Source organism: Micromonospora sp. NPDC049201 (assembly GCF_055586805.1).
Genome location: NZ_JBVJHM010000003.1, coordinates 506,384 through 564,054, shown reverse-complemented (window position 1 = coordinate 564,054; position 57,671 = coordinate 506,384). Strand labels below are relative to the sequence as shown.

46 protein-coding genes, 1 tRNA gene and 1 other RNA gene (1 of these 48 cut by a window edge) are annotated in these 57,671 nt (G+C 73.1%); 36 read left to right on the top strand and 12 right to left on the bottom strand.

The features are described from left to right. Window positions 1-168 precede the first annotated feature (168 nt). The 5 genes from mtrA (at window position 169) to hpf (ending at window position 6,026) form a co-directional block, all read left to right on the top strand. Entirely contained in the window at window positions 169-858 is a 690-nt protein-coding gene (gene mtrA, locus ACZ6O5_RS09715; RefSeq protein WP_091060316.1) for an MtrAB system response regulator MtrA, read from the top strand. Between the two features lie 13 nt (window positions 859-871). After that, the gene (mtrB, locus tag ACZ6O5_RS09710) at window positions 872-2,626 is read left to right on the top strand and encodes an MtrAB system histidine kinase MtrB (RefSeq protein WP_465975844.1); all 1,755 of its coding nucleotides are present in this window, start codon (window positions 872-874) and stop codon (window positions 2,624-2,626) included. Between the two features lie 2 nt (window positions 2,627-2,628). Then, the gene (locus ACZ6O5_RS09705; RefSeq protein WP_465975919.1) at window positions 2,629-4,422 is read left to right on the top strand and encodes an LpqB family beta-propeller domain-containing protein; all 1,794 of its coding nucleotides are present in this window, start codon (window positions 2,629-2,631) and stop codon (window positions 4,420-4,422) included. Between the two features lies 1 nt (window position 4,423). Then, window positions 4,424-5,131, top strand: a complete 708-nt coding sequence (locus ACZ6O5_RS09700; protein ID WP_374709281.1) for a ComF family protein — start codon at window positions 4,424-4,426, stop codon at window positions 5,129-5,131. Between the two features lie 250 nt (window positions 5,132-5,381). Continuing rightward, window positions 5,382-6,026, top strand: a complete 645-nt coding sequence (gene hpf / locus ACZ6O5_RS09695; protein WP_396777069.1) for a ribosome hibernation-promoting factor, HPF/YfiA family — start codon at window positions 5,382-5,384, stop codon at window positions 6,024-6,026. Between the two features lie 46 nt (window positions 6,027-6,072). Here hpf and ACZ6O5_RS09690 read toward each other — a convergent pair whose 3' ends face one another. Both ACZ6O5_RS09690 and ACZ6O5_RS09685 read right to left on the bottom strand, forming a co-directional pair. Then, on the bottom strand, window positions 6,073-7,179 hold the full coding sequence (locus ACZ6O5_RS09690) for a GNAT family N-acetyltransferase (protein ID WP_465975842.1): 1,107 nt from the start codon (window positions 7,177-7,179) through the stop codon (window positions 6,073-6,075). Continuing rightward, window positions 7,176-8,333, bottom strand: a complete 1,158-nt coding sequence (locus ACZ6O5_RS09685) for a GNAT family N-acetyltransferase (protein WP_465975841.1) — start codon at window positions 8,331-8,333, stop codon at window positions 7,176-7,178. Before ACZ6O5_RS09685 ends, ACZ6O5_RS09690 begins: the two co-directional genes overlap by 4 nt. Window positions 8,334-8,503: 170 nt before the next feature. Here ACZ6O5_RS09685 and secA point away from each other — a divergent pair, with 170 nt between their 5' ends. Next, window positions 8,504-11,407: a preprotein translocase subunit SecA gene (gene secA, locus ACZ6O5_RS09680; protein WP_465975840.1), complete on the top strand. Its 2,904-nt coding sequence runs from the start codon at window positions 8,504-8,506 to the stop codon at window positions 11,405-11,407. A gap of 275 nt (window positions 11,408-11,682) precedes the next feature. Here secA and ACZ6O5_RS09675 read toward each other — a convergent pair whose 3' ends face one another. Both ACZ6O5_RS09675 and ACZ6O5_RS09670 read right to left on the bottom strand, forming a co-directional pair. Continuing rightward, the gene (locus ACZ6O5_RS09675) at window positions 11,683-12,294 is read right to left on the bottom strand and encodes an Rv3235 family protein (protein ID WP_465975839.1); all 612 of its coding nucleotides are present in this window, start codon (window positions 12,292-12,294) and stop codon (window positions 11,683-11,685) included. Between the two features lie 100 nt (window positions 12,295-12,394). Further along, a complete protein-coding gene (locus ACZ6O5_RS09670; RefSeq protein WP_281944189.1) occupies window positions 12,395-12,625 on the bottom strand; it encodes a helix-turn-helix domain-containing protein in 231 nt (76 codons plus the stop codon). A 194-nt stretch (window positions 12,626-12,819) separates the two neighbouring features. Between ACZ6O5_RS09670 and ACZ6O5_RS09665 the strand changes: the two genes are divergently transcribed. Next, on the top strand, window positions 12,820-13,329 hold the full coding sequence (locus ACZ6O5_RS09665) for a DUF6912 family protein (RefSeq protein WP_465975838.1): 510 nt from the start codon (window positions 12,820-12,822) through the stop codon (window positions 13,327-13,329). A 14-nt stretch (window positions 13,330-13,343) separates the two neighbouring features. Here the strand turns inward: ACZ6O5_RS09665 and ACZ6O5_RS09660 are convergent, their stop codons facing one another. After that, the gene (locus ACZ6O5_RS09660; RefSeq protein ID WP_465975837.1) at window positions 13,344-14,342 is read right to left on the bottom strand and encodes a hypothetical protein; all 999 of its coding nucleotides are present in this window, start codon (window positions 14,340-14,342) and stop codon (window positions 13,344-13,346) included. Between the two features lie 424 nt (window positions 14,343-14,766). Between ACZ6O5_RS09660 and pruA the strand changes: the two genes are divergently transcribed. The 8 genes from pruA to ACZ6O5_RS09620 all read left to right on the top strand — a co-directional run bounded on the left by pruA (window position 14,767) and on the right by ACZ6O5_RS09620 (window position 22,515). Next, a complete protein-coding gene (pruA, locus tag ACZ6O5_RS09655; protein WP_465975835.1) occupies window positions 14,767-16,395 on the top strand; it encodes an L-glutamate gamma-semialdehyde dehydrogenase in 1,629 nt (542 codons plus the stop codon). Between the two features lie 151 nt (window positions 16,396-16,546). Further along, entirely contained in the window at window positions 16,547-17,062 is a 516-nt protein-coding gene (locus tag ACZ6O5_RS09650) for a PadR family transcriptional regulator (protein ID WP_107157710.1), read from the top strand. Window positions 17,063-17,163: 101 nt separating this feature from the next. After that, a complete protein-coding gene (gene prfB / locus ACZ6O5_RS09645; protein WP_465975833.1) occupies window positions 17,164-18,285 on the top strand; it encodes a peptide chain release factor 2 in 1,122 nt (373 codons plus the stop codon). Window positions 18,286-18,403: 118 nt separating this feature from the next. Further along, the gene (gene ftsE / locus ACZ6O5_RS09640; RefSeq protein WP_013284225.1) at window positions 18,404-19,084 is read left to right on the top strand and encodes a cell division ATP-binding protein FtsE; all 681 of its coding nucleotides are present in this window, start codon (window positions 18,404-18,406) and stop codon (window positions 19,082-19,084) included. Between the two features lie 67 nt (window positions 19,085-19,151). Then, window positions 19,152-20,027 (top strand): permease-like cell division protein FtsX, encoded by an 876-nt coding sequence (gene ftsX, locus ACZ6O5_RS09635; protein ID WP_465975831.1) that lies wholly within the window; start codon window positions 19,152-19,154, stop codon window positions 20,025-20,027. A 132-nt stretch (window positions 20,028-20,159) separates the two neighbouring features. Further along, window positions 20,160-20,639 carry an SsrA-binding protein SmpB gene (gene smpB, locus ACZ6O5_RS09630; RefSeq protein WP_281943959.1) on the top strand — a complete coding sequence of 160 codons (480 nt, stop codon included), beginning with the start codon at window positions 20,160-20,162 and terminating at the stop codon, window positions 20,637-20,639. Between the two features lie 104 nt (window positions 20,640-20,743). Continuing rightward, window positions 20,744-21,119, top strand: a transfer-messenger RNA (tmRNA) gene (gene ssrA, locus ACZ6O5_RS09625). Window positions 21,120-21,564: 445 nt separating this feature from the next. Further along, window positions 21,565-22,515, top strand: a complete 951-nt coding sequence (locus tag ACZ6O5_RS09620; RefSeq protein WP_465975917.1) for a hypothetical protein — start codon at window positions 21,565-21,567, stop codon at window positions 22,513-22,515. 3 nt (window positions 22,516-22,518) lie between these two features. Here ACZ6O5_RS09620 and mdlC read toward each other — a convergent pair whose 3' ends face one another. Together mdlC and ACZ6O5_RS09610 are read right to left on the bottom strand one after the other, a co-directional pair. Continuing rightward, a complete protein-coding gene (mdlC, locus tag ACZ6O5_RS09615; protein ID WP_465975828.1) occupies window positions 22,519-24,114 on the bottom strand; it encodes a benzoylformate decarboxylase in 1,596 nt (531 codons plus the stop codon). 110 nt (window positions 24,115-24,224) lie between these two features. Further along, the gene (locus tag ACZ6O5_RS09610; RefSeq protein ID WP_465975826.1) at window positions 24,225-25,025 is read right to left on the bottom strand and encodes an S-methyl-5'-thioadenosine phosphorylase; all 801 of its coding nucleotides are present in this window, start codon (window positions 25,023-25,025) and stop codon (window positions 24,225-24,227) included. A gap of 149 nt (window positions 25,026-25,174) precedes the next feature. Between ACZ6O5_RS09610 and ACZ6O5_RS09605 the strand changes: the two genes are divergently transcribed. From ACZ6O5_RS09605 to ACZ6O5_RS09595, 3 genes are all read left to right on the top strand, one after another. Beyond that, window positions 25,175-25,765: a YqgE/AlgH family protein gene (locus ACZ6O5_RS09605; protein ID WP_107157788.1), complete on the top strand. Its 591-nt coding sequence runs from the start codon at window positions 25,175-25,177 to the stop codon at window positions 25,763-25,765. A gap of 85 nt (window positions 25,766-25,850) precedes the next feature. Then, window positions 25,851-25,923: transfer RNA gene (locus ACZ6O5_RS09600), tRNA-Ala, on the top strand. Between the two features lie 32 nt (window positions 25,924-25,955). Then, complete coding sequence (locus ACZ6O5_RS09595; protein ID WP_465975824.1) at window positions 25,956-27,176, top strand: AfsR/SARP family transcriptional regulator; 1,221 nt, start codon at window positions 25,956-25,958, stop codon at window positions 27,174-27,176. Window positions 27,177-27,553: 377 nt separating this feature from the next. On the opposite strand, the gene ACZ6O5_RS09590 is transcribed toward ACZ6O5_RS09595, so the two are convergent. After that, window positions 27,554-28,618 (bottom strand): ice-binding family protein, encoded by a 1,065-nt coding sequence (locus ACZ6O5_RS09590; protein WP_465975822.1) that lies wholly within the window; start codon window positions 28,616-28,618, stop codon window positions 27,554-27,556. A 213-nt stretch (window positions 28,619-28,831) separates the two neighbouring features. Between ACZ6O5_RS09590 and ACZ6O5_RS09585 the strand changes: the two genes are divergently transcribed. Continuing rightward, window positions 28,832-29,443: a helix-turn-helix transcriptional regulator gene (locus tag ACZ6O5_RS09585; RefSeq protein ID WP_465975820.1), complete on the top strand. Its 612-nt coding sequence runs from the start codon at window positions 28,832-28,834 to the stop codon at window positions 29,441-29,443. Between the two features lie 74 nt (window positions 29,444-29,517). Continuing rightward, complete coding sequence (locus tag ACZ6O5_RS09580) at window positions 29,518-30,813, top strand: M23 family metallopeptidase (RefSeq protein ID WP_465975818.1); 1,296 nt, start codon at window positions 29,518-29,520, stop codon at window positions 30,811-30,813. A gap of 50 nt (window positions 30,814-30,863) precedes the next feature. On the opposite strand, the gene ACZ6O5_RS09575 is transcribed toward ACZ6O5_RS09580, so the two are convergent. Continuing rightward, window positions 30,864-33,134 (bottom strand): DUF4153 domain-containing protein, encoded by a 2,271-nt coding sequence (locus tag ACZ6O5_RS09575; protein WP_465975817.1) that lies wholly within the window; start codon window positions 33,132-33,134, stop codon window positions 30,864-30,866. A 163-nt stretch (window positions 33,135-33,297) separates the two neighbouring features. On the opposite strand from ACZ6O5_RS09575, the gene ACZ6O5_RS09570 reads away from it, so the two are divergent. From ACZ6O5_RS09570 to ACZ6O5_RS09540, 7 genes are all read left to right on the top strand, one after another. Then, window positions 33,298-34,197 (top strand): lytic polysaccharide monooxygenase auxiliary activity family 9 protein, encoded by a 900-nt coding sequence (locus ACZ6O5_RS09570; RefSeq protein ID WP_465975815.1) that lies wholly within the window; start codon window positions 33,298-33,300, stop codon window positions 34,195-34,197. 123 nt (window positions 34,198-34,320) lie between these two features. After that, a complete protein-coding gene (locus tag ACZ6O5_RS09565) occupies window positions 34,321-35,622 on the top strand; it encodes a hypothetical protein (protein ID WP_465975813.1) in 1,302 nt (433 codons plus the stop codon). A gap of 470 nt (window positions 35,623-36,092) precedes the next feature. Further along, window positions 36,093-38,543, top strand: a complete 2,451-nt coding sequence (locus ACZ6O5_RS09560) for a glycosyltransferase (RefSeq protein WP_465975811.1) — start codon at window positions 36,093-36,095, stop codon at window positions 38,541-38,543. Next, entirely contained in the window at window positions 38,540-40,168 is a 1,629-nt protein-coding gene (locus ACZ6O5_RS09555) for a glycosyltransferase family 39 protein (protein ID WP_465975809.1), read from the top strand. The genes ACZ6O5_RS09560 and ACZ6O5_RS09555 overlap by 4 nt, the downstream gene beginning before the upstream one ends. Continuing rightward, window positions 40,165-41,538 (top strand): alkaline phosphatase family protein, encoded by a 1,374-nt coding sequence (locus ACZ6O5_RS09550; protein ID WP_465975807.1) that lies wholly within the window; start codon window positions 40,165-40,167, stop codon window positions 41,536-41,538. Before ACZ6O5_RS09555 ends, ACZ6O5_RS09550 begins: the two co-directional genes overlap by 4 nt. Continuing rightward, window positions 41,535-43,736 (top strand): glycoside hydrolase family 71/99 protein, encoded by a 2,202-nt coding sequence (locus ACZ6O5_RS09545; protein ID WP_465975805.1) that lies wholly within the window; start codon window positions 41,535-41,537, stop codon window positions 43,734-43,736. The genes ACZ6O5_RS09550 and ACZ6O5_RS09545 overlap by 4 nt, the downstream gene beginning before the upstream one ends. 65 nt (window positions 43,737-43,801) lie before the next feature. Continuing rightward, a complete protein-coding gene (locus ACZ6O5_RS09540) occupies window positions 43,802-45,400 on the top strand; it encodes a CBM96 family carbohydrate-binding protein (RefSeq protein WP_465975803.1) in 1,599 nt (532 codons plus the stop codon). 12 nt (window positions 45,401-45,412) lie between these two features. Here ACZ6O5_RS09540 and mgrA read toward each other — a convergent pair whose 3' ends face one another. Further along, window positions 45,413-46,408: an L-glyceraldehyde 3-phosphate reductase gene (gene mgrA, locus ACZ6O5_RS09535; RefSeq protein WP_107158256.1), complete on the bottom strand. Its 996-nt coding sequence runs from the start codon at window positions 46,406-46,408 to the stop codon at window positions 45,413-45,415. Window positions 46,409-46,473: 65 nt separating this feature from the next. Here mgrA and ACZ6O5_RS09530 point away from each other — a divergent pair, with 65 nt between their 5' ends. The 8 genes from ACZ6O5_RS09530 to ACZ6O5_RS09495 all read left to right on the top strand — a co-directional run bounded on the left by ACZ6O5_RS09530 (window position 46,474) and on the right by ACZ6O5_RS09495 (window position 55,168). Continuing rightward, entirely contained in the window at window positions 46,474-47,442 is a 969-nt protein-coding gene (locus ACZ6O5_RS09530) for an aldo/keto reductase (RefSeq protein ID WP_465975801.1), read from the top strand. A 4-nt stretch (window positions 47,443-47,446) separates the two neighbouring features. Beyond that, a complete protein-coding gene (locus ACZ6O5_RS09525) occupies window positions 47,447-47,944 on the top strand; it encodes a hemerythrin domain-containing protein (protein WP_465975799.1) in 498 nt (165 codons plus the stop codon). Window positions 47,945-48,004: 60 nt separating this feature from the next. Then, window positions 48,005-49,255 carry a sensor histidine kinase gene (locus tag ACZ6O5_RS09520; protein WP_465975797.1) on the top strand — a complete coding sequence of 417 codons (1,251 nt, stop codon included), beginning with the start codon at window positions 48,005-48,007 and terminating at the stop codon, window positions 49,253-49,255. Further along, window positions 49,252-49,902, top strand: a complete 651-nt coding sequence (locus ACZ6O5_RS09515) for a response regulator (protein WP_465975795.1) — start codon at window positions 49,252-49,254, stop codon at window positions 49,900-49,902. Before ACZ6O5_RS09520 ends, ACZ6O5_RS09515 begins: the two co-directional genes overlap by 4 nt. A 73-nt stretch (window positions 49,903-49,975) precedes the next feature. After that, the gene (locus tag ACZ6O5_RS09510) at window positions 49,976-51,034 is read left to right on the top strand and encodes a hypothetical protein (RefSeq protein WP_465975793.1); all 1,059 of its coding nucleotides are present in this window, start codon (window positions 49,976-49,978) and stop codon (window positions 51,032-51,034) included. A 71-nt stretch (window positions 51,035-51,105) separates the two neighbouring features. After that, window positions 51,106-52,605 carry a magnesium chelatase gene (locus ACZ6O5_RS09505; RefSeq protein ID WP_465975791.1) on the top strand — a complete coding sequence of 500 codons (1,500 nt, stop codon included), beginning with the start codon at window positions 51,106-51,108 and terminating at the stop codon, window positions 52,603-52,605. 2 nt (window positions 52,606-52,607) lie between these two features. After that, entirely contained in the window at window positions 52,608-54,560 is a 1,953-nt protein-coding gene (locus ACZ6O5_RS09500) for a vWA domain-containing protein (protein WP_465975789.1), read from the top strand. Between the two features lie 122 nt (window positions 54,561-54,682). Beyond that, window positions 54,683-55,168, top strand: a complete 486-nt coding sequence (locus ACZ6O5_RS09495) for a hypothetical protein (RefSeq protein WP_465975787.1) — start codon at window positions 54,683-54,685, stop codon at window positions 55,166-55,168. Here ACZ6O5_RS09495 and ACZ6O5_RS09490 read toward each other — a convergent pair. Further along, window positions 55,142-56,164 carry a GlxA family transcriptional regulator gene (locus tag ACZ6O5_RS09490; RefSeq protein WP_465975785.1) on the bottom strand — a complete coding sequence of 341 codons (1,023 nt, stop codon included), beginning with the start codon at window positions 56,162-56,164 and terminating at the stop codon, window positions 55,142-55,144. The two genes, ACZ6O5_RS09495 and ACZ6O5_RS09490, sit on opposite strands and share 27 nt — an antisense overlap. 1 nt (window position 56,165) lies before the next feature. Between ACZ6O5_RS09490 and ACZ6O5_RS09485 the strand changes: the two genes are divergently transcribed. Further along, window positions 56,166-57,500: an MFS transporter gene (locus ACZ6O5_RS09485; protein WP_465975783.1), complete on the top strand. Its 1,335-nt coding sequence runs from the start codon at window positions 56,166-56,168 to the stop codon at window positions 57,498-57,500. A 4-nt stretch (window positions 57,501-57,504) separates the two neighbouring features. On the opposite strand, the gene ACZ6O5_RS09480 is transcribed toward ACZ6O5_RS09485, so the two are convergent. Then, window positions 57,505-57,671 carry the 3' portion of an RICIN domain-containing protein gene (locus tag ACZ6O5_RS09480; protein WP_465975781.1) on the bottom strand. It continues 547 nt past the right edge of the window, so the window shows 167 of its 714 coding nt (coding positions 548-714); its start codon lies off the right edge, out of view; its stop codon occupies window positions 57,505-57,507.

The following is a 57,671-nucleotide window of genomic DNA, read 5'->3' as shown; positions in this document are numbered from 1 at the left end:
CCCGGGGGATCATGGTTGCACGGCGGGTCCGCATCCGGTGGACCCGTCCGTCGCGGCGCGCCACGCTGGTGACCACGCCGTCAGCTGTGGTGCGGGGGCGCGCTCGGCGCTACCGTGCCGGGAAAGACTCCGACCCTCCAGATGAACGGGGATGGAACGATAAACCCCATGAGAGCCCGCGTACTCGTGGTCGACGACGACCCCGCCCTTGCCGAGATGCTCGGCATCGTGTTGCGCAGCGAGGGCTTCGTGCCGTCCTTCGTCGCCGACGGAGAACGGGCATTGGCCGCGTTCCGCGACAGCCGGCCCGACATCGTCCTGCTCGACCTGATGTTGCCGGGCATGAGCGGCATCGACGTGGCCCGGGCGATCCGCGCCGAGTCCGGGGTGCCGATCGTGATGCTGACCGCCAAGAGCGACACGGTCGACGTGGTGCTGGGGCTGGAGTCCGGCGCCGACGACTACGTGGTCAAGCCGTTCAAGCCCAAGGAGCTGGTGGCCCGGATGCGGGCCCGGCTGCGTCGCGGCGAGGACGTCGCGCCGGAGCTGCTCACCATCGGCCCGCCCGGCAACCAGATCACCATCGACGTGCCGGCGCACACGGTCAGCCGGGACGCCGAGGAGGTCAAGCTGACGCCGCTGGAGTTCGACCTGCTGGTCGCGCTCGCCCGCAAGCCCCGCCAGGTGTTCACCCGGGAGGTGCTGCTGGAGCAGGTGTGGGGGTACCGGCACGCCGCCGACACCCGGCTGGTCAACGTGCACGTACAGCGGCTGCGGGCCAAGATCGAGCCGGATCCGGAGCGACCCGAAATCATCCTCACGGTCCGGGGCGTGGGCTACAAGGCGGGCACCGGATAACCTGGTCAGCACTGTGCTGACCGCCCCGCTGCCCGACCCGCCGACCGCCTCGCCCCGCCGGCTCCGTGCCGCGCGGGCGCTCTGGCGCGCGCTGGCCGGCCGGTCGACGCGGTTCGCCGCCGGCGTGCGCCAGGCCTGGCGGCGGTCGCTCCAGGTGCGCGTGGTCACCATCACACTTGTGGCGTCGAGTCTGCTGGTGGGTGGTTTCGCCTACCTGATCGCCGACAAGATCACCAACATCCTGCTGGAGAATGCCGAGACCGACGTGCGGATGCGGCTGAGCAACGGCAGCGAGTACGCGGCGAAGCAGTTCAACCTCTACAGCCAGCCGCAGGAGGCCCAGCTCCAGGACACCATCGACGGCACCGTCAACTACCTGGCCGGCGGGGACCCGGCGCAGACCAGCGGCGTGGTGGTGGCGATCACCGCCGACAACTTCGCCGAGTTCATCGAGCCCCGCGTGTCCCCGGACGTGCCGGTGCGCACGGTGATCGGCGACGAGCTGCGGGCCACCGTGGCGTCCGGCAAGGTGGCCCACCAGATCCGCACCGGCACGCTCGGCGGCGACCGCACGAAGTACCTGGTCTACGGTTCCCCGGTGCCCACCCGGTTCGGGCAGGTCGAGCTCTACTACCTCGTGCCCCTGGCCCGGCAGGACGCCACCGCGGCGGATGCCCGGGCCACCGTGGTCGCCACCGGCGTTGCGCTGGTGCTCCTGCTCGGCCTGCTGGCCGCGCTGGTGACCCGGCTGGTGGTGACGCCGGTCCGGGTGGCCGCGCGCACCGCCCAGCGACTCTCCGCCGGCCTGCTCGACCAGCGCATGGTGGTCTCCGGTGAGGACGACCTGGCCCTGCTCGCCGCCTCGTTCAACCAGATGGCGACCAACCTGCAACGGCAGATCCTCCGGCTGGAGGAGATGTCCCGGCTGCAACGCCGGTTCACCTCGGACGTCTCGCACGAGCTGCGGACGCCGCTGACCACGGTCCGGATGGCGGCCGACCTGATCTTCGCGGAACGGGACGAGTTCGATCCGGCGGTGGCGCGCAGCGCCGAGCTGCTCCAGGCCGAGCTGGACCGGTTCGAGGAGCTGCTCACCGACCTGCTGGAGATCAGCCGGTTCGACGCCGGTTTCGCCGTGCTGGACAGCGAGCCGACCGACCTGGTGCCGGTGGTGCACCGGGTGGTCGAGCGCCTGGCCGGGCTGGCCGAGCGGGTCGGGGTGACCATCGAGCTGGACCTGCCGGACGCTCCGGTGATCGCCGAGGTGGACCCGCGCCGGGTCGAGCGGGTGCTGCGCAACCTGGTCGGCAACGCGGTCGAGCACGGCGAGGCCAAGCCGGTGCGGGTCACGCTGGGCGTCGACCAGAGCGCGGTGGCGATCACCGTGCGGGACCACGGCGTCGGGCTCAAGCCGGGGGAGGAGAAGCTGGTCTTCAACCGGTTCTGGCGGGCCGACCCGTCCCGGGCCCGGCAGACCGGCGGCACCGGCCTGGGCCTGTCGATCAGCGTGGAGGACGCCCGGTTGCACGGCGGCTGGCTGGAGGCGTGGGGCGCACCGGGGCAGGGCGCGCAGTTCCGGCTCACGCTGCCGGCGCGGGCCGGCGACCGACTGACCACCTCGCCGTTGCGACTGGTGCCGGCCGACGCGGCCCTGCCGTTCGGCGGCCCCCGCGACGGTGGCCTGCTCGCCATCGGTCCGGGCAGCGGCGCCGGTGCGCTGGCCGTCGGCCCCGCCGACGACTCCGCGCGGATGGAGGTGGGGCCGTGAACGTGCCGCGGCGGCTGCTGGCCGTGCTGCTGGCCGGCGTCCTGCTGCCGGCCGGGTGCGGCATTCCGGCCCAGACGGACGTCCAGGTCGACGGTTCGGTGCCGGCCGGCGAGGCCGGCTCGCTCAACGGCCCGCCGGCCTCGCCGCCGGCGCCGACCGACAGCGACGAGCCGGTGCCGTTCATCGAGAACTACCTGAGCGCGGCCGCTGCCGGGGAGCGCGACCAGGCGTACACCCGGGCCCAGAAGTTCCTCGCCCCGGAGGCCCGGGAACTGCTGCCCGGCAAGCCGCAGACCAGCGAGGTCGAACTCACCGTGGTCCGGCTGCGGGCGAAGGAGAGCACTCCGCCGAACAACCAGGGCACCAGCCGGGTCACGATCAAGGTGCAGCAGGTGGGGGTGCTGCGGGCCGACGGCACCCTCGGCCCGCCGGGGGCCACCGAGACCGAGTACGTCTTCCAGTTGCGGCGGGCCGAGCCGGCCGGGACCGGGCTGCTGATCACCAGCCTGCCGAACGTGCTGCTGACCAGCGACACGGCGCTGCGCCAGTACTACCGCTCGCGCACCGTCTACTTCTGGAACTCCGACCTGACCCGGCTGGTGCCCGACCTGCGCTACCTGCCGTCGTCGGTGTCGGCGGAGCGGCGCGTCACCGAGGTGGTGAAGTGGCTGGCCGGTGGCCCCTCCGACTGGCTGGCGCCGGGTGTCACCGGGCTCCCGGACGGCACCCGCCCGATCAACAACGCCACCGGCGCGGACTCCCAGTGGGAGGTCAACCTGACCATGCCGGGCGCCAACGAGGGGCGGTTGGCCCGGCTCGGCACGCAGCTCGCCTGGTCGTTGCCGGAGTTGACCGGGCAGCTCGAGCTGAAGATCCAGAACCAGAAGCGGTTCAGCGTCGACCTGGAGCGGGAGCGCGACACCCATCCCGCGTACCCGAGGGGCGCGAATCCCACCCGGTTCAGCGTCTACGACGGCGTCCTCCATCCGCTCGCCATCGGCACCGAGCAGCGGGCCGTCGTCCCGTTGCCGGCCGCGGAGAACCGGAACGTGGTCTCGGCGACCCTCGCCCGCGCCGAGGACCAGGTGCTGGCCGCGCTGGTGGTGACCGGGGCGGACCGGCGGCTCCGGCTCAAGGTGGGCACCGGGCCGGAACCGGTGGCGGTGTTCAACACCAGCGAGCCGAAGGCCGGGTTCCAGACGATGAGCCGGCCCACCTGGCTGCGCTCGCTGGCCACCGACCATCCGGCGGGCCTGGTGGCGGCCGACGGCAAGCTCTACCGGTTCGACGGGACGGCCACGCTGAGCCCCGTCCCGCTGAACGTCTCCGGAAGCGTCGTGGCGGTCGCCGCTTCCCTCGACGGCCACCGGATCGCGCTGGTCAGCGGCGGCGCGGTCTACGTGGCGCCGGTGAGCGTGGAGGGCGGCGTGGTCACCCTGGGCCAGCCCCGCCGGCTGCCCACGCTGCTCACCGGCGTGACGGCGGTCGACTGGATCGCGGAGGACCAACTGGTGATCGCCGGCAACGACCCGGACCGGCGTTCGGCCATCCACCAGCTCAGCATCGACGGCGGCCTGGGCTCCACGCTGAAGTCCGGGATCGGCGCCGCGGTGACCCAGTTGGCGGGATACCCGGGCGGCGGGGGTGGCGGGCTGCCCGCGCTCTCGTTCATGTTCGAGACCGCCGGCAGCGCCTGGCGGAACAACCCGTTCGACCTCGTCACGCCGGAGCAGGTGCTGGACCTGCCGGCGGGCGGCAAGACGGCCAACCCGACCGCACCGTTCTTCTTCTACTGAGATGCCGGTGCCGGACCTGGGCGGCCTCTGGTCGGACCTGACCGATCTGGTGCTGCCCACCGGGTGCGCCGGGTGCGCGGTCCGCTCCCCGGCGCTGCGGCAGGGCTTCTGCCCGCGCTGCGTGGCCGAGCTTCAGGCGCTGCGGCCCGCGTCGACCCGGCCCGATCCGGCCCCACCCGGCCTGCCGCCCTGCGTGGCCCTCGGCCCGTACGGCGGGGCGTTGCGTGAGGGGCTGCTGGCGTACAAGGAACGGGGCCGACACGGGTTGGCCCGGCCGTTGGGCGCGTTGCTGGCCGAGGTGGTGGCCGTGGCGGTGGGCCGGCCCGGCCCGGTGACGCTGGTGGCGGTGCCGGACACCACCCGCGCGGCCCGGGCCCGGTACGGCGACCACCTGGAGCGGCTGGCCCGGCCCGCCGCGGCCCGGCTGCGCGCGGCCGGCTGGCCGGTTCGCGTGCTGCGACCGCTGCGGGCGCTGCCCCGGCCGGACTCGGTGGTGCTGGACAGCGCCGGCCGGGCCGCGGCGGCGGAGGCGGCGTTCCGGTTGCGCCGGCCGGGAACGGCGGCGCCGGCGGGGACGGTGGTGCTGCTCGACGACATCGTCACCACAGGTGCCACGCTGGCGGCGGTGAGCCGGAAATTGCACCGCGCGGGAATGACGCCAAAGGTCGCGGCGGTGCTCGCCGCAACGCAAAAGCGGCGACCTCGGTGACGCTTCGTGGTTCCGTTTCACCCCATGGTGTATGAGGTGTTAATTTTCGCGACCGCTCTCGACAACCGGGGGTGACTGGTGACCGAACAGGAGTTAGCGTTTCCGTGTCGGGGGTAGTGAGGAAGCCAACCTTCCCCCGGCACTGGAAGGAGGCGTAGCCGTACATCACCGGTCGACGCCGAGCGGGGCCGTCCCAGGCGCGTCGACCGGAAGATCCGGACCGAACGACCGTCCGAACAAGGGAGGTCACGTGGACATCGTGGTCAAGGGCCGTAACGTCGAAGTGCCGGACCATTACCGGGTGCACGTAGCCGAAAAACTCGCGAAGATCGAACGCTACGACCACAAACTCATTCGCGTGGATGTCGAGTTGTTCCACGAGCGCAATCCGCGCCAAGCCGACCACTGCCAGCGGGTGGAGATCACCTGCGTGTCGCGGGGCCCGGTGATCCGGGCCGAGGCCTGCACGAACGACTTCTACAGCGCGCTCGACGCCGCCATCGCCAAGCTGGACACCCGGTTCCGCCGCGCGGCCGACCGCCGCCGGGTGCACCGCGGGCGGCACGCGCCGCTCTCGGTGGCCGCCGCGACCGCCGGCCTGCCGGTGGCCGACCTCGACGGGCCCGGGTTGGCGTCGCTGAACGGGCACGCCACGGCCACCGCCGTGGCGGAACGCCCCGACGCCGACGGCTACTCCGAACCCGACGACCAGCCGTGGCACATCGCCCGGGAGAAGGTCCACCCCGCCGAACCGATGACCGTCGACGACGCGCTGTTCCAGATGGAACTGGTCGGCCACGACTTCTACCTGTTCCTGGACAAGGAGTCCGGCCGTCCGAGCGTGGTCTACCGTCGACGCGCGTACGACTACGGGATCATCTCGCTCGACACCTGACCCCTCGGCCACGACCCGGAGCCCCCGCCCGCCGCGGGGGCTCCGCTCATTCCCCGTCCGAGGCCAGTCGACCGAAGATCACCGTGTCGGTGCGGGTGCCGGCCAGGCCGGGCAGTCGCCCGCGCAGCAGTCCCTCCCGCCGGAAGCCGGCCCGCTCCAGCACCCGCTGGGAGGCGACGTTCTCCGGTCGGGTGCCGGCCCAGAGGCGGGCCACCCCGACGTCGAAGGCCCAGTCGGCGACGAGCCGGACCGCCCCGCTGGCCAGACCCCGGCCGCGGGCCTCGGGCAGCAGGCTGTAGCCCAGCATCGCCTGACCGGTGGCCGGCTCGTCGTACGCCAGCAGGCAACCGCCCACGGGCGTGCCGGTGGCCGCGTCGACGACGGCCAGGTCGGCGGCGTCGCCGGCCAACCAGTGACTCGCCGCGAGCCGGCACCGGCGGGCGATCGACGCCCGGTCCGGCGGCATCGGCGGCACCCGGCTCGCCACCACCTCCGGCAGCGTGTGCAGCCGGTACATCACCTCCTCGTCCGCCGGTTCGACGCGGCGCAGCGTCACCACGCCGTCGGTGAGCCGGCCGCCGGGCAGGTCCGGCAGCAGCCGGGCGGTCGACCCGGGCGGGTCGTCGGCCAGCCGCGCCCAGACGACCAGGTCGGGGCGGACGCCGTCGCGTGGCGTGCCGGCGCCCCGCCGTACGCCCTCGCGCCGGTAGCCGCAGGTCAGCGCCGTCCGCTGACTCGGCACGTTCTCCTGGTGGATGAGCAGCTCCAGCCGGGCCGCGCCGGCGGCGAAGGCCCGCTCGGTCAGCAGCCGGGTGGCGGCGGTCGCCACGCCCCGGCCGCGCGCCGACGGCCCCACCCAGTAGCCGATCTCGTAGGTCGCCCGCGCGGCGCTGAGCCGGGTCAGGCCGATGCTGCCGAGCAGCCGGTCGGTGGCCGGGTCGGCGATCGTGTACGCGGCCCCGCCCGCCGCCCGGACGGCCGGTGCCCCTTCGGTGATCCACCAGCGCGCGTTGTCCACGTCGTACGGGTCGGGCAGCCGCGGGATGAACCGCCGGGTCTCCGGGTCGGCGCAGCCGGCCACCGTCCCGGGCACGTCCGCCGGGTCGCAGGGGCGCAGCCGGACTCCGTACCCCTCGATCGTCTCCGGGGTCACACCAGGTCCTGGGGCAGCAGGCCGCCGATCCACATATCCTGCCGCTCGCCGCGGTGCTGGACGCCGCCGCGCAGCGTGCCCTCGACGGTGAAGCCGGCCTTCTCGGCCGCCCGCCGGGACGCGGTGTTGCCCACGTTGGCCCGCCACTCGACCCGGGCCAGGCCGAGTGTGGTGAACCCCCAGGCGCAGAGCGCGGTGAGCGCGGCCGGCAGGTAGCCCCGCCCCCGGGCGGCCGGGGCGGTCATGAAGCCGACGTCGGCGACCAGCGGGTCGGTGGGGAGGATGCGCAGGTCGATCGAGGCGACGTAGTGGTCGTCCGGGTCGGCCACCGCGAACATCGCGCCGGTGCCCCGGGCCCAGGCCGGCCGCACCAGGTCCCGCAGGTAGCCCTCGGCGTCCTCCGGCCGGTAGGGGTGCGGCACCGTGGTCCAGCGCACCGTCTGCTCGTCCTGACAGGTGCGGGTGATGTCGGGGAGGTCGCGTTCCTCGAGCGGGCGCAGCCGCAGCTCGGTGCCGCCGGCGGTGGCGAACAGGACGGGCTGCGGCCGGCCGAAGACGGCCGCCCGGCGGGCCTGGAGCGTGGTCGGACCGTACGGGACCGGGTCACCCGGCGCGGCCAGCCCGGCCGGGAGCAGCGAGCCGATCCACCCCTCCGGCCGGCCCCCGTCGGCGGGGTGGGCCAGCCGCAGCTCCCCCTCGACCCGGAAGCCGGCCCGCAGCGCGACCAGCCGGGACGCGTGGTTGCCGATCTCGGCCTGCCAGGTCAGTCGGCGCAGGCCGAGCGCGTCGAACGCCCAGCGGGCGACCGCGCGGACGGCGCGGACCGCGACGCCCCGGCCCCGCGCCCAGGGCGCGGTCCAGTAGCCGATCTCGGCCGAGTCGAGCGCGCGGTCGACGGAGACCAGGCCGCACGAGGCGAGCAACTCGCCGCTGTCGGCGTCGCAGACCGCGAACGGCGCGCCGGCACCCGTCGACCAGGCAGTCGCGGCGACCGTGGTCACGAACGCGAGGGCGTGTTCGGGCCGGTACGGGCGAGGTACGGTGGTCCAGCGCTGGATGTCCGGGTCCTGGCAGGCGCGGTGCACCGCGTCGGCGTCCGCCGCCCGCCAGGGGCGCAGCAACAGCCCGTCCTCGATGATCTCCACAGGCTCCATCCGAGCCATGGTGCCGGATCGTTCGCGGACGGCGTAACCCGATTAGCGGTTGCTGCCCGCGTGCCCGCGGCGTTATGTCGGGTTCCCGGGTTCGGACCGCCGCCACCAGTGACCATCGCCGCGTCGGAGCGCCTACGATGGTTCGAGACCGTCTAGGGGAGCGTTGATCCGTGTCGATTCTGGAAAAGGTCCTTCGCGCCGGCGAGGGCCGCATGGTGCGTCGGCTGAAGGCCATCGCGGCCGCCGTCAACTCGATCGAGGACGACTACGTCAACCTCGACGACGACGAGCTGCGCGGCATGACCGACCAGTTCAAGGAGCGGCTCGCCGACGGCGAGACCCTCGACGACCTGTTGCCCGAGGCGTTCGCGGTGTGCCGTGAGGCCGCCTCGCGGGTGCTCGGTCAGCGCCCCTACGACGTCCAGGTGATGGGCGGCGCGGCGCTGCACTTCGGCAACATCGCCGAGATGAAGACCGGTGAGGGCAAGACGCTGACCTCGGTCATGCCGGTCTACCTGAACGCGCTCGCCGGCAAGGGCGTGCACGTGATCACCGTGAACGACTACCTGGCCGAGCGCGACGCCGCGTGGATGGGCCGGGTGCACGAGTTCCTCGGGCTCACCGTCGGGGTGGTGCTGCCGAACCGGCCCGCCACCGAGCACCGCGCGGCCTACGAGTGCGACATCACCTACGGCACCAACAACGAGTTCGGCTTCGACTACCTGCGCGACAACATGGCCTGGTCGAAGGAGGAGCTGGTCCAGCGCGGCCACTTCTTCGCGGTGGTCGACGAGGTCGACTCGATCCTCATCGACGAGGCCCGCACCCCGCTGATCATCTCCGGGCCGGCCGAGCACTCCGCCCGGTGGTACCAGGAGTTCGCCGGGGTGGTGGCCCGGCTCCAGCCCGGCACCGACGGCGAGGGCGACTACGAGGTCGACTACGCCAAGCGCACCATCGCGGTCAGCGAGCGCGGGGTGGCCCGGGTCGAGGACCGGCTCGGCATCGACAACCTCTACGAGTCGGTCAACACGCCCCTGGTCGGCTACCTGAACAACGCCATCAAGGCCAAGGAGCTCTACAAGCGCGACAAGGACTACATCGTCAGCGACGGCGAGGTCCTGATCGTCGACGAGTTCACCGGCCGCATCCTGCACGGCCGCCGCTACAACGAGGGCATGCACCAGGCGATCGAGGCCAAGGAGGGGGTGGAGATCAAGCAGGAGAACCAGACCCTGGCCACCATCACCCTCCAGAACTACTTCCGCCTCTACGAGAAGCTGTCCGGCATGACCGGCACCGCGCAGACCGAGGCGGGCGAGTTCAACAAGGTCTACAAGGTCGGCGTCGTGACCATCCCGACGCACCGGCCGATGGTCCGGATGGACAAGCCCGACGTCATCTACAAGACCGAGAAGGCCAAGTTCAACGCCGTGGTGGAGGACATCGCCGAGCGGCACGAGCAGGGCCAGCCGGTGCTGGTCGGCACCGTCTCGGTGGAGAACTCCGAGATCCTGTCGCACATGCTGCGTCGCCGCGGCATCCCGCACTCGGTGTTGAACGCGAAGTTCCACGCCAAGGAGGCGGAGATCGTCGCCCAGGCCGGGCGCAAGGGCGCGGTCACGGTCGCCACCAACATGGCCGGTCGCGGCACCGACATCCTGCTCGGCGGCAACCCCGAGTTCCTCGCCGCCAACGACCTGCGCCAGCGCGGCCTCGACCCGGTCGAGCAGCCGGAGGAGTACGCCAAGGCGATGGAGGAGATCCTCCCGACCTGGAAGCAGGCCTGCGACACCGAGGCGGAGGAGGTCGCCGCCGCCGGTGGGCTCTACGTGCTGGGCACCGAGCGGCACGAGTCCCGCCGGATCGACAACCAGCTCCGGGGCCGGGCCGGCCGGCAGGGCGACCCGGGCGAGTCCCGGTTCTACCTGTCGCTCCAGGACGAGCTGATGAAGCGGTTCCGCGCGGGCGCGGTCGAGGCGGTGATGGACCGCTTCAACATCCCGGAGGACGTGCCCATCGAGTCGAAGATGGTCACCCGCCAGATCAAGAGCGCCCAGGCCCAGATCGAGGGCCAGAACGCCGAGATCCGCAAGAACGTCCTGAAGTACGACGAGGTGCTCAACAAGCAGCGCCAGGTGGTCTACGCCGAGCGCCTCCGGGTGCTCAACGGCGAGGACCTCTCCGACCAGGTCCGCAACATGATCGACGACACGGTCGGCGCGTACGTGGTGGGCGCCACCAGCGACGGCTACGCGGAGGACTGGGATCTCGACCAGCTCTGGTCCAGCCTGAAGCAGCTCTACCCGGTCGGCGTCACGGTCGAGGAGCTGGAGGAGGAGGTGGGCTCCCGGGCCGGCCTCGACCAGGACTTCCTGCTCGCCCGCCTCAAGGAGGACGCGCACGCCGCGTACGACCGGCGCGAGGAGACCCTCGGCGAGGAGGCGGTCCGCCAGTTGGAGCGGATGGTCCTGCTCCAGGTGATCGACCGCAAGTGGCGCGAGCACCTCTACGAGATGGACTACCTCCAGGAGGGCATCAGCCTGCGGGCGTACGCCCAGCGCGACCCGGTCATCGAGTACCAGCGCGAGGGCTTCGACATGTTCGCCACCATGATGGACGGCATCAAGGAGGAGACGGTCGGCTTCCTCTACAACCTCGACGTGCAGGTCGAGGAGGCCGCGCCGGAGGCCGAGGAGGTGGAGCTGCTGGAGAAGCCGGTGGAGATCCGGGCCAAGGGTCTCAACCGCACGCCGCAGCAGCAGGGTCTGCAATACTCCGCGCCGGCCGTCGACGGCGAGGCCGGTCGCGGCGCCCCGGTGATCGAGCGGGTCGAGCAGCAGGCGCCGGCGCTGGGCATCGGCCAGCCGGCGCCGGAGCGCCCGGCCGGCTCGACGCCGCGCCGGACCCCGGCCGGCGCGAGCGGCCAGGCGGCTGCCGCGAGCAGTGCCGCCCGGCGCTCCGCGTCCCCCCAGGTCGACGGCGGTGAGGGCCCGTCCCGGAACGCGCCCTGCCCGTGTGGCTCCGGCCGCAAGTACAAGCGCTGCCACGGCTCGCCCAACGGCGGCAACTGACCCCAGCACCAGCCCGACGGGCCCCGGCCACCGGCCGGGGCCCGTCGGCGTCCGGTGGGCCTGTCGGGCTCCTGTGCGCGCTGGTGTGCGTGCGTCGACCTGCGAGCGGGGTCGTCAAGACGTCCGCGATCTCAAGCCCCCGGGCCCGTCTCAGCGCGGTCAACTTGATGATCGTCGGCCCAGCCGGGTGGAACCGGCCGGTTGATCAAGGAGTTCGCGTCGTCGCGGAGATCGACTCCGACGCAAACTCCTTGATCAACCCTGCGGAAGGGGGGTCAAAGCACGTTCAGGACGAGGCAGAGCCAGTTGCCGCGGCGGTGTTCCAGGCGCACGGCGATGGCCCAACCGGTGCCGCCCACACCGGCGAACACGGCGGTGGCCTCCACCGCGCCGGCCCGGGGTTCACAGACGCGCAGCCGGCGCAGGAGCAGGGCCGGCCGGGCGCTGCGGCGGCGGACCGGGGTGACCCGGCGGGCCGCCCGGGTCAGCTCGGCCGACACCTGGGCGGCGGCCTCGGGCAGGCAGAGCGGCCGGAGCTGCCCGGGCGGCCGGAAGCCGTTGACGATCTCCAGGAACGTGCGCACGAACCGGTGGGCCGCCCGCGCGGCCTCGGGCGTGGCGGCGGCGAGCGCGGAGGACGGCGGTTCGCCGGTGGACTGCCCGGCGGCGATCCCGGAGGTGGACCAGCGTGGCCAGCCGGGAGCGCGGTCCGGGGCCCGGTTGGCGGGGCGACCGGGATCGCGGCGACGCCTGTCGACCAGGTCGAGCGCGAGCTGGCCGACGTGGCTCCAGACCGCGTCCTCGTCGGTGCAGGGCGGGTCGAGCGGCGGCGCGGGGCGGAGGCGGACCGGTGGACGCGGTGCCCGGGGACGGCGGGTGTCAACCATGTCAGCCCTCGAATCCTGCGTTTGCCTCTGTTTGCCTTCGACAGCCTTCATCTTCGAGCATGAGAAGCGTACGCGTCAATGGCTCACGGTTGGCGGAAGGTCACTCCACGTCGCGCTCGCCCAGCGGGTTGCCGCGTACCCACTCGGCGGTCTCGGCGTACTTGCGCTCGATGTATTCCTCCAGGCGCGCGCGTTCGACCCGCCACTGGCCCCGGCCGCCGATCTTGATCGCGGGCAGCTCGCCGCTCCGGACCATGTGGTAGACCTGCGAGTCCGAGACATTCAGCTCGGCGGCGACGTCGGAGAGCAGCAGGAACCTCGACTCCACGATGACTCCCGGGGTTGGCTTCGTTTGCCTCAGTTTGCCACCAGCGAGCGACACCATTCGCGCCCGCTTCGGCGGACACACTGGTGGGACGCTTCTCTCCGGCGGGTGCCGGGTGTATGACGGTGTCGGCGTACGGCATGATCGGCGCCCGGAGCCGGCGTCCGCCGGCGAGCGGCGGAGAGTGCGGGGAGAGTGCGGTGACCGACGAGCTTGTCCGGGTGTACCTGCCGGCGACCGTCCCGATGCTGGCCCGGCTGCGGGACGAGGGCCTGGCCGCCGAGGCGGCACACGCGGTCACCCCGGAGCTGCGCGAGTGGTACGCCGAGGGCGACGAGGAGGAGCTGGAGTACGTCGCCTTCACCCGGGCCGCCCAGGACGCGTTGCTTCTGCTGCGGGCCGATCCCGGCGCCCCACGGCGGCGGGTGGTGGTCTCGGCCGACCTGCCGCCCCGCGCGGTCGACCGGGTCGCCGGCGAGCTGGGCTCCAGCGTGGTTCGGCCGGCCGGGCCGGTGCCGGTGAAGTCCGTCGCCGCGATCCACGTGGACGGCGCGGACGCGGCCGGGGACGTGGCCGCCGCCGCCGACGTGGCGGCGCAGGCGCAGGCCGGTGACCCCGACGCCCAGTTCACCGTCGACGGCGTCGAGGACCACGAACTGGAGTGGTACGACGTCACGGAGCTGGACCTGCTGCTGCGCGACGCCGGCTGAGGCCGCCGGGCGGCTCAGGCCGCCGGCTCGTCCTCCTCGTCGTCGACGGCACGCGGCCCGAGCGTGCGCCCGAAGACGATGAGCGTGGTGAGCGCGCCCACGAAGAGCACCCAGATCGCGTTGTCCACCCGGGAGGTGCCGAGCGCGGTCTGCGCCACCTGGTCGGCCTCGCTGAGCGCGGCGGCCAGGTCGAGCAACCCGCGCCCGCCGATCCGGATGATCACCTCGGTGAGCAGCAGGAGCAGGCCGGCACCGGCGCCGGTCACCAGGTACGCCGGCCAGCGAAGCGACGACGCCCCGCCGCCCCGGCGCTCCGCGCGCCGGCGCGACCAGGCGAGGTAGAGGTACGCCACCAGACCGGCGATCAGCCCGGCGAGCAGCGACTCCGTCCGGGACACCCACTTGGCGGCGTCCAGCACGGACTGCTGCGTCTCCCCGGCGCCGTACAGGTCGGAGAGCGGGTCCCGGGCGCGGCTGAACAGCACCACGAAGATCTGCGCGGCGAGCGTGGCGGCGGCGAGACCGGCCACCACCCGCGCCTGGCGCGCGCCGGCCATCGCCCCGCCGATGATCGCGGCGGCGGCCGTGGTGCCGGCGATGGTGTTGGTGGTGGCGTTGTCGGCGTACGTGAGGTTGATGCCCACCGCGGTGGCGAGCCCGACCAGCAGGCCGGCGCCGACGGTGGCCAGGAAGCGCAGCGAGGCGCGGTCCAGCCGGTTCGTGGCCGCCAGCGCGACGGTGGCGCCGGTGACCAGCGCCGCGGTGATCACGCCGGGGAGCGCGTACGCGGAGAGGCTGATCGCGGTGACCCCGGCCGCGGTCGAGGTGATCGCCTCCCGGGTGGACCACAGCATGGCCACCAGCCAGGCGAGCGACAGCGCGGCCAGCGGCAGCGCGCCCGGCGCGTACCCCGGCCGGCCGGCGGCGGTGCCGACCTGGCCGGCGACGGGCGGCGCGTCGGCCTCGGGCCGGTCCGGTTCCGCGGCCGTGGAGCTGCCGGGCTGGTTGCTCATCGTCTCCCTTTCGACGGCTGCCGGATCGCCCCGCGCGGGCCAGGCAGGTCACCGGCCATCCAGCGTACGCGTCCCGCGACGCCGCTCCGGCGGGCCCGCCGGGGTGGCCGACCGCCGGCGGGGACGGCGGGGCTGCCGCCGTTCGGCCCGACGAGGACTCTGACGAATCGTCGACCCGACGCTCTCTGTTCTGACGTTTCGTCGGGTGAGGGCCACTCCTGCCGATGGTCCGGAGAGGGTGGGTGCGTCCCATCTCCCGACCCGCACCCGGGGAGCCCGGGCCGACGGGAACGCCGCGTGAAAGAATCGGCGCAGGTCCCGCCGCCGCGACCGGTCCGCCGCGTGGTGTCCGGCACCCGGCCGCCCGGCCGGTGCCCGCGGGTCCGGTTTCGCCATCGCCGTCGAGATCGCACAGGAGCCTGTGATGGACGCCGTGTTCTCCGTTCCCGAGCCGCGCAACGAGCCGGTCCACACCTACGAGCCCGGCAGCGCCGACCGGGAGCGGCTCCAGCGGCGGCTGGCCGAGCTGGCCGCCGAGCGGATCGAGCTGCCGATGACCATCGCCGGCGAGCAGCGGATGGCCGGCGGCGAGTCGATCGACGTGGTCCAGCCGCACAAGCACGCGCACGTGCTGGGCGTCACCGGGCACGCCACCCACGACGACGCCCGCGCCGCCGTCAAAGCGGCCAAGGACGCCGCCCCGATGTGGCGGGCACTGCCGTTCGAGGAACGGGCCGCGATCTTCCTGCGCGCCGCCGACCTGCTGGCCGGTCCCTGGCGGGACACGCTCAACGCGGCCACCATGCTGGGCCAGTCCAAGACCGCCGTCCAGGCCGAGATCGACGCCGCCTGCGAGCTGATCGACTTCCTCCGGTTCAACGTCCACTTCGCCCGCCGGCTCCTGGCCGAGCAGCCGATGTCCTCGCCGGGCGTGTGGAACCGCTTCGACCACCGGCCGCTGGAGGGCTTCGTCTACGCGGTCACGCCGTTCAACTTCACCGCCATCGCCGGCAACCTGCCGTCCGCGCCGGCCATGCTCGGCAACACCGTGGTCTGGAAGCCGGGCCCGACCCAGCAGTTCGCCGCGCACTTCACCATGCGGCTGTTCGAGGCGGCCGGCCTGCCGCCCGGTGTGATCAACATGGTCACCGGGCGCGGCGAGGAGGTCTCCGACGTGGTGCTCGCCGACCCCGACCTGGCCGGCATCCACTTCACCGGCTCCACCAAGGTCTTCCAGCAGCTCTGGCGCACGGTCGGCGAGAACATCGCCCGCTACCGGGGTTACCCGCGACTGGTCGGCGAGACCGGCGGCAAGGACTTCGTGGTGGCGCACACCAGCGCCGACGTGGACGCGCTGCACACCGCGCTGCTCCGGGGCGCCTACGAGTACCAGGGCCAGAAGTGCTCGGCCGCCTCGCGGGCGTACGTGCCGCGCTCGATCTGGGAGGGTGGGCTGCGGGACCGGCTCGCCGCCTCCGCGGACGCGCTGACGTACGGCGACGTGACCGACTTCAGCAACTTCGGCGGCGCGGTCATCGACGACCGGGCGTTCGGCCGGCACACCGCCGCGCTGGAGCTGATCAAGGGCGACGACAGTTGCCGCGTGCTGGCCGGCGGCACCGCCGACGACTCGGTCGGATACTTCGTCCGGCCCACGCTCTTCGAGTGCTCGGACGCCGCGCACGAGACGTTCACCACCGAGTACTTCGGGCCGATCCTGGGCGTGCACGTCTTCGACGACGCCCGGTTCGACGACGTGGTCGCGCAGGCCGAGTCGATCGCGCCGTACGCGCTGACCGGGTCGATCTTCGCGACCGACCGCCGGGTGGTCGACCAGGTGGCGGAGAAGATGCGGTACGCGGCCGGCAACTTCTACATCAACGACAAGCCGACCGGCGCGGTGGTCGGGCAGCAGCCGTTCGGCGGCGCGCGGGCCAGCGGCACCAACGACAAGGCGGGCTCCTGGCACAACCTGGTCCGCTGGACGTCGCCCCGGACGATCAAGGAGACGTTCGTCCCGCCGACCGACCACACCTACCCGCACATGGGCTGAGGTGTAAGCAGGGGCCCCTTCTTAACAGACGTCTGTTAAGAAGAGGCCCCTCCTTACTGTCGTCGGTCGACGGTGCACTCTGGACCGCCTACGAGTGGCGAAAACGGCAAATCCTGGACGCCAGAGCCGACAAAGTGGCAGCTTAGAGGGCATGGCGGAATCCGGAGTCAACCCGACGGCGGCGGCCCTGCTCGGCCTGCTGCACGACGGCCCGATGACTGGCGGCCAGTTGATGGCCGCCGCCGAGCGCCGGCTGGCGCCGTACTGGTCGATGACCCGTAGCCAGGTCTACCGGGAGCTGCCGGTGCTGGCCGAGAAGGGTCTGGTGCGTCTCGGCAAGCCCGGGCCGCGGATGAGCCAGCCGTACGCGCTCACGGCGGCCGGGAAACGGACATTCTCCCGCTGGCTCGCGGAGAATCCCGGCAAGGACACCATCCGCAACCCGGTGGCGCTGCGGATCGCGTTCGGCAACCTGCACTCGGCGAGCCAGCTCAAGAACCTGTACGCCTCGGCCAACGAGTACCACACCGAGGCGCTGGCGGCGGTGCGCGAGCAGGTCAAGAACGCGAAGAAGGAGGGCGACGGCTACGATGCCAGCGCGCTGGAGTTCGCGGTCGCCTACCACCGGGCGGCGCTGTCCTGGCTGAAGACCGCGCCGGCCGGCTGACCACCTGCGGCGAACGCGCTGGACTAGCAGCGCAGACTTTTCGCGCGTGACTGCGGGGCTCGCAAGCTCACTCCTCGGACGCGCCGGTAGTCTTGTCTGTCGTGACCGCTGCCGATTATGCCGAACAGCTCAAGGAACTCGACGCCACGCTGCGCAACATCGAGGCCGTGCTCGACCTCGACAAGCTGCGCGAGCAGAAGGCCCGCCTGGAGCAGGAGGCCTCCGCGCCCGACCTGTGGGACGACCAGGCCAAGGCGCAGGCGGTGACGTCGCAACTGTCGTACGTCAACGGCGAGATCGGCCGGCTGGGTGACCTGCGCTCGCGGCTCGACGACGCCGGCGTGCTGCTGGAGCTGGCCCAGGCGGAGTCCGACCCGGCCGCGCTGACCGAGGTCGAGTCGGAGATCACCGGGCTGACCAAGGCCATCCAGGAGATGGAGGTCCGCACGCTGCTCTCCGGCGAGTACGACTCCCGGGAGGCGCTGGTCGCCATCCGGGCCGGGGCCGGTGGCGTGGACGCCGCGGACTTCGCCGAGATGCTGCTGCGGATGTACCTGCGCTGGGCGGAGCGCCACGGCTACCCGACCGAGGTCTACGAGACGTCCTACGCCGAGGAGGCGGGACTGAAGTCGGCCACCTTCACGGTGAAGGTGCCCTACGCCTTCGGCACGCTCAGCGTGGAGTCCGGCACCCACCGGCTGGTCCGGATCAGCCCGTTCGACAACCAGGGCCGCCGGCAGACCAGCTTCGCCGGCGTCGAGGTGCTGCCCGTGGTGGAGCAGACCGACCACATCGACATCCCCGAGAACGAGATGCGGATCGACGTCTACCGGTCCTCCGGCCCGGGTGGGCAGAGCGTCAACACCACCGACTCGGCGGTCCGGATCACCCACATCCCGACCGGCATCGTGGTCACCTGCCAGAACGAGAAGTCCCAGCTCCAGAACAAGGCGTCCGCGCTGCGGGTGCTCCAGGCCCGGCTGCTGGAGCGCAAGCGGCAGGAGGAGCAGGCCAAGATGGCCGGCCTGAAGACCGACGCCGCCGGCTCGTGGGGCGACCAGATGCGGTCGTACGTCCTGCACCCGTATCAGATGGTGAAGGATCTGCGTACCGAGCAGGAGACGGGCAATCCGTCCGCGGTCTTCGACGGCGAACTGGACAGCTTCATCGAAGCGGGTATCCGCTGGCGGAAGCAGCAGCAGCTCACTGCTGACAGTGCGTGATCACCCTCGGACGCAGCGCGTCATCGATCTCGGTCTGACCCGGCGAATCGATGACGCGCACCGCATCTGAGGGGCGTGGGGCTTGGCTCTGCGGTTACACCGCGTAGACTCTCGACCCGTGATTCAGCTTGAGCAAGTGACGAAGACGTACCCGAAGGCGTCCCGGCCTTCGCTCGACAACGTGTCCGTCTCGATCGAGAAGGGCGAGTTCGTCTTCTTCATCGGTCCATCCGGCTCCGGCAAGTCCACCATCATCAAGTTGCTGCTGCACGAGGTCACGCCCAACAAGGGTCGCGTCGTCGTCAACGGCAAGGACGTCACGTCGATGCGTTCCTGGAAGCGACCCCACTTCCGGCGTTCCATCGGCTGCGTCTTCCAGGACTTCCGGCTGCTGCCGAACCGCACCGCGTACGAGAACGTGGCGTTCGCGCTGGAGGTGATCGGCAAGACGAAGGCGGTCGCCCGTCGGGTCGTACCGGAGGTGCTGGAGCTGGTCGGTCTCGGTGGCAAGGAGCACCGCTACCCGCACGAGCTCTCCGGTGGTGAGCAGCAGCGTGTGGCGGTGGCTCGGGCGTTCGTGAACCGGCCGCTGATCCTGCTGGCCGACGAGCCCACCGGAAACCTGGACCCGGACACCTCGATCGAGATCATGCGCCTGCTGGACCGGATCAACCGCACCGGCACGACCGTCGTGATGGTCACGCACGACTCCAACATCGTGAACCAGATGCGGCGCCGGGTGATCGAGATCGAGAGCGGCCGCATCGTGCGCGACCAGGCCCGCGGCGTCTACGGCTGAGCCGACAAGGCAGCCCGAAGACCCCGACGACGAACACCTCACGCCGGAGAGCCGGAGGAATATCCCGATGCGGATGAAGTACGTCCTGTCCGAGGTACTGGTCGGACTGTGGCGAAACGTGACCATGACAGTCGCCATGATCATCACCATGGCGGTGTCGCTGTTCATGCTGGGCGGCAGCGGCCTTCTGTACCAGAAGGTCGGCGACATGAAGGATCTCTACTACGAGAACGTCCAGGTGTCGATCTTCCTGAAGACCGACGTCCAGGAGCAGCAGCGGACCGACCTGGAGACCAAGCTCAAGGCCGACCCGCTGGTCAAGGACGTCACGTACGTCAACAAGGACGAGGCGTACAAGCGCTTCCAGCAGATGTACGCCGACGCGCCCGACCTGGTGAACGCGGTCAAGGCCGACCAGCTGCCCGAGTCGTTCCGGATCACGCTGAACGACCCGCAGCAGTACAAGCAGATCTACGACCAGTACAAGACCGCCGAGGGCATCGACACGATCGTCGACCAGTCCAAGCTGCTCGACAAGGTCTTCGGCGTGCTCACCGGCATCCAGAACGGCGCGTTGGCGCTGGCCATCGTGATGGCCGCCGCCGCCCTGCTGCTGGTCGCGAACACCATCCAGGTGGCCGCGTACAGCAAGCGCCGTGAGGTCGCGGTCATGAAGCTGGTCGGCGCCTCCAACTGGTTCATCCAGGCGCCGTTCGTGCTGGAGGCGGTGGTGGCCGGCCTGATCGGCTCCATCCTCGGCCTGCTCGCGCTGATCGGCGTGAAGACACTCGCGGCCGGCAGCTCGATGGCGGCGCTGGAGGGCCTGATCACCCCGATCTCCTGGTCCGAGATCTTCCTGACCTTCCCGCTGATGGCCGCCGTCGGTGGCCTGGTCAGCGCCATCACCGCATGGGTCACGCTCCGCTTCTACCTGCGGGTCTAGTTACCCGTGCGGCTCTGGCGAAGAGCCCTTCCGCGCCGGAATAAACGGCGCGGGAGGGCTCTTGTGGTTCCGGTAGCATGATCTTCGCTCGTCGGCCGCCGGCCGGGAGCCGGCGGAAAGGGGGTGGCGCCGATGCCACGGGAAAAGGGTCGCAAGGTGGTCGCCTCCAACAAGAAGGCGCGGCACGACTACGCCATCCTCGACACGTACGAGGCGGGCATGGCGCTGACCGGCACCGAGGTGAAGTCGCTGCGGGCCGGTCGGGCGTCGCTGGTCGACGCGTTCGCCCAGGAGCGCGACGGCGAGCTGTACCTGCACGGCATGCACATCCCGGAGTACACGCAGGGCACCTGGACCAACCACGAGCCCCGGCGGACCCGCAAGTTGCTGCTCAACCGGTTGGAGATCGACCGGCTGATCGGCAAGACCCGCGAGGGCGGCCTGACCATGGTCCCGTTGCAGGTCTACTTCTCGGACGGCTGGGCCAAGGTCGAGATCGCCCTGGCCAAGGGCAAGAAGTCGTACGACAAGCGGCAGGATCTGGCCAAGCGGGACGCCGACCGGGAGATCCAGCGGGTGGCGGGCCGACGCGGCAAGGGCATGGACGACTGATTCATCATCTTTGTCCGGTTCGGCGCGTCCGACCGGGGCTCGGGATGAAACCCGTTGCGGGAGGCGTTAGGCTTGTCAGTGCCACCACGTTGGTGGCCTGTCGAGGGGGTGACTGGTTTCGACTTCGTACGCAGCGACAGGGGAAGCGAGCCGAGGAAGCCGACGTCGTCTCGAGAATCGGTCGTCGGAAACCAATAAGCGCCAAGAACAATCGCGCTGACTTCGCTCTCGCCGCCTGAGGCGAGTAGCAAGTCTGTCGGCCTGGGAGCGCCTTCGACCCAGTTAGCCGGCATCAGCTAGAAGGCTGGCCAATCGGACCCGGTCGCGGGGTCCGTGCGGCGAGATTAATCAGCGACTGGGCCCGTCACACCAACTTGCTCGCGTGAGCGGTGGGGCCGAGTAGAGGCACAGCGAGCTGCGCTCGGAGAAGCCCTGACAAACCGGCGAAGGACCCGGGTTCGATTCCCGGCACCTCCACCACCTTGACCTGTGCGCCCCGGTCCACCGGACCGGGGCGCACAGTCGTCCCCGTCCCCGTCCCAGTCCTCCCGCGCCCCCGGGGCCGCGATGCCCCCGCCCCGAACGCGATGCCCCCGCCCGCGATGCCCCCCGAACGCCGGGCCGAGCCGTCCCCGAACGCCGGGGGCGCGATGTCCCGGCGCCCTGTTTCACGGAAATAGTGGCTAACTGGGCCCCGAAGGCCACTCTTTCCGTGAAACAGGCGCATTGCGCGGCGCGTGGGGCGGCGCGTGGCGTGGGGCGCGGCGCGTGGGGCGGCGCGTGGCGCGGCGCGTGGGGCGTGGGGCGCGGCGCTTGAGGGCTGCGCGTGAGACCCCGTGAGGTGCTGGGCTGCGCGAGGCGCGTGGGGTGGGCACGGGGTGGGGGAGGTAGGGAACCGGAGGTGGGGGATCGGCGTCTGATCCGTATGCGCCGATCGATCGCCCTGCTCGGGCTGCCGCTGCTGGTCCTCTCCGGATGCGCCGCGCCCGGCGTCGGGTCGGGCGGGCCGCCGCCCGCCGGCCCGGACCAGCGCCCCGCGTTCACCAAACGGGCCGACGAGGTGGCCGCGCGGTGGCAGCCCGATCCGCGGTGGCGCGACGGATACGTCCCGCTCCAGGACGCCACCGTGCTCGCCGGCGATCCGGCCTTCACCGAGGAAGCCAAGGTGGCGTTCGCCGCCGGCTGGTACCGGGACCAGATCGCGATGCCGACCCGCGTTCCGCCGCAGGGCTCGATCCGCTTCCCCGACGGTGTGCTGCGGGTGCCGCTGGTCAGCGCCGCCGACGCGTACGCCCAACTGGACCGGGGCGATCCGCCGCCCTGCGACGGTCGCCCCCGTGGACCGGAGCCGGCCGACCCGACCGCCGCGCCGGGCCCGGACGACCCGGTGTCGACCAGCGCGCCCACCCCGTGCATCCCGCTCACCGTCACCTCGGTGCGGCTGGGCAGCGCGCCGGTGTGGACCAGCCGGGGCCGGGCCGAGGTCCCGGCCTGGCTGTTCACGGTGGCGGAACTGGCCGCGCCGGTGGCCCGGCTGGCGGTCGCGCCGCGCGCGGTCGGCACGGTGCCCGGTGGCGCGGCGGACACCGGCCCGCTGCCGGCCGGCCTGGTCGCCGCGCAGGAACTGCGGACGGTGGCGGCCGACCGGCTCGACTACCTGGTCGGCGTCGGCGCCTGCGACGGCGCGCCGACCCCGCTGGTGCGGGAAGGACCGGACGTGGTGGTGGTCGGTGCCGCAGTGGTCCCCGCCACCGGCCCCTGCACCATGCAACTCGCGATGAAGCCGGTCAGCGTCCCGCTCACCGCCCCGCTGGGCGACCGAACGGTTCTGGACGTCGGCAGTGGCGCGCCGCTGATCGTCCGCGCCGGCGGGTGAGGGTCACAGGAGCCGGGGCACCTCGGTGCTGATCGGCACCGGCAGCACCGTGGGCCGGTCCGCGGCCAGCGCCCGGGCCAGCGCCGGCCCGAGCGCGTCCGGCGACGCCACCACCTCGGCCGCGCAGCCGTAGCCGCGGGCCACCGCCGTGACGTCCAGTCCGGGCAGGTCCAGCGCCGGTACGCCCGGGGTGTGCTTCAGCTCGGCGAACGCCTTCAGGATCGCGTACTGCTGGTTCACCGGGACCACGACGGGCAGCGCCAGGCCCAGCCGCGCCGCGGTCCACAACGCCTGCACCGAGTAGTGGATTGAGCCGTCACCGATCACCGCGACCACCGGCCGGCCCCGCCCGGTGTCCCGCTCGGCCAGCGCCAGGCCCACCGCCGCCGGCAGCCCGAACCCCAGTCCGCCGCTGGCCATGGTGAAGTACGAGCGCGGCCGGTCGATCCGCAGCCGACGGCGCAGTGCGGCCAGGTTGGACGGTGACTCCTGCACCAGCACCCCGTCGGCCGGCCAGGCGGCGGCCAGCGCCGAGAAGAGCGCGTCCGCGCTGGGCGGCTCGGCCGGCTCGGGCGGGGCGGGCGGATCCCGGGGCGGCGGCGCGGGCCGGTCGGCCGGCGGGAGCAGCTCCCGCAGCGCGGCCAGCACCAGCTTGGCGTCGCCGAGCAGGCTCTCCCCGACCGGGGCCCGGCCCGCCTCGTCCGGGTCGTCGGTGACGTGCAACAGCCGGGCGTCGTCGGGCAGGTAGTCGCCCGGCACGTGCGGGTAGTAGCGGAACACCGGGGCGCCCACCACCAGCACCACGTCGTGGCCGCGCAGCGCCGCCGACAGCGGCCCGATCGCGTACGGCAGCACGCCCCGGAACTGCGGGTGATCCTCGGGGAAGACGGCCCGTTCCGGTGCCGGGGCGGCCCAGACCGGGGTGGCCAGCCGTTCGGCCAGCGCGACCGCCTCCGGCCAGGCGTCGGCCCGGTCCACGGCCGCGCCCAGCACCAGCACCGGGGCGCGGGCGGTGGCCAGCGTGGTGGCGAAGCCGCGCAGCCGGTCCGGGTCCGGCCCGATCCGGGTGGCGACGGTACGCACCGGCGGCGGCGGGTCGGCGGGCCGGTCCCAGTCGTCCATCGGCAGGGACAGGAAGACCGGCCCGGTGGGCGGCTGCGCCGCTGTGGCGTACGCCCGCATGAACGCCGCCGGGATGTCCTGCGCGCGGGCCGGCTCGTGCGCCCACTTGACGTACGGCTGGGCCAGCTCGACCGCCCGGGGGCTGGCCAGGCGCGGCTCGATCAGCAGCATCTCGCGGGTCTGCTGGCCGGCGCTGACGATCAGTGGGGTCCGGTTGTGCCAGGCGGTGACCAGGTTGCCCATGCCGTTGCCGGTGCCCGGCGCGGTGTGCAGGTTGACGTGCGCGGGCCGCCCGGTGCCCTGGGCGTAGCCGTCGGCCATGGCGACCGCGGACGCCTCCTGGAGCGCGTGCACGTAGTGGAAGTCGGCCGGGAAGTCGGCGAGGAACGGCTCCTCGGTGGAGCCGGGGTTGCCGAAGACGGTGGTCAACCCGAGCGCGCGCAGCAGGTCGTAGGTGGCCTCGCGGACCGTCGCCATCGCCGGCTGCCTCCGTCCCTGGCCGCGGTGCCGGGGACGGCGTGGCGCCCGGTCCCCGACCCACCGAATCTAGCGGGCCGAGGCGGACTTTTCGGGCGCTTCGCCGGGGTTCAGGGCAGCGGGAACGGCAGCGTGATGCCGTCCAGCGTGGTCCCGCAGGGGCAGTCCCGCGTGGTGGGCAGTGCGGCGACCGCGTCCAGCAGCAGCTCGCGCAGCCGGTCGGTGTTCTCCGCGAAGACCCGGAACACCTCCTCCTGGGTGACCGACTCGCCCGCCTCGACGCCCGCGTCCAGGTCGGTGACAAGCGCGATGGACGTGTAGCAGAGCGCCAACTCGCGGGCCAGCACCGCCTCCGGGTGCCCGGTCATGTTGACCACCGCGCCGCCCATCGAGGTGAACCAGCGAGACTCCGCACGGGAGGAGAAACGCGGCCCCTCGACCACCACCACCGTCCCGCCGTCCACCGCTGGCACGTCCCGCCGGGCCGCCGCGTCCAGCAGCGTCCGTCGCCCGGCCGGGCAGTACGGATCGGCGAACGAGACGTGCACCGCCCCCTGGTCGTAGTAGGTCTGCGCCCGCCCGCTGGTGCGGTCGATGAGCTGGTCCGGCACCACGAACGTGCCCGGACCCAGCTCCGGCCGGAGCCCGCCGACCGCACAGGGCGCCAGCACCTGGCGTACGCCGAGGGAGCGCAACGCCCACAGGTTGGCCCGGTAGGGGATCAGGTGCGGGGGGTGCCGGTGGTCCCGACCGTGTCGCGGCAGGAACGCCACCCGCCGGCCGCCCACCTCGGCGACCGTGATCGGGTCCGACGGCGCCCCGTACGGGGTGTCCACCACGTGCTCCACGCCGTCGAGCAGGGCGTAGAGACCTGACCCGCCGATCACCGCCAGTTCCGCCTGTGCCGCCATCCGGTCCTCCCTCGATCCGTCGCGATCACCCGACGGTCAGACCTTAGCCAGCGGGCGGGACGCAAGCTATGGTGCGTGACATGGCGTTGACAGCGTGGACGGTCGACGACGGAGGGCCCGCACGGGCGCACGGCTGACGGGTGTCGGACATGCAGGGTGAGGGGCAGGCGATCGGTGGCCGAGCCATGGAGTCGATGACCGGACGGCTGCTGGTCGCGACACCCGTGCTCAAGGACCCGAACTTCGACCGTACGGTCGTGCTGCTGGTCGCCCACGAGCCCGGCGGCGCGCTCGGCGTGGTGCTGAACCGGGCCACCGAGGTCCCGGTGGCCGATGTGCTCGGTGACTGGAGCGACCTGGCCCGCGAGCCGGCGGTGCTCTTCGAGGGCGGCCCGGTGCAGCCCGACTCGGCCATCTGCCTGGCCCGGATGCGTCACCCCGTCCAGCCGGTCAAGGGCTTCCACCGGGTCTCCGGCGCGGTCGGCACCATCGACCTCTCGGTCGACCCGGAGAAGCTGCGCGACGCGGTCGGCGGCATCCGGGTCTTCGCCGGCTACTCCGGCTGGGGCGCCGGTCAGTTGGAGCGGGAGATCGAGGAGGGGTCCTGGTTCGTGCTCGACGCGCTGCCCGGCGACGCCTTCGTCGACCGGCCGGACGATCTCTGGCCGATGGTGCTGCGCCGGCAGGGCGGCATGATGGCGGCGGTGGCCCACTTCCCGCCGGACGTGGCGCTCAACTGACCCGGCCGGGGACCCCGCGAGATGACCATGGCGGGCGGCGTGTGTATAGTTCTTCCCGTGCCCGGGTGACCGGGGACGATCGCAAGGGGCCGTGGCGCAGCTGGTAGCGCACCACACTGGCAGTGTGGGGGTCAGGGGTTCGAGTCCCCTCGGCTCCACCCTTGAAATTGCAGGTCAGCGGCCTGGTCGAGTGATCATCGACCGGGCCGCTGATTTTTGTGTCTGGACTGCCGCCGTCGCCGGGGTGCTGACGCTGTGGCGTGGACCACCACTGGCCGACGTGACCGGGTCCGGCTGGGTCGAGGAGCAGGCCGAATACCTGGCCCGCCTGCGACTGGAGGTCGAACGGGCGCTCGTCGACGCCCGGCTGGCCGTCGGCGAGCACAGCCGCCTCGTCCCCGGGTTGGAACGGCTGGTCCGGCAGCACCCCTTCGACGAGCACCTGCACGCGCAGCTCATGCTCGCGCTCTACCTCGACGGCCGGCAGGGCGAGGCGGTCGCCACCTACCGCCGGTTGCGCGACACCCTCCGGGAGCACCTCGGCATCGACCCGAGCCCAGGGCTCCGGGACCTGGAGTGCGCGGTGCTGCGCCAGGACCCCGGCATCGCGGCGCCCGCCCCGGTGGCGGCGCAGACGGCGGTGGCGGCGCAGCTTCCGCCCTCGTTGCCGACGTTCACCGGCCGCGACGCGGAGATCGCCACCCTCGACGCGCTCGCCGGGCGCGGCGGCGCCGTGGTGGTGTCCGGCACCGCCGGCGTCGGCAAGACCGCGCTCGCCGTGCACTGGGCGCGTCGCGCGGCCGGACGGTTCCCGGACGGGCAGCTCTACGCCAACCTGCGCGGCTTCGACCCGGCGGCCACCCCGACCGAACCGGCGAGAGTGCTGCACGGTTTCCTGGCGGCGCTCGGCGTTCCGCCGGCCCGGATGCCCACCGAACCGGACCTCATGGTCAGCCTGTACCGGACGTCGGTTGCGGGCCGGCGTGTGCTGGTGGTGCTGGACAACGCCCGCGACGCGGACCAGGTCCGTCCGCTGCTGCCCGGCTCGCCCGGCTGCCTCGCGATCGTCACCAGCCGCGACCAGCTCGTCCCGCTGGTCGTCACCGAGAGCGCCCAACCGATGAACCTCGATCTCCTGAGCCCCGACGAGGCCCGTGACATGCTGGTCCGCCGACTCGGCGCCGGCCAGGTCGGCGCCGAACCCGCCGCGGCCGACGACATCGTCGCCCGCTGTGCGCGGCTGCCCCTCGCCCTGGCCATCGTCGCGTCCCGGGCGGTGACCAACAGGCACTTCTCGTTGGCCGCGATCGCCGGCGAGTTGGGCGACCCGGCCAGCACCGTCGATGACGGCGGCGTGAGGAGTCTTGCCGCGGGTGTCGACACCACCTGTGACCTGACGCTTCTTGAGTGACGGAACCTCTTGCACAGGCTCCTGTCAGGTCACGAACGCCCAGCAGGTGAGTGCAGCAGCGGGTCACCCGGACAAGCCGACGAATCCCCTAGAAGACACCACGGTCAGTCAGAGGGTGAGTCAGACCGGCCGGGTGACCCGCTCCCACATCATCACTGTCAGGGGTTCGGGTCCCCTCGGCTCGACCCGAGCGAAAACCCCGGTGAGGAACGACGCTCACCGGGGTTTTGTCATGTCACTCCGGGCTCTGTCGCTGGGGCGAGCAGTGCCCGTGGTTATGTCCTGTCAGTGAGCGGTATTCCGTTTCGCCGCGACCGGACAGCGGTCACGGCGGTAGGCGGTGGGCCCGGCCGGCAGTCACCGGCCGGGCCCTCCGATCAGGACTGGAGTGTCCGGCGACGCCTGGCGAGGAAGAACATGATTCCGCCCGAGGTGATCAGGACAGTTCCCACCCCGGCCAGGGCCGGGGCCGTGCCGCCACCGGTCACCGGCAACATGCCGCCGTGTTTGCCGGGACCGCCCGGCCGGCCGGGAGAGCCAGGTGCGCCGGGGCTGCCGGGCGGCCCCGAAGGACCGGGCGCGCCGGGGCTGCCCGGGGCGCCGGGGCTGCCGGGTGCGCCAGGGCTGCCGGGTGCGCCAGGGCTGCCCGGTGCGCCGGGGCTGCCGGGTGCGCCAGGGCTGCCCGGTGCGCCGGGGCTACCTGGTGCGCCAGGTGCGCCGGGGCTGCCGGGTGGGCCCGACGGTCCGGGCGGCCCCGACGGTCCGGGTGGGCCGGTCGGTCCGGCGCACACCGGGGCGGTGATGACATTGGTGTCGAGAGTGACGGCAGCGGTTCGAGCCAGTGCGCGGCCCTGAAGGTTCGCGCCCGTGGCCATCGTGACCGACGCCTGGGCCATGATGGTGCCCAGGAAGGTGGTGCCCGTACCGAGCGTCGCCGAACTGCCGATCTTCCAGAACACGTTGCAGGCCGAAGCGCCGTTGATCAGGACGACGCTGCTGTTCGACGCCGTCGTCAGCGCGGAGTCGACCTGGAAGATGAACACCGCCTGGGGGTCGCCCTGCCCGTTCAGCGTCAGGGTCCCGGTCAGCTGCGCCGCCCCGATCCGGTAGACCCCGGCGTTGAGGGTGTTGCCGCCGAGTTCCGCGGGCAGGTTGGTGAACGGGGTTCGGCCGGCGGCGTCGTTGAAGGCCGTGGTCAGGTCGCTCTGGGCCTGGAGGGCTACCGCGTCGCCGAGGTGGACCTCACCGCCGATGGTCGCCGTCCCGAAGCCCGATGCGGTGTTCCCCGGAAACCTGCCGAGGCTCTGCGCCAGGAAGCTCGGGCCGGTGTTCGTGGGCTCGGCACCGGCCAGGACCGAGAAGTTGCCAGCCGTGCCGAGGTTGACCGGCGCGTCCGCCGCGCTGGCCGCGGTGGAGTTGAAGATCAGCATGGCGACGGCCACGGCGGCACTCGCGGAAGCAGCGAGTACTGACGGGGCCGCCCGCCTCAGGCGATGAACGGTTCGGACTTTCACAGAACACCCTCCGTGGGTACTACTCGCAGGGATGTCATGTGACCGGCCCTGCTCAGGTGACACGTGTGGCACAAGGCGTGCATTGACCACCAAATCACCCAGAAGCGGAAATAGTTGCGCAAACGATACAATTGGACTTTAGTGAGTCGATCTCAGGTGTTGGTGGGCCTCAGCCGGTCGTGCGGCCCGGCGACCACCAGTGCCCAGCAGAGCGCGCCGAATCCGGCCGAGGTCCCGCGCGCTTCCTGGGACTCGCCGCTGGTGCCGCTGCTGGCCACCGAGATCGTCAAGGACGACCCCGGCCAGGAGGCGGTGCTGGACCGCCTGCTCGACCTGCTGCTCATCGCCGCGCTGCGGGAGTGGTTCGACCGGCCGGGAGCGGCGGCGCCCGCCTGGTACCGGGCGTACGCCGATCCGGTGGTCGGGCGGGCCCTGCGGATGCTGCACCACGACCCGGCCCGGCCGTGGACCGTGGCGTCGCTGGCCGCCGGCGTCGGGATCTCCCGGGCGGCGCTGGCCCGGCGCTTCACCGGGCTGGTCGGCGAGCCGCCGATGTCGTACCTCACCGGGTGGCGGCTGGCGCTCGCCGCCGACCTGCTGCGGGAACCCGGCGCCACGGTCGGCGCGGTGGCCCGGCGGGTCGGCTACGGCAGCTCGTTCGCGCTGAGCGCCGCGTTCAAACGCCGGTACGGCACGAGCCCGCGCCAACACCGTTCGTCGACAGGTGGACCCGGTCCTCGGAAGCCGGAATGATATCCACGCCCGTCTAAGGATGGGTGCGGCGGGCCGGAGCCGAACCGGCCGCCCGGGTGTCGGAAGGGGTCGGGATGACGGAGAGCGGGCAGCGCGACTGCTGCGGGGTTGACCGGCGTACGTTCCTGCGTGTCGCCACGCTCGGTGCGGGCGCGCTGGCGGTGGGCGGGGTGATGCCGCCGGGTGCCGCGTATGCCGCGCCGGTCATCTACAACCCGTTCAGCGCCTACCCGATCACCGACACCTGGGAGGGGCACCTCAGCCGGGGCTCGCGCGGCGGCATCGACTTCGGGATGGGGGTGGGGACGCCGCTGCCTGCCTGCGGCGCCGGCACCGTCCAGAACATCCCCTACAACGGTGACGGCGGGCACACCGTCACGATTCACCACGGTGACGGCTACCGCAGTCAGTACCTGCACCTGTCGCAGTTCCTGCTCGCCGACGGCACCGGCGTGGGCGCGGGCACCATCGTGGGTCGCTCCGGCGGCGCGCGGGGCGCGCCCGGGTCGGGCAGCTCGACCGGCCCGCACCTGCACTGGCACATGATCGACCCGGCGGGGACGTACATCAGTCCGCTCGAATACATCGCCCGGAACCCCGCCGCCCAGCCGCGTCAGGTGTTCGAGGCGGCCAGCAACGCCGGGTGGCGGGCGCTGCCGGTCTCCGGCAGCGGCGGCGCGGTGACGGGTTCCGCGGTGGCGTCGATCGGCCAGGGCGACACGAAGATCATCTATTCGCTGAACGGCGGGCGGGTCTTCGAGGCGGCCAGCAACGCGGGGTGGCGGAACCTGTGGACCGGGATCTCCGGCGTGCAGGGCACCGCGTTGGCGGCGTTGAGCCTCGGCGGCGAGAAGCTGATCTACAGCGTGGTGGGCGGATACGTGCACGAGGCGAGCAGCTACAACGGCTGGCGCAACCTCAACAGTGGCATCGGCGGCGTCGCGTCCTCCGCCATCTCGGTGATCGCGCTGGCCGGCGTGAAGTACGTCTACAGCATCGTCGGCGGCTACGTGCACGAGGCGCACAGCGCCAACGGCTGGCGCAACCTCAACACGGGTATCGCGGCGTCGGCGGTGGCGGCGATCACGCTCGGCGACACGAAGATGATCTATTCGCTGAACGGCGGGCGGGTCTTCGAGGCGGCCAGCAACGCGGGGTGGCGGAACCTGTGGACCGGGATCTCCGGCGTGCAGGGCACCGCGTTGGCGGCGTTGAGCCTCGGCGGCGAGAAGCTGATCTACAGCGTGGTGGGCGGATACGTGCACGAGGCGAGCAGCTACAACGGCTGGCGCAACCTGAACAGCGGGGTCCGCGGTGACACGGCGGCCGTGCTGGCGTTGGGCGGCGTCAAGCACATCTACGCCGTCTGACCCGCAGGGTGGACGGTCGGGCCGCCGCGTGGGCGGCCCGACCGGTGGCGTCAGCGGGGACGCCGCGACTTCGGCAGGTCGAACTGGTCCGCCCGGCGGCAGTCCTTCGGGCCGCCGACCGCACCCGGACCGACCCGGTCGAGGGCCTGGCGGGCCCGGTACCGGCCCAGGTTCCAGGCGTACCAGGGGTCGGGCTGGTCGAGGTCGTCGGCGATCCAGCTCAGCGTGCAGCGACGGACCGGGTCGGGGAGCCGGGTGAGGGCGGGCGTGGCGTCGGCGGACAGCGCGCGCAGGTACCAGGCGTCGATCTTGCCGGTCTGCTCGTACCGGAGGGTGTTGCGCCGGGCCGCGTAGTCCTCCGGGTTGAGCACCGCGAGGCCGAGCAGCATCGCCACCGCCAGCGCCACGGTGGTCCCGGGAATCCACCGGCCCCGCCACCGCACACCGGCCGCCAGGATCATCAGGAAGACCGCGCCGAGCAGCAGCTCGAACGCCATCACGAAGATCCGCTCGCCGGTGAAGCTGTAGACCTTCTGGTACGTCCACATCCGGGACAGCGCGGACACCACGATCACCACGCTCAGCGCGCTGAGCAGGCCGAGCAGGACGCGCAGCAGGATCCGTTCGACCGGCCGCTCCCGGCCGGCCCAGCGGCTCACCCCGCCGAGCACCGCCACGGTCAGCAGCGTGACGAAGAGCAACTGCCAGAAGCCGCTGCGGGCGTACTCCGCGTAGCTGAGCCCGGCGACCTTCCGCACGTGCCGCTCGCCGCCGAAGAGCACGGTGAACTGCACCACCACGAAGCCGGCGAAGAGCAGCGTCAGCGCCGCGATGGCCGGCGCCCACTCCAGCAGGCCGAGCCGCCGCCCGCCCGACTGGTCCACGGTGGACAGGTCCGGCGGGGCGGCCAGCGTGTAGACGGCGGCGACCGCGATCAGCCCGCCCACCGCGGCCAGGAACAGCCCGCGGAACACCGTGCCGAGGTCGACCTCGGGCACGACCGTGCCGAGCGCCTCGGAGAACGCCGCGTCGGCCGAGGCGAGCAGGCTGCCGAAGACCACCAGCACCACCACGGTGGCGACCACCGAGACGGTGACCTTGCGGACCGTCGCCGCCTCGGGCGAGGCGGTGACGTGGCCGCGGACCCAGGGCAGCCCCCGGAACGCCGCGAACGGCGTGGCGACCAGGCCGAACAGGATCGAGCGGACCAGCCGGCCGCCGACAATCGCCAGCGTGGCGCAGCCCAGCGCGCCGAGCACGCAGAACGTCACCAGCCACCAGGCGTTGCGGAACGCCGGCACGGCGAGCAGGGCCAGGGCCGCCGCCGCCCAGCCGGCCCGGATCAGCCGGTCGGCGCGGGGCAGCTCGGCGGCGCGGGTGCGGACCGCGAACAGCACCCCGAGGGTGAGCGTGAGCCAGCCGAGGAACCAGCCGATGCCGACCCGGCTCAGCGGGACGAAGACCGCGCTGCCGAGTGCGCCGGCGAGCACCGCGAGCGGCGCCGCCCGGCCGGTGGCTGGTTTCGGGCCGGGCCAGCGCGCGCCCAGGAACGAGGTGCGGGGCGTCCGTGGCCGGGGGGCCCAGCCCGGTGCCGGCGGATGGGTGACCCACGGTCGCATGTCCTGGTGCCCCGGCCCGGGCGCCGCTCCACCGTGGACCGGTGGAAGGACATGCCCGGTGGGCGCCGTCGGGGTGCCCGGGCCGCCCGTCGGCGTGGCCGACACGGCCAGGGCGGCCGGCGTGCCGGAGGCTGTCGGGGTGGCGACCGCCGTGCCCGGGGCCGATGGCGTGCCGGCCGGTGCGGCGGCGCCCGTCGGCGCCGGCGTGCCGGTCGCCGGGGTCGGCCCGGTGCTGGTCGGCGTCGTGGCCGGGACGCTGCCCGGCATCGGCGCGCCGCCGTCCGGTCGCGCGCCGTCCGGTCGTGTCGGACCGGCCGTCGGCGGGGTGGCGTCCGGGGGCCGGGCCGGGGCGGTGGAGGTCGGGGTCTCGACGGCCGGCGGGGCGGCCTGGGCGGGCACGCTGGACGGGGTCTCGACGGCCGGCGGCGCGGCCTGGGTGGGCACGCCGGGCGGCGTCGGCTGGCCGGCGGCCGGGACCAGCGGCACGAACAGCGCGTAGCCCTGGGTGCCGGGCGGTACGACGACCGGGATCGCCCAGGCTGGTTGGCCCTCCCCGCCGGGCCACGGCACCGGGGGCGGTGCGCCCTCCGCCGGGGGCAGCACCAGCAGGTACGGCTGTGCGGTGGGCGGCAGGTCGCCCGTCGGAGACCCGTCCGTGGGGGCGGGACGGGGCGGCTCGGAATGCTGTGCCGGCTCGGGCAAGACGCGCTCCTCGATCACAGGGTGTCGTCACTGTAGGGCCAGCCCCGACCGCTCCGCCGCCCCGGTTGTCCGTTCGGCCAGCCGAGCCTGGCCGGTCGTGGCACCGGTGCGGATCGAACCTTTGCCGCTTCCGGCCCGTACCAGTGCGCGGGAGGTCGATCACATGGGCACACGTCGCGCGCTCGTCGCGTTCGCCGTCATCGGCACGACGCTGCTGCTCACCGCCGCCCCGGCGAGCGCCCACGGCGCGCCGACCAGCCCGCTGAGCCGCGCGGCGGCGTGCGGTCCGGAGGGTGGGCGGGCGGAGACACCGGCCTGCCGGGCCGCGATCGCGGCCGGCGCGGCGGTACGGGAGTGGGACAACATCCGGGTGGCCCGGATCGACGGGCGGGACCGGGAGCGCATTCCGGACGGCGAGCTGTGCAGCGGCGGGCTCTCCGCGTACCGCGGGCTGGACCTGCCCCGGACCGACTGGCCGGCCACCACGCTCACCGCCGGTGCCCGGCACACCTTCCGCTACCGCACCACGATCCCGCACCGGGGCACGTTCCGGTTCTACGTCACCACCGCTTCGTACGCCCCGGACGCGCGGCTGACCTGGGCCGACGTGGAGCGCAAGCCGTTCCTGTCGGTGACCGACCCGCCGATCCGCGACGGCGCCTACGAGATGCCGGGACGACTGCCGGCCGGGCGCACGGGCCGGCACCTGATCTACGTGATCTGGCAGAACTCGAACACCCAGGACACCTACTACTCCTGCTCCGACGTGATCTTCCGCGCGGCCTCGCGCGCCACCCGGCCGGCCGCGCCGGCAGCGAGCCCGGCGGTCCCGCGTACCCGCTCGGAGTCGGCGACCGCGGACGCGCCGGGAGTGCCGGTCGCGGCGGTGACCGAGAGCGGCCCGTTCTCCCGGCCGTTGGTCGTCGGCGCGGCGGCGGCGGTGGTGGTCGCCGCGCTGCTCGCGGCCGTGCTCGGCCGGCGGATGCGGCGGGCCGGCGGCCCACCGCCCGGGCGGCCGTGCGGGGTCCGTAACCATCGCGCCGGGCGGCGCCGGATCTGGTGAGGCGACGGCCCCGGCGCGGCCCGGGCCGTCGCGCGCGCCGGTGACCGGCCGCGCAGTCACCCGACCGGTCGCTCCCGCGTTGCCCCCGGTGTCGGACCCGCCAGGCAACGCAGAGGAGTGTCGATGTTCCTACGTCTCGCAGTGGTACTCACGGTGCTGGCCGCCGCCGTGCCGGTCGGCCCGTCCGCGTCGGCGGCGCCACCCGTCGCCGCCGACGACTTCTCGCTGACCGTCGCGCCCGCCGCCGTCACGGCGGTGGCCGGACATCCCGCCCGGGCGACCGTCGACACGGCCACCACCAGCGGGGCGCCGCAGCCGGTGGCGCTGCGGGTGACCAACCTGCCCGCGGGCGTCTTCGCCGCCGTCACGCCGGCCACGGTGACGAGCGGGGCCTCGGCCACGGTGTCCGTCCAGACCTCCGTCTCCGCCCGCGCCGGCACCTTCACGCTCGTCGTCGAGGGCGTCGGCGCGACGCTGCGGCACCAGGCGGCGCTGCGGCTGGTGGTGCGGACGCCGACCGCCGTCCGGGCCGCCTTCTACTACCCGTGGTTCCCGGAGGCGTGGCGCCAGGGCGGGCTGGACCCGTACACCAACTACCGGCCGAGCCGGGGAAGCTACACGGTGGACGCGACGGTGGTCCGGGAGCAGGTGGCGGACATGCGGTACGGCGGCATCACGGTCGGGCTGGCCTCCTGGTTCGGTCAGGGCACCACCACCGACCGGCACTGGCCGGCGCTCTTCAAGGGGGCCCGGGACACCGGGTTCGCCTGGGCGCCCTACTACGAGCCGGAGGGGAGGGGTCGGCCCACCCCCGACCAGATCGCCGCCGACCTGCACTACCTGCGCAGCACGTACGGCGGGGACCGCTCGGCGCTGGCCGTGCTGCCCGGTCGGGGCATGGTGGTCTTCGTCTACAACGCCCACGACCTGACCATGGCCGACGGCTGCGAGACCGTCGACCGGTGGGTCCGCGCCCGCTCGCTGCTCCAGCGGCTCTGGGGCGAGTCCATCTATCTCAGCCTGAAGGTGTTCTCCGGCTACCGCCACTGCGCCAACAGCGTCACCGTGGACGCCTGGCACCAGTACGCCCCGGCCCATCCCGAGTCCGACTTCAGCGGGGCGCCGGGCGGCACCTACTCCGTCTCGCCGGGCTTCTGGAAGGCCGGGTTGCCGTACGGGCGCTCGCCGTTCCTGGCCCGGAGCCTGGACCGGTGGCGGTCCGGGGTGGCGCGGATGACCGCCTCCGGGGCGTTCTGGCAGCTCGTCACCACGTACAACGAGTGGGGCGAGGGCACGGCGGTCGAGAGTTCCGTGGGGTGCCGGGGCGTCGCGCCGGCGGGCGCGCTCTGCGACTGGAGCGGTGGTGGCCGGTCCGACTTCGTCGCCGTGCTGCACGACCACCCGCCGGTCGTGACGTCCGGCTGACGTCGGCGTGCGGCGCCGACCACGTGCCGCCGCCGCGCGACCGTCGCGTTCCGCTGTCCAAATAACGCATCGCCGCCCCGGGCCGGGGCGTCCCCATTCACAACTGCGCCATTGTTGCGACGCGGCGCGTCGCGGCGGTGGCGCAGTTTTTTCGTGGTGCCCGACGCGCGTCGCGCGACAACGTGAAAACCCTACTTACGCCGCCTCTGAGCTGGCAATGTGCCTCGTCTATCTATGAACCACTGCGGTCCGGTTCGTTTATTGCACGTGTCGTGGTGCTGACTTTTCAGGAACTGGAGGTCCTCTGTTAACCCTCCGTACTCTTTGCGTATCCGAGCCGCCACCCCGTGCTGCGGGTTCGTCCCTTACCGGGCTTTGGGAAATCGATTCATTTCTCCGGCGGACGGTTCTGCATCCAGTGCCCGTCATCAACGTGGCTCACGCCGCTCGTGCCGCCCATGGGGGTTGACATGAACAGAGTCGGATCCGGAGTTCGCGACCGGCGAACCGAACCGGAGGCGCAGCTCCAGGCGCTGCACGAGGCGGACGAGGGCCGCCCGCCCCGACTGACCGTCATCGTGCCCACCCGGAACGAGGCGGAGAACGTCCCGATCCTGCTGGCGCGGCTCGGCCCGCTGCTGGCGCCGCTCGACGCCGAACTCCTCGTGGTCGACGACAGCGACGACGGCACGCCGGGGGTGCTCGCCCGGGTGGCCGCTGCGGCGCCGATCACCGTACGGCTGCTGCACCGGCCGCCGCACGCCCGCGCCGGCGGCCTGGGCGGCGCGGTCCTGCTCGGCACCGCGCACGCCCGCGGCGAGTGGGTGCTGGTGATGGACGCCGACCTCCAGCACCCGCCGGCCGCGGCGGCGACGCTCGCGCGGATCGCCATGCGCCACGACGTCGACGTCGTCATCGGCACCCGGTACGCCGGCAACGGCTCCCCGGGCGGGCTCGACGGGGCCCTCCGGACGGCGACCTCGTCCTGGGCGACCCGACTGGTGAAGGGCATGTTCCCGCGTCGGCTGGCGACGGTGAGCGACCCGATGAGCGGGCTGTTCGCCTTCCGTCGGGCCGCGGTACGCCTGGACCGGATGAACCCGACCGGCTTCAAGGTGCTGCTGGAGCTGCTGGTGCGCCATCCCGGCGCCCGGGTCGCCGAGGTGGCGTACGACATGGCGCCCCGGCACGGCGGCCGGTCGAAGGCGTCCCTGCGGGAGGGCGTGACGTTCCTGCGACACCTGGCCCGGCTGCGGGGCCGCCGCCTCGTCGGGCAGATCCGGCGGAGCCCGCGTACCCACGTCGAGCGGCTGCGTGAACTGAGCCGGATGGTCGCGTTCGGCATGGTCGGGCTCTCCGGCATGGTGGTGAACACCGCCGTGCTCTGGTTCTGCTACGAACCCGCCCGGATGCACCACCTGATCGGTGCGGCACTGGCCACCCAGGTCTCCACCTCGTGGAACTTCCTGCTGATCGACAGCCTGATCTACCGGCGGAACCGGCACGGCTCGTTCGCCGCCCGGGCGGCCCGGTTCTTCCTGCTCAACAACGCGTTGCTGCTGCTGCGGCTGCCCGTGCTCCAGGCCCTGGTGTGGGCGGGGGTCGGCATCCTGCTGGCCAACGCGGTCACCCTGGTGGCGCTCTTCCTGGTCCGGTTCCTGGTCAACGACCGGGTCATCTACACCGCCGTCGACAAGGCCCGACGCGACCCGGTGCGGTTGCTCGTCGCCGGTGCCTCCGAGGCGCCCAGCACCCCGTCGCGCCGTCGCTACCAGTACCTCAAGTACCGCTACGACGTCGCCGGCGTGGTGACCATCGGCTCGCAGATCATGCTGCCGGAGCTGGAGTTCTTCCGGGCCCAGTGGGTGCCCGACTCCGAGGTGGACATTGCGGTGCGGGTCAGCGACATCGGCGGTCGCGGGCCGCAGCGCCGCGCGGCCATGACCCAGTACGCCGACCAGTCCGTGCTGCGCTACGAGGAGCAGCTCGGCCGGTGGGGCGCGAACTTCCGCATCCAGCTCGGACCGCCGATCGAGATCCAGGTCGGCCCGCTGCTGGCCCACTCGCCGCACGTGGTCTACACCAACATCATCGAGGCGCTGCTCCGGTTCGTCATGGTGGCCCGGGGCCACATGCTGCTGCACTCCGCGTGCGTCACGCTCGACGGGATCGGGGTGATGCTCTCGGCGCTCACCGACACCGGCAAGACCGCCACCGTGCTGCGGCTGCTCCGCGACCACGGCGGTCTCTTCCTCTCCGACGACATGACGATCGTCCGGCCGGACGGGGTGGCGACCTGCTTCCCCAAGCCGCTCACCATCAGCGCGCACACGCTCCGTGCGGTGCAGGCGCAGGACCTGACGCCCGCCGAGTGGCGGCGGCTGCAACTCCAGAGCCGCCTGCACTCCAAGGGCGGCCGGTCCCTGGCGCTGACGCTCAGCCGGTTCAACCTCCCGATCATGGGGATCAACGCGGTCACCCAGCTGCTGATCCCGCCGCCGAAGTACAGCGTCGACCGTCTGGTGCCGTGCCGGATCGGCACCACCACCCGGGTGGAGGAGCTGTTCGTCATCGAGCGCGGCAAACCCGACATCACCGAGCTGGGCGCCGCCGACACGCTCGACCGCATGATCGACAACACCGACGACGCGTACGGGTTCCCGCCGTTCCGGTACCTCGCGCCGTCCATCACGATCGACGGTCAGGGGTACGTCCAGCTCCGGGCACGGGAGCGGGACATCCTCGCCAGCTTCCTGTCCCACGTCCGCAGCCGGGTCGTCGTCTCGGACACCTTCGGCTGGGCCGACGACATCCCCCGGCTGCTGCGGGAGGAACGCGCCGGCCGGGGTGCCCCGATGGTGCCCGCCCAGCCGTGGCCGAGCTGGAGCGGTGACCTGACCGTGACGGGAGGGCCGGCGTGAGCGTGAGCCATCCGGCCATCACCGACACGCTGCCCGAGCAGCGGCGGGGCGAGGCGCAGCGACCGGCGAGGTCCGCGCCGCCGTCCTGGCTGCCGGCGCTGCGTCGGCCACGGTGGAAGGTGGCCGGTGGACTGACCGGGGTCGCCGTGCTGGCGCTGTTCGTCCGGACGTGGCAGATCGACGCGTTCGGCTTCAACAGCGACGAGGCGGTGTACGCCGGGCAGGCCGCCTCGCTCGCCGGCAACCCCCGCTACACCGACTACTTCCCGGTCTTCCGGGCCCACCCGATGCTGGTCCAGGCGCTGCTGTCGCCGTTCTTCCGGGTCGGGGAGGTGGACGTGGCCGGCCGGCTGGTCGTCGTGGCGCTCGGCGTGCTGACCGTGCTCGCCGTGTACCCGCTGGGCGCCCGGCTCTACACCCGGCGGGTCGGGCTCATCGCCGCGCTGCTGCTGGCCGTGATGCCGTACCACGTGGTGGTGACCCGGCAGGTGCTGCTGGACGGGCCGATGGTGCTGCTGGCCACGCTCACGCTGTACTGCATGGTCCGGTTCGTCCAACGGCAGGACGCGCTCTGGTACGTGGCCACCGCCGCCATGCTCGGCGTCACCATGCTGGCCAAGGAGACAAGCATCGTGCTGGCCGGCAGCGTCTACGCGTTCCTGGCGCTCACCCCCGGCGTACGCCGGCCGGTGCGGGCCACGCTGCTGGCGCTGCCGGTGCTGGCGCTGGTCTTCGCCACCCATCCGATCTCGCAGGCGTTGGCCGGCCGCACCGAGACCGGCCGCAACTATCTCGTCTGGCAGTTGTTCCGGCGCCCCAACCACCCGATGTCGTTCTACCTGGAGAACGTGCCCTCGTCGATCGGGCTGCTGGTGCTGCTCGCCGCGTTCGGGGGGCTGTGGTGGGCCCGCCGGCAGCGGAGCTGGCGGGAGACGCTGCTGCTGTCCTGGATCGCCGTGCCGGTGGTCTTCTTCCAGCTCTGGCCGGTCAAGGGTTTCCAGTACCTGCTGCCGGTCGTCGTGCCGGTGGCGGTGCTCGCCGCGCGGGCGTTGGCCGTCCTGCCGGTGCCGGCCCGGCTCGCCGCCGTTCCCCGGCGGGTGATGCCCCGGGCCCGCGTGCACCTGGTGGTCCGGTTGGTGGCCGTCGCCACGGTCGCGCTGAGCCTCCTCGGACCGTGTTGGCGGGCGGTGAGCCAGCAGGGCGGGACGCGCTTCCTGGCCGGCTCCGGCGGCGTGCCGGGCGGCCGGGAGGCCGGCCGCTGGTTGACCGACCACACGCCGGACGGATCGGTGATCCTCACCCTCGGCCCGTCCATGTCGAACATCATCCGCTACTACGGCCAGCGGCAGAGCTACGGGCTGTCGGTCAGCCCGAACCCGTTGCACCGCAACCCGTCCTACGTGGCGCTCAACAACCCGGACGGGTGGCTGCGCAACAACAACCTGCACTACATCGTCTGGGACTCGTTCTCCGCGCGTCGCTCGACGTTCTTCGCCGACCGGCTGGCGACCCTCGTCCGGCGCTATCACGGCCGGATCGTGCACACCGAGTACGTCGGCGGCGCCGACGCCTCCGGCCGCGCCGTTCCCGTCCCCGTGATCATCATCTATGAGGTGCGTCCATGACCCGTCGGATCGTCCCCGTGCTCCGGCGCCGCGCCGGGCGGCTGTCGGCCGTCGCCGTGCTGCTGGCCCTGTCCGTGGTGTCGGCGACGCCGGCCGCCGCGTCGGCCGCCCCGGCGACGCCGACCGCGCCGACCACGCCGATCGAGAACCTGGTCTTCCTGATGCAGGAGAACCACACGTTCGACAACTACTTCGGCACCCGGCCCGGGGTGGACGGCATCCCGAAGGGCGTCTGCATGCCGATGCGGGCGGACCTGCCGGAACCCTGCGTCAAGCCGTTCCACATCGGCAAGCTCGGCGCGATCGACCTCGACCACTCCGCCGACGCGTTCGCCCAGCAGTACAACGGCGGCCGGATGAACGGCTTCGTGGAGGGGGTGAGCAAGGCGGGCAAGGACGGCCGGATGGCGATGGCCTACTACGACGACCGCGACCTGCCGTACTACTGGAACCTGGCCGACGAGTACGTGCTCTTCGACCGCTTCTTCAGCTCGTCGCACTCCGGCAGCATCCGCAACCACATGTACCGGGTCACCGGTGGCCCGGGCGCGGCCGGCCGGTCGGAGACCATCCCGGCGGCCGGCTGGGGGAACATCCCCACCATCTTCGACCGGCTGGAGGCGGCCGGGATCAGTTGGAAGTTCTACGTGCAGAACTACGACCCGACCATCACGTTCCGGTCCCGGGTCGAGGAGGAGGACATCGACCGGGGCGCGCAGGTCATCTGGGTGCCGCTGCTGGGGTACGCCCGCTACGTCGACGACCCACGCCTGTTCTCCAAGATCGTGGATCTCGACGAGTACTACGCGGACGCGGCCCGGGGCGACCTGCCGGCGGTCTCCTTCATCGCGCCGGCCGGCAACAGCGAGCACCCGCCGGGCAACATCGGCGCCGGCCAGAACCTGGTGCGGGCGCTGCTGACGCAGCTCATGCGGTCCCCCGAGTGGTCCTCCTCGGCCTTCATCTGGTCGTACGACGACTGGGGCGGCTGGTACGACCACGTCACGCCCCCGAAGGTCGACCAGTACGGCTACGGGTTCCGGGTGCCGGCGCTGCTGGTCAGCCCGTACGCCCGGCGCGGACGGGTCGACTCCACCACGCTCGACTTCACCTCGGTGCTCAAGTTCATCGAGGTCAACTGGCGGCTGAGACCGCTCGCCAGCCGGGACGCCAAGGCGAACACGTTCCTCGACGCGTTCGACTTCGACGCGCCGCCCCGTCCCGGCGTCCTGCTCAGCGCCGAACGCACCGCTGTCGCGTTGAAGCGGCCCGACCCCCGGCCGGTCTACGGCTCGTACGCCACCGCGCTGCTGCTGGTCGGCGCGCTGGTCGGCGCCGCGGCCGTCCGGGGCCGGCGGCGGTCGCGGTGAGCGCCGCCCGCCGGCTGCTGCCGCCGCTGCTCCTGGTGCTCCTGGTCGTCCTGCTCACCCCGGTCGCCGCCACCGCGGCACCCCGCTCCGCGCTGCCCGGCACGCTGCACCTGCAGATGGTGCCGCCGATCCGGGGCGTGCCGGTCGCGGTGGACGGCAACACCGGTCGCTCGGACGCCAAGGGCCGGGTGAACATCCGAGTGAGGAACTTCCTCGGGCTCGACAACCGGCTCACGGTCGGGTCGGCGACGGTCGGCACCGACCGGAAGGCGGTGCTCGACCGCATCCGGGGCAGCGTGGACCACGGCGTCCGGGACCGGATCGTCGAGGTGGGCCTGCGCACGATCCGGCGGGTGAGCTGGCGCTACACCGACCGGTTCGGGTCACCGGTGCCGGCTCGGCGGGCGACCGCGATGCGGCTGCGCAGCAGCACCGGCGAGATCATCGAGCTGACCGGCGACCAGTTGACGAAGCCACTCTGGGTCGCCGAGAGCCGCACCCAGCAGGGGCCCCGCGGGCTCGTCTCGAAACGTCTCTACTACGTGGTGGACGCCGTGGTGGTGGACGGCACCTCGGTGGTGAACCGGGCCGGCCAGAAGTTCGTGCCCTGGGACCGGCAGGCCTGGGTGGTGCAGTTGCTCTTCTTCAAGGTGTCGTTCACCGCCTCGGACATGCTCTTCCCCCGGCGGGCCGGCAGCGGGATCCAGCTCACCCGGGCCGACGGGCGGGTGCAGCGGGTGGGGTTCGGCCCGGACGGCACCGTGCTGGTCCCCGACCTGCCCCGGGGCACCTACACCCTGACCGTCCGCGGCGGCGGCCTCTCCTTCGGCCGGCCGGTGACCATCAGCCGGGACCAGGAGGTGACGCTCACCGTGATCAGCATCGTCGACCTGACCCTGGTGGCGGTGGGCGTGCTCGGGGTGGCCGTCGGGTTGTTGCTGCTGGGCCGCCCGCACCTGCGCCGCCCGTTCCGGGCGCTCCGTCGCGCCGCGCGGCGGTCCGGTCGGCGTCGCTGGCGGCCACGCGCCGCCGCAGGCTTGGTGCTGGTGCTGGTGCTGGTGCTGGTGCTGGTGCTGGTCGCCGCGGCGAGCCTGCCGGCGGGCCGGGCCCAGGCCGCGTCCGCCCCATCCGGGCCCGCGGCGACCCCTACCTCGTCGCCGGTTCCGGTGCTGGCCTACTACTACATCTGGTTCAACCCCAGCTCGTGGAACCGGGCGAAGAGCGACTACCCGGTGCTCGGCCGCTACTCCAGCGACGACCAGGAGATCATGCGGCGGCACGTCCGGATGGCCAAGGCCGCCGGGGTCACCGGCTTCCTGGTCTCCTGGAAACACACCGAGCAGCTCGACGAACGACTCGCCGCGCTGGTCGAGGTCGCCCGCGCGGAGAGCTTCCGGCTCGGCATCGTCTACCAGGGCATCGATTTCAGCCGCAAGCCGTTGCCGCTGGCCACGGTCCGCACCGACCTGGCCCTCTTCGCCGAACGCTACGCCGCCGACCCGGTCTTCGGGATCTTCGACCAGCCGGTGGTGATCTGGAACGGCAGCGACAGGTACTCCGCCACCGAGGTCGCGGACACCGTCCGCCAGGCCCAGGTGAAACTCCAGGTTCTCGGCACCGCCAAGAGCGTCTCGGTGGTGAACAGCCAGTCGACCCTGGACGGGCAGGCGTACTACTGGTCGTCCGCCGACCCGCTCGTCGACAAGAGCCGGGACAAGCTCACCGCGATGTCCCGGGCCGTCCATCTCCGGGGCGGGCTGTGGATCGCCCCGGTCTCGCCCGGCTTCGACGCCCGCCAGATCGGCGGGAGAAGGGAGGTGCCCCGCCGGGACGGCGAGACCCTGCGCGCGTCCTTCGCCGCCGCCCGGCTCTCCCAGCCCGACGCCCTCGGCGTCATCAGCTGGAACGAGTTCACCGAGAACACCTACGTCGAACCGAGCGAACAGTGGGGCAGCAGGTACCTGGAGGTCCTGGCCGACCTGCTCGGCGTCGCCCCGCACCCGGACGCGCAACTGGACAGCAGCGCCGAGGGCGACGACTGGGGCCTGCCCGCCTGGGCCGCGCTGATCCTGGCGGTCGGCGCGGTGGTCCTGGTGCCGCTCTGGCTGTACCGCCGTCGACGGCGTGCGCGAGCCGCCGCCACACCGTCGCCCACATCCGGCGCCACGCGGTCCGAGGAGGCGCCGCTCCACCACTGACCGGGCGACCCACCACCGATGTCGCGGCCCGCCCGGACCACCCTCCACACCGTTCTGGAGGAGCAATGAGAACTCGATCCCGATCCCTGGCCCGTCTCCTCGCGTCGGCACCCGTCGTGCTCCTGGCCGTCGTCGCCGTCGCTCCGCCCGCCACCGCGGCACCCGCCGGCAGCCCGGCGAAGCCGCACGCCACCACCGCGGCCCAGGTGGCCCGGGCCGCCGCGGCCGTGACGCTCAACCCGGTCGCCGACGCCTGGGTGGACGCCTCCCACCCGACGGTCAACGCGGGGCGGACCGCCTCGCTCCGCGTTGACGCCGTGCCCCGACAGGTCGCCTACCTGCGCTTCGAGGTCACCGACGTGGCCACGGACCCGACCGCGGTGCTGCGTCTCTACGTGGAGACCGCCAGCAGCACGGGGGTGGACGTCCACCCCGTCGCCGACAACACCTGGGACGAGAACGCCATCACCTACGACAGCGCCCCACCGATCGGCGCGACGGTCGTCCGCAGCGGACCGGTGGGCGCGGACACCTGGGTGTCGGTGAACGTCTCGTCGCTGGTCACCGGCAACGGGCCGGTGACCGTGGCGCTCACCACCACCAACGACACCGGCCTGCGGGTGACCAGCCGGGAGGGCGTCAACAAACCGCAACTGTTGACCCCGGCACCGCCCAACCCGTCGCCGTACGTGGTGACCAGGACCGGGGCGACGACCTACCGGGCGGCCTCCGACGTCACCGGTGCGACCTACACCGGCAGTCTCAAGACCGTGCTGGAGAGCGCCGTGGTCGAGCTGAACCGGCTGGGCGGCGGCACGGTCCGGTTCGAGGCCGACACGTTCGACTTCGGCGCCGATTACATGAAACTGGAGGGCATCCGCAAGGTGACATTCGTCGGCGCCGGCATGTACGACACGCTGATCCGCAACGACAACTCGTCGGCGGGGGACACCGAGCCGTTCAACACCAAGGGCTGGGACGGGGTGATCGTCCGGGACCTCGCGGTCTCGGCCGGCGGGGCGTTCCGGAGCACCAGCGACGCGCTCGACTTCGACGACGGCAACAACATGGTCGTGGAGCGGGTGCGGGTGACCGCGTCCCGGGGGCGGGGCATCGTGTTCGACGGCAAGAACCAGACCTGGACGTCGATGGGCAACACGGTCCGGGACTGCGTCATCAGCGGCGCCCAGAGCGACGGCGTCGAACTGCTGGCGACCAGCGGTGACACGGTCACCGGCTGCACCATCACCAACGTGGGCGGGCACGGCATCCAGGTCAACCGCGCCTCGTCCACGGCCGACCAGCCGAACAAGACGGCCGACCACAACCTGATCAGCGACAACATCGTCGACCAGGCCGGGCAGGACGGCATCAACGTGAACAGCGGCACCGGCAACCAGATCATCGACAACCACGTCACCGACAGCTCCGACGACACACCCAACCGGGACGGCATCCGGGTCACCACCGCGACCGGGATCACCTGTGTCGACACCGTGGTCAGCGGGGACGTGGCCGTCGACGACCAGACCGTCAAGACGCAGCGTTACGGGCTCTACGTCACCGAGGGCTGCAACGCGACAGTGGTCGGGCCCGGCAACACGTTCACCCCGAACCGGGTGAGCGCGGTCCGGGACGCCGGCAACGGCACCATCTTCCAGTAGCGTCGCGCGTCCTCAGGCACCGGCGAGGATCTGGTCGATCTCGGCCAGGTCCTCGCCCGCGAGGTCCAGGTCGTCCAGCGCGGCGACGTTGCCGGCCAACTGCTCGACAGAACTCGCGCCGATGATCAGGCTGGTCATCCGCGGATCGCGCAACGCCCAGACCAGGGCGAGCTGGGCCAGGCTCTGCCCCCGCCGCCGGGCCACCTCGGCGAGCGCGCGGACGGTGGCCATCCGCGACTCGTCCAGGTCGCTCTCGTTGAGGAAGACGCTGGTCCGCACGCGCGAGTCGGCCGGGATGCCGCCCAGGTAACGGTCGGTGAGCAGGCCCTGGGCCAGCGGGCTGAACGCGATGCACCCGGCACCGACCTGGTCCAGCGTGTCCAGCAGGCCGTCGGACTCGGTCCAGCGGTTGAGCATCGAGTACGACGGCTGGTTGATCAGCAGCGGGGTGCCCAGGTCCCGGAGGATCTCGGCGGCCCGCGCGGTCTGCTCCGAGTCGTAGTTGGAGATGCCCACGTAGAGCGCCCTGCCCGAGCGGACGATCGCGTCCAACGCGCCCATCGTCTCCTCGAGCGGCGTGTCCGGGTCGAACCGGTGCGAGTAGAAGATGTCCACGTGATCCAGGCCCAGCCGGCGCAGTGACTGGTCCAAAGACGAGATCAGGTACTTCCGGGAGCCCCACTCGCCGTACGGGCCGGGCCACATCAGGTAGCCGGCCTTGCTGGACACCACCAGCTCGTCCCGGTACGGCTTCAGGTCGGTGGCGAGCAGCCGGCCGAACACCTCCTCCGCCGCGCCCGGAGGCGGGCCGTAGTTGTTGGCCAGGTCGAAGTGGGTGATGCCGAGGTCGAAGGCCCGGCGGACGATGTCGCGCTGCCGTTCGAAGGGCCGGTCCGGCCCGAAGTTGTGCCACAGGCCGAGGGAGATGACGGGCAGCTTCAGCCCACTGCGGCCGCTGCGCCGGTAGAGCATCGAGTCGTAACGGTCGTCGCTGGCGAGGTAGGTCACCCGATCATTCTGCGCCCACCGGCGAACCGGTGTGCGGCCACCGGGGCGCGGGTAGCGTCGGAGCCATGCGTTTCGTGCGGCTCGACACTCCCAAGCCCATTTCCAAGATCGGCCTCGGCACGTGGCAGTTCGGCTCCCGCGAGTGGGGCTACGGCGCCGACTACGAGCGGCGGGCGGCCGAGATCGTGCGGCGGGCGCTCGACCTCGGGGTCACCCTCTTCGACACCGCCGAGCTGTACGGCTTCGGCCGCAGCGAGCGCATCCTCGGCGCGGCGCTGGGAACCGACCGGGCGAAGGTGGTGGTGGCCAGCAAGATCTTCCCGCTGCTGCCGGTCGCCCCGGTGGTGCAGCAGCGGGCGGTCGCCTCCGCCGCCCGGCTCGGCGTCGACAGCATCGACCTCTACCAGGTGCACCAGGCCAACCCGGTGGTCGCCGACACCACCACCATGCGCGGCATGCGCACGCTCCAGGACGTCGGGCTGGTCGGCGAGGTCGGGGTCAGCAACTACGACCTGCGCCGGTGGCGGTTCGCCGAGGCCGCGCTGGGCCGCCGGGTGCTGAGCAACCAGGTCCGCTACAGCATGATCGACCGCGGTCCGGCGGAGGACCTGATCCCGTACGCGGAGCAGGCCGGCCGGATCGTCATCGCGTACAGCCCGCTGGCGCAGGGGTTCCTCTCCGGCCGCTACGACGCCGGCAACCCGCCGTCCGGGGCGGTGCGCCGGGCCAACCCGTACTTCCTGCCGGAGAACCTGGCCCGCGGCACCGAACTGATCGCCACGCTGCGCGAGGTGGCCGACGCGCACGACGCCACACCGAGCCAGATCGCGCTCGCGTACGTGCTGCGACACCCGAACGTGGTGGCCATCCCCGGCGCGTCCGGGGTGGAGCAGATGGAACGCAACGCGGCCGCCGCCGACATCGACCTGGCCGACGACGAGTACGCCGCGCTGGTCGCCGCCGCGCACGCGTTCCGGCCGGTCACCGGCCTGGCCGCGATGCCCCGGCTGATCCGCGCCCGACTGGGGAAGTGACCGCATGGACGACATCACCGCACTGATCCTGGACGATCACGCCGCCTTCCGGCGCGGCTTCGCCCGACTCGACGACGCCCGCGACCCGGCCGAGATGCTGGCGATCTGGGAGGCGCTCGCGCTGCACCTGGACATCCACGCCGAGGCGGAGGAGGCCATCCTCTATCCGCACCTGGTGAAGCACGGCGACGACGGCGAGGACGAGACCGCCGACGCGATCGGCGACCACAACAAGATCCGCGACGCGATCGCCGAGGCCAAGCTGCACGAGGTCGGCTCGGACGCCTGGTGGGCGGCGGTCGGCACGGCCCGCCGGGAGAACAGCGAGCACCTGGCCGAGGAGGAGGACGAGGCGCTGCCCGACTTCCGCCGGCACGCGAGCGTGGAGCTGCGGGCCGAGCTGGGGGCGCGTTGGCTCACCTTCTACGGCGAACACAAGAACGGCCGGGACCTGCCGTTCCGCGACAAGGACCCGCAGGGCTACGTGCGCGACCACCGCTGACGGGCCGATCTCCCCGGCGCGGGGGAGTCGCCCGGCGACCGGCGACGGGACAATGACCGGATGACGGTCCGGGGCGCGCTCGCGCCGCTGGTGCGCGGCAGCACCTGGCGGCGGGCCGTGTTCCTGCTGCTCGGCGGCGTGCTCGCGCTGCCGTACGCGCTGCTGGTGGTGGCGTTCGCACAGCTCCTGACCAGCACGGAGGTGCCGCGCCCGCTCGGGCTCGGGCTGCTGCTGGTCGGCGTCGGGCTGGCCGTGGTGCCGGTGTTCCTGGCCGGCAGCCGGGCGCTGGAGATCGCCGCCGCCCGGGCGCTGCTCGCGGTCCACCTGCCGGAGCCGCTGCCGGGCCACCGCGTCGACCGGGAGACCCGGTTGCGCGCCGCGCTCTGGATCGCCATGCACCTGGGCACCGGCGCGGCCGTGCTGTTCGCCGCGATCAGCGCGTTCCCGATGGCGCTGGTGTTCGTCGTCGGCCTGACCGGGATCGACACCGGGGCCGGGCCGGGTGAGCGGTTCGGGCCGTTCGACCCGACCCGCCCGGTGCCGGCCGGGCTGGCCGGGGTGGCCCTGCTGGTCGTGCTCGGGTACGCGGTGGCCGGGCTGGGCGCGCTCGCCGCCTCGATGGCGCCGGTGCTGCTCGGCCCGGCCCAGGCCGAACGGATCGCCGCGTTGGAGGCCCGGGCCGTGCGGCTGGCCGAGCGCAACCGGCTGGCCCGGGAACTGCACGACTCGGTGGGGCACGCGCTGACCGTGGCGACGCTCCAGGCCGGCGCCGCCCGGGAGTTGCTCGACACCGACCCGGAGTTCACCCGGCGGGCGCTGCGGGCCATCGAGGAGACCAGCCGCCGGGCCATGGACGACCTCGACCAGGTGCTCGGGCTGCTCCGCGAGACGGACGCCGGGCGGCCGGCCGCGTCCACCGCGCCGCAGCCCACCCTGGCCGGCCTCGCCGACCTGGTCGCCGCCGCCCGGGCCGCCGGGCTGGTCGTCGAGTCCCGGGTCGACGGCCCGCTGGACGCGCTGCCCGCGGTGGTGTCCCGCGAGGGCTACCGGATCGTGCAGGAAGGGCTGACCAACGCGGCCCGGCACGGCCGGGGACCGGTCACGCTGCGGGTCGGCGTACCCCCGGACGGGTTGGCGATCGAGCTGGTCAACACCGTGCGCGGCGGCACCGGCCCGACCGGCGGCGGACGCGGGCTGGACGGCATGCGGGAACGGGTGCTGCTGCTCGGCGGGCGGCTCGACGCCGGCCCGGTCGGGGACCGCTGGCGGGTCCGGGCCACCCTGCCGGCACCGAGGAAGGACCCCGGGTGACCATCGACGTGCTGATCGTGGACGACGACGAGCTGATCCGGGTCGGGCTGCGGGCCATCGTGGACGCCCAGCCGGACCTGCGCGTGGTCGGCGAGGCGGCGGACGGCGCGGAGGTGCCGCCGCTGGTGGCGAAGCTGCGTCCGCGGGTGGTGTTGATGGACGTGCGGATGCCGGCCATCGACGGCATCCAGGCCACCCGCCGGCTGCTCGCCGCCTCCGCCGACCCGCCGCGCGTGCTTGTGGTCACCACGTTCGCCAACGACGAGTACGTCTACGAGGCGCTGCGCGCCGGCGCGAGCGGCTTCCTGCTCAAACGGGCCCGCCCCGCCGAGGTGGTGGAGGCGATCCGGGTGGTCGCGGCCGGCGATTCGCTGCTCTTCCCGGCCGCGATCCGGCAGCTCGTCGGCGCGTACGGGCGACGCGGCGGGGACCGGCTGGCCGCCGCCCGGCTCACCGAGCGGGAGGCCGAGGTGCTGCGGCTGATGGCGGCCGGGCTGTCGAACCCGGAGATCGCCGCCCGGCTGGTGGTCGGCGGGGAGACGGTCAAGACGCACGTCGGGAACGTGCTGGCCAAGCTCGGGGTGCGGGACCGCACCCAGGCGGTGATCGCCGCGTACGAGTCCGGGTTCGTGGTCCCGACCGGCTGAGTCCCCCGGGCGGGGGAGGCGTCTCACTCCGCCACGGGAGGGTTTCGGCTCGCCGGGAGCCGAGGCTCGAACCATGACCGCCACGTCGCTCGCACCGACCCGTCACCGGTCCCGGACCGCGCCGCTCGCCGCCGGCTGGCTCGCGCTCTGGGGCGTGCTCGCCCTGATCTCCACCGTGACCCGCGCCGGCTACCCGTTCGGCGACAACGACCGGGACCGCGACGTCAACCTGCTCCGCCTGGTGCCGGTGTCGGTCGGGCCGGCGCTGTTCGCGGCGCTGCTGCTCACCGCCGCGGTCGTCGCGCTGGCCATGGCCGGCCCGGTCGCCCACCCGTCCCGGCCGTTGCGCGCGCTGCTGCTCGGCTACGGCTGGGCGGTCGCGTTCGGGCTGGCCGTGGTGGTGCCGGACACCCGGGTGCTGATCACGCTGGGCTACGCGCCGATCCTGCTCGTCGGCGCGCCGTTCGGCTGGCCACCTGTCGACTACGCCGACGTGTTCACCTGGACGCTGCTGTGCAAGACCGCCGCGATGGCGGGCGGGGTGCTGCTCGCCCTGGCGGTGCTCGGCTGGCAACGCCGTACCGTCGGGGCCTGTGCCGGCTGCGGCCGGGGCGACGCCGGGCGGGGCTGGACCACCCCGGCCGCCGCGGCCCGCTGGGGGCGCGGGGCGGCCTGGACCGCCGCGGTCATCCCCACCCTGTACGCGCTCACCCGGCTCGCCTGGGCCGCCGGCATCCCGCTCGGCATCTCCCGCGACTTCCTCGACGAGATGCACGACAGCGGGCTCGTCTGGGCGGGCGCCGGGCTGGGCGCGTTCGCGGTGGCCGGGGCGGTGCTCACGCTCGGGCTGGTCCGGCCCTGGGGCGAGCGGTTCCCCCGGTGGATGGTCGGCCTGGCCGGCCGCCGGGTGCCGGTGTCGCTCGCCGTGGCGCCCGCCACGCTCGTCGCGCTCGCGGTCACCGCCGGCTCCCTCGGGCTGCTCACCGCCCCACGGTTCTGGGCGTTGACCGGCGGGTTCAGCCTCACCACGCTGCCGATGCTGCTCTGGCCGCTGTGGGGCGTGGCGCTCGGCGCCGCCGCGTACGCCTACCTGCTGCGCCGCCGCGGCGCCTGCCGCCGCTGCGGGCGCTGACCGCCCCCGGTGGTCGGTCCCGGTCACGGGGCGGGACCGACCACCGGGCGACGCGGGAAAACTGAGCTAGCGTGGTGCGGGTGAGCGCTCACTCCCAGGTTTCCCCGGCTCCGCCGGCCGAGCTGCCCGCCACGCTCGGCGCGCTGCGTGCGACCGGTCACCACTACCGCACCGTCAAGCAGGAACTCCGCGACAACCTCCTCGCCCGGATGCGGTCCGGCGAGGAGCGCTTCCCCGGCATCGTCGGCTACCAGGACACGGTGCTGCCCGAGGTCGAGCGGGCGCTGCTCGCCGGCCACGACATGGTGCTGCTCGGCGAGCGGGGGCAGGGCAAGACCCGGCTGATCCGCGCGCTCGGCGGCCTGCTCGACGAGTGGACCCCGGTGATCCCCGGCTCGGTGCTCAACGAGCACCCGATGCACCCGCTCACCCCGGCCAGCCGGGCCCAGGTGGCCGAGGCCGGCGACGACCTGTCGATCGGCTGGCTGCACCGCTCGATGCGCTACGGCGAGAAGCTCGCCACGCCGGACACCAGCGTGGGCGACCTGATCGGCGACGTCGACCCGGTCCGGCTCGCCCAGGGGCGGACGCTCGGCGACCCGGAGACCATCCACTTCGGCCTCGTCCCGCGCACCAACCGGGGCGTGTTCGCCGTCAACGAGCTGCCCGACCTGGCCGAACGGATCCAGGTGGCGCTGCTCAACGTGCTGGAGGAGCGGGACATCCAGGTCCGTGGCTACCAGCTCCGGCTGCCGCTGGACCTGCTGCTGGTGGCCAGCGCCAACCCGGAGGACTACACCAACCGGGGCCGGATCATCACTCCGCTCAAGGACCGCTTCGGCGCCGAGATCCGCACCCACTACCCGCTCGACCTGGAGCTGGAGCTGGCGTTGATCCGGCAGGAGGCCGACCTGGTCGCAGGCGTGCCGGAGCACGTGCTGGAGGTGCTCGCCCGGTTCGCCCGCGGGGTGCGCGAGTCGCCGTCGGTGGACCCGCGCTCCGGGGTGTCCGCCCGGTTCGCCATCGCCGCCGCGGAGACCGTGGCCGCCGCCGCGCTGCGCCGCTCCGGCCTGCTCGCCGCCGGCGCCACCGATGACACCGGCGCCACCGATGACACCGCCGACGCCGGGTCCGGCCGCGCGCCGGAGGAGGCGGTGGCGCGCGTCGGCGACGCGGTCTCGGTGACGTCGACGCTGCGCGGGAAGGTCGAGTTCGAGAGCGGCGAGGAGGGGCGCGAGATCGAGGTGCTCGCGCACCTGCTGCGTACCGCCACGGCGGAGACGTTCCGGGCCCGGCTGTCCGGGCTGGACCTGTCCGGCTTCACCGGGCTGGTCGCCGAGGGCGGCGCCGTCGAGACCGGGGAGCTGGTCTCCGCCGCGGAGCTGCTGCGCCAGGTCGGCACCGTGCCGGGGCTGGCCAAGGTGCTCGACCGGCTCGGTCTGGGTGACGCGCCCAGCCCGGCGGAGGCCGCCGCCGGCGTCGAGTTCGTCCTCGAAGGGCTGCACCTGACCCGCCGGCTCGGCAAGGACGTCACCGACTCCGGGCGCACCGTCTACGGCGGCCGGGGCTGACCATGGCCGGCAACCGGTTCCGGTACGGGCAGTGGCGCGGCGGGCCCGACCCGCTCGCCCCGCCGTACGACGTGCGTGCCGCGGTGGACGCGGTCGGCGCGGAGGTGCTCGGCGGGGGCAGCCTCCGGGAGGCGCTGCGGGACCTGCTGCGGCGCGGCCCGGACGGTCGCGGCGGCCTCCAGGACCTGGCCGCCCGGGCGCGGCGGCTGCGCCGGGAGGCGTTGCGCCGGGGCGACCTGGACGGCGCGGTGACCCGGGCCCAGGCGCTGCTCGACCAGGCGCTCGCCGCCGAGCGGGACGAGCTGCGGGGCCGCGACGGCGACGACGCCCGGTTCGCCGAGGCGGTGCTGGACAATCTGCCCCGGTCCACCGCGCGCGCGGTCTCCGAGCTGTCCGAATACGACTGGGCCAGCGCCGAGGCCCGCCAGACGTACCAGCGGATCCTCGACGGGCTGCGGGGCGACGTGTTGGAGCAGCGCTTCGCCGGGCTGCGGGACGCGGCGCGGGCCGCCGGTGACCCGGACGCCCAGCGGCAGCTCGGCGACATGATGCGCGACCTCAACGAGCTGCTCGCCCGGCACGCCCGCTCGGAGGACACCACCGACGCGTTCGCCGAGTTCATGCGCCGGCACGGCGAGTTCTTCCCGGAACGGCCCCGCAACGTCGACGAGCTGATCGACGTGCTGGCCCGCCGGTCGGCGGCCGGGGAACGACTGATGCGGTCGCTGTCGGACCGGCAGCGCGAGGAGCTGGCCGGGCTGATGCGCCAGTCGCTCGGCGACCGGCTCGCCGGGGAGCTGTCCCAACTCGACGCGCACCTGCGTTCGCTGCGCCCCGACCTGAACTGGCAGCGCGGCGAACGCGTCCGCGGCGACCAGCCGCTCGGTTACGGCGAGGCGACCGGCGCGCTCGACGAGATCGCCGAACTCGACGAGCTGCTGGACTCGCTCGACCAGGACCAGGCCGGCGCCACGCTTGACGACGTCGACGTCGACGCGGTGGCCCGGACGCTGGGCCGGGACGCCGCCGACGACGTACGCCGCCTGCGCGACCTGGAGCGGGAGTTGCGCCGCCAGGGCTGGGTGACCCGGGACGCGGACGGCCTCACGCTCAGCCCGAAGGCGTTGCGCCGGCTCGCCGGCACCGCGCTGCGGCGGGTCTTCGCCGACCTGACGGCCGGTCCCCGGGGCCAGCACGACCTGCGCTCCGCCGGTGCGGCCGGCGAGGTCAGCGGTGCCTCCCGCCCCTGGGAGTACGGCGACGAGCAGCCGCTGGACGTGGTGCGCACGCTGACCCGGGCGGTCCGCCGGGCCGGCCCCGGCGTGCCGGTGCCGCTCGCGGTCGAGGACTTCGAGGTGATGGAGACCGAGCGTCGGGCGTCCGCGGCGGTGGTGCTCTGCGTCGACCTGTCGTACTCGATGATCTCGCAGGGGCGGTGGGGCCCGATGAAGCAGACGGCGCTGGCGCTGTCGCACCTGATGGCCACCCGGTTCCCGCAGGACGCGTTGCAGATCGTCGGCTTCGGGCGGGAGGCGATGCCGCTGACCCAGCAGGAGCTGGCGGCGGCGGAGCCGGACATGGAGCAGGGCACCAACCTCCAGCACGCGTTGCGGCTGGCGGGCCGGCACCTGCGCCGCCACCCGGGCGCCGAGCCGGTGGTGCTCGTGGTGACCGACGGCGAGCCCACCGCCCATCTGGATCCGGACGACGGCGAGGCGTACTTCAACTGGCCCCCGCTGCCGGAGACGATCGAGGCGACCATCCGTGAGGTGGACAAGCTGACCCGGTACGGCGCCACGCTCAACCTGTTCATGCTCGGCGACGATCCGGGGCTGCGCCGGTTCGTCGACGCGGTGGCCCGCCGTTCCGGCGGCCGGATGTTCACCCCCGACCTGAACGACCTCGGCGAGTACGTCGTCTCCGACTACCTCCGCGCCCGCCACGGCCGCCGCTGACCCCCGACCCCGCCGGGCCGCTGCCCGCGCGGATTCACGGAAAGCGTGGCCATTCCGCGTGCCATGGCCACGCTTTCCGCGAATCCGCGCGGGGTGGGGGTGGGATGGGGTTGGATGCGGGCATGGACGAGGTGGACGCCGGAGCGCTGCGGCGGGCGTATGACGAGCTGCTCGCCGAGGTGGACGCGGGCGGGTTCGGGTCGCCGCCGGAGGGGGAGCTGAGCGCCGAGCAGATCGTCGCGCACCTCGCCGCCAACGACGAGCTGATGAGCGAGGCGACCGAGGCGGTGCTGGCCGGGTCGCCGTTCGCGTACTACGACCTGGACGCCGTGCACCGCCCGCAGCTCGACGCGCTGGTCTCCGAGTGCGGCGGGCTGGACGCGCTGGCCGCGCTGCTGCGGGGCACCAGCCTGAAGCTCTGCGCGCTGGCCGAGCGGCTCGGCCCGGCCGCCGAGACACCCGTCGAGACCGTGCTGCGCGAGGGCTTCGACCTGGACGTGGACGACTCGCTGCCCTGGGGGCGCGCGCTCGACCTGCACATCCGGGTGCACCTGCCGCTGCACCTGACCCAGCTCCGCGCGCTACGCCGGCAGCCCCACCCGGCCTGACCCCAGGGGTGCGCGGAAGGCGCGGCGGTAGGCGGTGGGGGCCACGCCCACCCGGGCGTGGAAATGCTGGCGCAGGGCGGCGGTGGTGCCGAAGCCGGCGTCCCGGGCGATCCGGTCGACGCTCAGGTCTGTGGTCTCCAGCAGCGCCCGGGCGTGCTCGGTGCGCTGCCGCAGCAGCCACTGCGCCGGGCTGAGCCCGGTCTCGGAGCGGAAGTGCCGGGTGAACGTGCGGACGCTCATCCGCGCGTGCGCGGCCATCTCGCGCAACGTGACCGGTTCGTGCAGCCGTTGCCGGGCCCACTCGCGGGTGGCCGCGGTGCCGGTGGCCGTGGCCCGGGGCACCGGCCGCTCGATGTACTGGGCCTGGCCGCCGTCGCGCCACGGCGGCACCACGCAGCGGCGGGCCGCCCGGTTGGCCACCGCGCTGCCGTGGTCGGTGCGGATCACGTGCAGGCAGAGGTCGATGCCGGCGGCCACCCCGGCCGAGGTGAGCACCGACCCGTCGTCGACGAAGAGCACCTCGGGGTCGAGCCGTACGCCCGGGTACAGCCGCCGGAAGCGGGCCGCGTACGCCCAGTGGGTGGTGGCCGGCCGGCCGTCGAGCAGGCCGGCGGCGGCGAGCACGAACGCGCCGGTGCAGATGGACATGATCCGGGCGCCCCGCTCGTGGGCGGCGCGCAGCGCGTCCGCCACGTCGTCGTCCACCGTGCCGGCGGTGAGCGGCGGGCCCTCGTGGATGCCGGGGACGATCACCGTGTCGGCGGTGTCAAGCGCGTCGAGGCCGTGGTCGGGGAGCACCCGGAAGCCGCCCGTGCTGCGGACCGGACGGGCCCCGGCGGTGCAGGTGGTGACCGCGTACAGCCGGGTCGGGTCCGTGACGCGGGCGGCGCCGAAGAGCTGGGCGGGGGTGCCGAGGTCGAGGGCGACCACGCCGTCCAGGGCGAGCACGACGACGCGGTGCGGCGGCAGGGCGGGCATGGCCCGATTATTGCGCATGATGGCTTTCCGGCCACTCGTCCCCGGTGCCCGCCGAGGCGAGACTCGGTGGGTGAGAAGACTGCACCCGGCCTGGCTGGTCGCCGGCGTCGCGTTCGTGGCGCTGGTCGGCGCCGCCGGCTTCCGGGCCACCCCGGGCGTCCTGCTGCATCCGTTGCACGCCGAGTTCGGCTGGCCGCTCGCCACCATCTCCGCCGCCGTCTCGGTCAACCTGCTGCTCTACGGCGTCACCGCCCCGTTCGCCGCGGCCCTGATGGACCGGTTCGGCATCCGCCGGGTGGTGGCCGTCGCGCTGCTGCTGGTGGCCGCCGGCAGCGGGCTGACCGTGGCGATGACCGAGAGCTGGCAGCTCATCCTCTGCTGGGGCGTGCTGGTCGGGCTGGGCACCGGCTCGATGGCGCTGGCGTTCGTGGCGACCGTCACCGGGCGCTGGTTCGTCCGCCGCCGGGGCCTGGTCACCGGCGTGCTCACCGCCGGCGGGGCGGCCGGGCAACTGGTGTTCCTCCCGCTGCTCGCGGTGCTGGTGCGCGACCACGGGTGGCGGACGGCGGCACTCGTCGTGGCCGGGGCCGCGCTCGCCGTCGTACCCCTGGTGGGGTGGTTGCTGCGCGAGCACCCGGCGGATCTCGGCCGACCCGCCTACGGCGCGACCGAGGTCGTGCCGCCGGCCCGGCCGGCGGGCGGCGCGGCGGGCCGCGCGGTCGGCGCGCTGACCGCCGCCGCGCGGACCCGGCCGTTCTGGCTGCTCGCCGGCGGCTTCGCGATCTGCGGCGCGACCACCAACGGGCTGGTCGGCACGCACTTCGTGCCGGCCGCGCACGACCACGGCATGCCGGAGACCACCGCCGCCGGCCTGCTCGCCGTGGTCGGGCTCTTCGACATCGCCGGTTCGATCGCCTCCGGCTGGCTCACCGACCGGGTGGACGCCCGGCTGCTGCTCGGCGCCTACTACGCGCTGCGCGGCGCGTCGCTGCTGGTGCTGCCGAGCCTGTTCGCCGGCCGGGCCGAGCCGAGCATGCTCGTCTTCATCGTCTTCTACGGGCTGGACTGGGTGGCCACCGTGCCGCCGACGGTGGCGCTGTGCCGGGAGTGGTTCGGCGCGTCCGGCGCGGTGGTGTTCGGCTGGGTGTTCGCCGCGCACCAGGCGGGCGCCGCGCTGGCCGCCACCGGCGCCGGCCTGGTCCGGGACCGCCTCGGCGACTACGCGATGGCCTGGTACGTGGCCGGTGCGCTGTCGATCGGCGCGGCCGGGCTCTCCCTGCTGCTGCGCCGACGGCCCGCGCTCGCGTTGCCCGTGGTCGCGGCCGGCCGGCGGGCCTGGAGCTACCGGGGCTGACCGGTCAGCCGAGCGCCCACTGCTGCTCGGCGGCGCCGCCGCACGGCGCCTGTTCCAGCTCCCGACCGGCCTCGGTGCCCGCGTCGTCGACCTGCGCGCACCTGCCGCTGTGCACGGCGACCAGCAGCACCGGCCCGCCGCCTGTCGGCTGGAGCTTCCACTGCTGGTTGG

Bases quoted from the DNA above. Each gene is read 5' to 3' on its own strand.
- ACZ6O5_RS09550 (WP_465975807.1), top strand. From the start codon at position 40,165: ATGACCCGTCGGATCGTCCCCGTGCTCCGGCGCCGCGCCGGGCGGCTG.
- ACZ6O5_RS09525 (WP_465975799.1), top strand. From the start codon at position 47,447: ATGGACGACATCACCGCACTGATCCTGGACGATCACGCCGCCTTCCGG.
- ACZ6O5_RS09605 (WP_107157788.1), top strand. From the start codon at position 25,175: ATGCAGGGTGAGGGGCAGGCGATCGGTGGCCGAGCCATGGAGTCGATG.
- ACZ6O5_RS09530 (WP_465975801.1), top strand. From the start codon at position 46,474: ATGCGTTTCGTGCGGCTCGACACTCCCAAGCCCATTTCCAAGATCGGC.
- pruA (WP_465975835.1), top strand. From the start codon at position 14,767: ATGGACGCCGTGTTCTCCGTTCCCGAGCCGCGCAACGAGCCGGTCCAC.
- ACZ6O5_RS09565 (WP_465975813.1), top strand. From the start codon at position 34,321: ATGTTCCTACGTCTCGCAGTGGTACTCACGGTGCTGGCCGCCGCCGTG.
- ACZ6O5_RS09560 (WP_465975811.1), top strand. From the start codon at position 36,093: ATGAACAGAGTCGGATCCGGAGTTCGCGACCGGCGAACCGAACCGGAG.
- ACZ6O5_RS09500 (WP_465975789.1), top strand. From the start codon at position 52,608: ATGGCCGGCAACCGGTTCCGGTACGGGCAGTGGCGCGGCGGGCCCGAC.
- ACZ6O5_RS09570 (WP_465975815.1), top strand. From the start codon at position 33,298: ATGGGCACACGTCGCGCGCTCGTCGCGTTCGCCGTCATCGGCACGACG.
- mdlC (WP_465975828.1), bottom strand. From the start codon at position 24,114: ATGGCGACGGTCCGCGAGGCCACCTACGACCTGCTGCGCGCGCTCGGG.
- ACZ6O5_RS09660 (WP_465975837.1), bottom strand. From the start codon at position 14,342: ATGAGCAACCAGCCCGGCAGCTCCACGGCCGCGGAACCGGACCGGCCC.
- ACZ6O5_RS09490 (WP_465975785.1), bottom strand. From the start codon at position 56,164: ATGCGCAATAATCGGGCCATGCCCGCCCTGCCGCCGCACCGCGTCGTC.
- ACZ6O5_RS09620 (WP_465975917.1), top strand. From the start codon at position 21,565: ATGCGCCGATCGATCGCCCTGCTCGGGCTGCCGCTGCTGGTCCTCTCC.
- ACZ6O5_RS09485 (WP_465975783.1), top strand. From the start codon at position 56,166: ATGGCTTTCCGGCCACTCGTCCCCGGTGCCCGCCGAGGCGAGACTCGG.
- ACZ6O5_RS09540 (WP_465975803.1), top strand. From the start codon at position 43,802: ATGAGAACTCGATCCCGATCCCTGGCCCGTCTCCTCGCGTCGGCACCC.
- smpB (WP_281943959.1), top strand. From the start codon at position 20,160: ATGCCACGGGAAAAGGGTCGCAAGGTGGTCGCCTCCAACAAGAAGGCG.
- ACZ6O5_RS09650 (WP_107157710.1), top strand. From the start codon at position 16,547: ATGGCGGAATCCGGAGTCAACCCGACGGCGGCGGCCCTGCTCGGCCTG.
- ACZ6O5_RS09520 (WP_465975797.1), top strand. From the start codon at position 48,005: ATGACGGTCCGGGGCGCGCTCGCGCCGCTGGTGCGCGGCAGCACCTGG.
- mtrA (WP_091060316.1), top strand. From the start codon at position 169: ATGAGAGCCCGCGTACTCGTGGTCGACGACGACCCCGCCCTTGCCGAG.
- ACZ6O5_RS09510 (WP_465975793.1), top strand. From the start codon at position 49,976: ATGACCGCCACGTCGCTCGCACCGACCCGTCACCGGTCCCGGACCGCG.
- ACZ6O5_RS09675 (WP_465975839.1), bottom strand. From the start codon at position 12,294: ATGGTTGACACCCGCCGTCCCCGGGCACCGCGTCCACCGGTCCGCCTC.
- ACZ6O5_RS09610 (WP_465975826.1), bottom strand. From the start codon at position 25,025: ATGGCGGCACAGGCGGAACTGGCGGTGATCGGCGGGTCAGGTCTCTAC.
- ACZ6O5_RS09580 (WP_465975818.1), top strand. From the start codon at position 29,518: ATGACGGAGAGCGGGCAGCGCGACTGCTGCGGGGTTGACCGGCGTACG.
- ACZ6O5_RS09495 (WP_465975787.1), top strand. From the start codon at position 54,683: ATGGACGAGGTGGACGCCGGAGCGCTGCGGCGGGCGTATGACGAGCTG.
- ftsX (WP_465975831.1), top strand. From the start codon at position 19,152: ATGCGGATGAAGTACGTCCTGTCCGAGGTACTGGTCGGACTGTGGCGA.
- ACZ6O5_RS09700 (WP_374709281.1), top strand. From the start codon at position 4,424: ATGCCGGTGCCGGACCTGGGCGGCCTCTGGTCGGACCTGACCGATCTG.
- ACZ6O5_RS09685 (WP_465975841.1), bottom strand. From the start codon at position 8,333: ATGGAGCCTGTGGAGATCATCGAGGACGGGCTGTTGCTGCGCCCCTGG.